Origin of the sequence: Novosphingobium sp. (genome assembly GCF_030696665.1) — a bacterium.
In the GTDB taxonomy this organism is placed as follows: domain Bacteria; phylum Pseudomonadota; class Alphaproteobacteria; order Sphingomonadales; family Sphingomonadaceae; genus Novosphingobium.
Genome location: NZ_JAUYRV010000002.1, coordinates 1 through 56761 on the forward strand (window position 1 = coordinate 1; position 56761 = coordinate 56761).

56 protein-coding genes are annotated in these 56761 nt (G+C 62.0%); 18 read left to right on the forward strand and 38 right to left on the reverse strand.

What is annotated here, in order from left to right; translation table 11 throughout:
- Positions 1 to 117 precede the first annotated feature (117 nt).
- Positions 118 to 612, forward strand: a complete 495-nt coding sequence (locus Q8R81_RS00060; RefSeq protein ID WP_305614943.1) for a tyrosine-protein phosphatase — start codon at positions 118 to 120, stop codon at positions 610 to 612.
- Between the two features lie 26 nt (positions 613 to 638).
- Here Q8R81_RS00060 and Q8R81_RS00065 read toward each other — a convergent pair whose 3' ends face one another.
- From Q8R81_RS00065 to Q8R81_RS00080, 4 genes are all read right to left on the reverse strand, one after another.
- The gene (locus tag Q8R81_RS00065) at positions 639 to 2126 is read right to left on the reverse strand and encodes an aldehyde dehydrogenase family protein (RefSeq protein ID WP_305614945.1); all 1488 of its coding nucleotides are present in this window, start codon (positions 2124 to 2126) and stop codon (positions 639 to 641) included.
- Between the two features lie 8 nt (positions 2127 to 2134).
- A complete protein-coding gene (locus Q8R81_RS00070; protein WP_305614946.1) occupies positions 2135 to 3745 on the reverse strand; it encodes a GMC family oxidoreductase in 1611 nt (536 codons plus the stop codon).
- A 137-nt stretch (positions 3746 to 3882) separates the two neighbouring features.
- Complete coding sequence (locus Q8R81_RS00075) at positions 3883 to 4467, reverse strand: TetR/AcrR family transcriptional regulator (RefSeq protein WP_305614947.1); 585 nt, start codon at positions 4465 to 4467, stop codon at positions 3883 to 3885.
- A 103-nt stretch (positions 4468 to 4570) separates the two neighbouring features.
- Positions 4571 to 5791: a cytochrome P450 gene (locus Q8R81_RS00080; RefSeq protein ID WP_305614949.1), complete on the reverse strand. Its 1221-nt coding sequence runs from the start codon at positions 5789 to 5791 to the stop codon at positions 4571 to 4573.
- A 180-nt stretch (positions 5792 to 5971) separates the two neighbouring features.
- Here Q8R81_RS00080 and Q8R81_RS00085 point away from each other — a divergent pair, with 180 nt between their 5' ends.
- From Q8R81_RS00085 to Q8R81_RS00100, 4 genes are read left to right on the forward strand one after another with little or no spacing between them, the layout of a single operon-like run.
- Positions 5972 to 7663: an FAD-dependent oxidoreductase gene (locus Q8R81_RS00085; protein ID WP_305614951.1), complete on the forward strand. Its 1692-nt coding sequence runs from the start codon at positions 5972 to 5974 to the stop codon at positions 7661 to 7663.
- A gap of 3 nt (positions 7664 to 7666) precedes the next feature.
- Positions 7667 to 8299, forward strand: coding sequence for a glutathione S-transferase family protein (locus tag Q8R81_RS00090; protein ID WP_305614953.1), 633 nt, complete (start codon positions 7667 to 7669; stop codon positions 8297 to 8299).
- On the forward strand, positions 8296 to 9672 hold the full coding sequence (locus Q8R81_RS00095) for a phosphotransferase (RefSeq protein ID WP_305614955.1): 1377 nt from the start codon (positions 8296 to 8298) through the stop codon (positions 9670 to 9672). The genes Q8R81_RS00090 and Q8R81_RS00095 overlap by 4 nt, the downstream gene beginning before the upstream one ends.
- Positions 9673 to 9684: 12 nt before the next feature.
- Positions 9685 to 10311 (forward strand): glutathione S-transferase family protein, encoded by a 627-nt coding sequence (locus tag Q8R81_RS00100; protein ID WP_305614957.1) that lies wholly within the window; start codon positions 9685 to 9687, stop codon positions 10309 to 10311.
- A gap of 18 nt (positions 10312 to 10329) precedes the next feature.
- Here the strand turns inward: Q8R81_RS00100 and Q8R81_RS00105 are convergent, their stop codons facing one another.
- The 19 genes from Q8R81_RS00105 to Q8R81_RS00195 form a co-directional block, all read right to left on the reverse strand.
- Positions 10330 to 11400, reverse strand: coding sequence for a hypothetical protein (locus Q8R81_RS00105; protein WP_305614959.1), 1071 nt, complete (start codon positions 11398 to 11400; stop codon positions 10330 to 10332).
- 137 nt (positions 11401 to 11537) lie between these two features.
- Positions 11538 to 12314 (reverse strand): SDR family NAD(P)-dependent oxidoreductase, encoded by a 777-nt coding sequence (locus Q8R81_RS00110; protein WP_305614961.1) that lies wholly within the window; start codon positions 12312 to 12314, stop codon positions 11538 to 11540.
- Positions 12311 to 13534: a cytochrome P450 gene (locus Q8R81_RS00115; protein WP_305614963.1), complete on the reverse strand. Its 1224-nt coding sequence runs from the start codon at positions 13532 to 13534 to the stop codon at positions 12311 to 12313. Before Q8R81_RS00115 ends, Q8R81_RS00110 begins: the two co-directional genes overlap by 4 nt.
- A 55-nt stretch (positions 13535 to 13589) precedes the next feature.
- Positions 13590 to 14960 (reverse strand): phosphotransferase, encoded by a 1371-nt coding sequence (locus tag Q8R81_RS00120; RefSeq protein WP_305614964.1) that lies wholly within the window; start codon positions 14958 to 14960, stop codon positions 13590 to 13592.
- Complete coding sequence (locus tag Q8R81_RS00125; RefSeq protein ID WP_305614966.1) at positions 14960 to 15355, reverse strand: nuclear transport factor 2 family protein; 396 nt, start codon at positions 15353 to 15355, stop codon at positions 14960 to 14962. The genes Q8R81_RS00120 and Q8R81_RS00125 overlap by 1 nt, the downstream gene beginning before the upstream one ends.
- 2 nt (positions 15356 to 15357) lie before the next feature.
- Positions 15358 to 16392, reverse strand: a complete 1035-nt coding sequence (locus tag Q8R81_RS00130; RefSeq protein ID WP_305614967.1) for an LLM class flavin-dependent oxidoreductase — start codon at positions 16390 to 16392, stop codon at positions 15358 to 15360.
- Positions 16393 to 16407: 15 nt separating this feature from the next.
- Positions 16408 to 17505 carry a phosphotransferase family protein gene (locus Q8R81_RS00135; protein WP_305614969.1) on the reverse strand — a complete coding sequence of 366 codons (1098 nt, stop codon included), beginning with the start codon at positions 17503 to 17505 and terminating at the stop codon, positions 16408 to 16410.
- On the reverse strand, positions 17502 to 18305 hold the full coding sequence (locus tag Q8R81_RS00140; protein ID WP_305614971.1) for an SDR family NAD(P)-dependent oxidoreductase: 804 nt from the start codon (positions 18303 to 18305) through the stop codon (positions 17502 to 17504). The genes Q8R81_RS00135 and Q8R81_RS00140 overlap by 4 nt, the downstream gene beginning before the upstream one ends.
- 72 nt (positions 18306 to 18377) lie before the next feature.
- The gene (locus Q8R81_RS00145; RefSeq protein WP_305614973.1) at positions 18378 to 19298 is read right to left on the reverse strand and encodes a TIGR03619 family F420-dependent LLM class oxidoreductase; all 921 of its coding nucleotides are present in this window, start codon (positions 19296 to 19298) and stop codon (positions 18378 to 18380) included.
- An 81-nt stretch (positions 19299 to 19379) separates the two neighbouring features.
- Entirely contained in the window at positions 19380 to 19949 is a 570-nt protein-coding gene (gene cofC, locus Q8R81_RS00150) for a 2-phospho-L-lactate guanylyltransferase (RefSeq protein ID WP_305614975.1), read from the reverse strand.
- The gene (gene cofD, locus Q8R81_RS00155; RefSeq protein ID WP_305614977.1) at positions 19946 to 20869 is read right to left on the reverse strand and encodes a 2-phospho-L-lactate transferase; all 924 of its coding nucleotides are present in this window, start codon (positions 20867 to 20869) and stop codon (positions 19946 to 19948) included. The genes cofC and cofD overlap by 4 nt, the downstream gene beginning before the upstream one ends.
- Entirely contained in the window at positions 20866 to 21609 is a 744-nt protein-coding gene (gene cofE, locus Q8R81_RS00160; protein ID WP_305614979.1) for a coenzyme F420-0:L-glutamate ligase, read from the reverse strand. The genes cofD and cofE overlap by 4 nt, the downstream gene beginning before the upstream one ends.
- Before the next feature lie 35 nt (positions 21610 to 21644).
- Positions 21645 to 22301: an NADPH-dependent F420 reductase gene (npdG, locus tag Q8R81_RS00165; protein ID WP_305614981.1), complete on the reverse strand. Its 657-nt coding sequence runs from the start codon at positions 22299 to 22301 to the stop codon at positions 21645 to 21647.
- On the reverse strand, positions 22298 to 23128 hold the full coding sequence (locus Q8R81_RS00170) for an SDR family NAD(P)-dependent oxidoreductase (protein WP_305614983.1): 831 nt from the start codon (positions 23126 to 23128) through the stop codon (positions 22298 to 22300). The genes npdG and Q8R81_RS00170 overlap by 4 nt, the downstream gene beginning before the upstream one ends.
- A gap of 4 nt (positions 23129 to 23132) precedes the next feature.
- Positions 23133 to 25451 (reverse strand): 5-amino-6-(D-ribitylamino)uracil--L-tyrosine 4-hydroxyphenyl transferase CofH, encoded by a 2319-nt coding sequence (gene cofH, locus Q8R81_RS00175; protein WP_305615077.1) that lies wholly within the window; start codon positions 25449 to 25451, stop codon positions 23133 to 23135.
- Positions 25452 to 25758: 307 nt separating this feature from the next.
- Entirely contained in the window at positions 25759 to 28203 is a 2445-nt protein-coding gene (locus Q8R81_RS00180; RefSeq protein WP_305614985.1) for a TonB-dependent receptor, read from the reverse strand.
- A gap of 298 nt (positions 28204 to 28501) precedes the next feature.
- Positions 28502 to 29260 (reverse strand): SDR family NAD(P)-dependent oxidoreductase, encoded by a 759-nt coding sequence (locus tag Q8R81_RS00185; RefSeq protein WP_305614987.1) that lies wholly within the window; start codon positions 29258 to 29260, stop codon positions 28502 to 28504.
- A gap of 1 nt (position 29261) precedes the next feature.
- On the reverse strand, positions 29262 to 29612 hold the full coding sequence (locus Q8R81_RS00190) for a DUF4286 family protein (RefSeq protein ID WP_305614989.1): 351 nt from the start codon (positions 29610 to 29612) through the stop codon (positions 29262 to 29264).
- Positions 29613 to 29616: 4 nt separating this feature from the next.
- A complete protein-coding gene (locus tag Q8R81_RS00195; RefSeq protein ID WP_305614991.1) occupies positions 29617 to 30834 on the reverse strand; it encodes a cytochrome P450 in 1218 nt (405 codons plus the stop codon).
- Positions 30835 to 30989: 155 nt separating this feature from the next.
- Here Q8R81_RS00195 and Q8R81_RS00200 point away from each other — a divergent pair, with 155 nt between their 5' ends.
- Positions 30990 to 31376, forward strand: a complete 387-nt coding sequence (locus Q8R81_RS00200; protein ID WP_305614993.1) for a helix-turn-helix domain-containing protein — start codon at positions 30990 to 30992, stop codon at positions 31374 to 31376.
- 71 nt (positions 31377 to 31447) lie between these two features.
- Here the strand turns inward: Q8R81_RS00200 and Q8R81_RS00205 are convergent, their stop codons facing one another.
- The 6 genes from Q8R81_RS00205 to Q8R81_RS00230 form a co-directional block, all read right to left on the reverse strand.
- Positions 31448 to 32179, reverse strand: coding sequence for an alpha/beta fold hydrolase (locus Q8R81_RS00205; protein ID WP_305614996.1), 732 nt, complete (start codon positions 32177 to 32179; stop codon positions 31448 to 31450).
- Between the two features lie 39 nt (positions 32180 to 32218).
- Entirely contained in the window at positions 32219 to 33163 is a 945-nt protein-coding gene (locus Q8R81_RS00210) for a VOC family protein (protein ID WP_305614998.1), read from the reverse strand.
- Between the two features lie 19 nt (positions 33164 to 33182).
- Positions 33183 to 34364, reverse strand: coding sequence for an epoxide hydrolase family protein (locus tag Q8R81_RS00215; protein WP_305615000.1), 1182 nt, complete (start codon positions 34362 to 34364; stop codon positions 33183 to 33185).
- Positions 34365 to 34380: 16 nt separating this feature from the next.
- Positions 34381 to 35145 (reverse strand): SDR family oxidoreductase, encoded by a 765-nt coding sequence (locus Q8R81_RS00220; protein ID WP_305615002.1) that lies wholly within the window; start codon positions 35143 to 35145, stop codon positions 34381 to 34383.
- Between the two features lie 112 nt (positions 35146 to 35257).
- Positions 35258 to 36514 (reverse strand): sulfotransferase, encoded by a 1257-nt coding sequence (locus tag Q8R81_RS00225; protein WP_305615004.1) that lies wholly within the window; start codon positions 36512 to 36514, stop codon positions 35258 to 35260.
- A 15-nt stretch (positions 36515 to 36529) separates the two neighbouring features.
- The gene (locus tag Q8R81_RS00230; protein ID WP_305615006.1) at positions 36530 to 37798 is read right to left on the reverse strand and encodes an alkyl sulfatase dimerization domain-containing protein; all 1269 of its coding nucleotides are present in this window, start codon (positions 37796 to 37798) and stop codon (positions 36530 to 36532) included.
- A gap of 240 nt (positions 37799 to 38038) precedes the next feature.
- Here Q8R81_RS00230 and Q8R81_RS00235 point away from each other — a divergent pair, with 240 nt between their 5' ends.
- The 6 genes from Q8R81_RS00235 (at position 38039) to Q8R81_RS00260 (ending at position 44437) form a co-directional block, all read left to right on the forward strand.
- Positions 38039 to 38737 (forward strand): GntR family transcriptional regulator, encoded by a 699-nt coding sequence (locus Q8R81_RS00235; RefSeq protein ID WP_305615008.1) that lies wholly within the window; start codon positions 38039 to 38041, stop codon positions 38735 to 38737.
- A gap of 3 nt (positions 38738 to 38740) precedes the next feature.
- The gene (locus Q8R81_RS00240) at positions 38741 to 39904 is read left to right on the forward strand and encodes an acyl-CoA dehydrogenase family protein (RefSeq protein ID WP_305615010.1); all 1164 of its coding nucleotides are present in this window, start codon (positions 38741 to 38743) and stop codon (positions 39902 to 39904) included.
- Positions 39905 to 40030: 126 nt separating this feature from the next.
- Positions 40031 to 41041, forward strand: coding sequence for a zinc-binding dehydrogenase (locus Q8R81_RS00245; protein WP_305615012.1), 1011 nt, complete (start codon positions 40031 to 40033; stop codon positions 41039 to 41041).
- The gene (locus Q8R81_RS00250) at positions 41041 to 41820 is read left to right on the forward strand and encodes an SDR family oxidoreductase (RefSeq protein ID WP_305615014.1); all 780 of its coding nucleotides are present in this window, start codon (positions 41041 to 41043) and stop codon (positions 41818 to 41820) included. Before Q8R81_RS00245 ends, Q8R81_RS00250 begins: the two co-directional genes overlap by 1 nt.
- 113 nt (positions 41821 to 41933) lie before the next feature.
- Positions 41934 to 43649 carry a class I adenylate-forming enzyme family protein gene (locus Q8R81_RS00255; RefSeq protein ID WP_305615016.1) on the forward strand — a complete coding sequence of 572 codons (1716 nt, stop codon included), beginning with the start codon at positions 41934 to 41936 and terminating at the stop codon, positions 43647 to 43649.
- An 11-nt stretch (positions 43650 to 43660) separates the two neighbouring features.
- The gene (locus Q8R81_RS00260; RefSeq protein WP_305615018.1) at positions 43661 to 44437 is read left to right on the forward strand and encodes an SDR family NAD(P)-dependent oxidoreductase; all 777 of its coding nucleotides are present in this window, start codon (positions 43661 to 43663) and stop codon (positions 44435 to 44437) included.
- 174 nt (positions 44438 to 44611) lie between these two features.
- Here Q8R81_RS00260 and Q8R81_RS00265 read toward each other — a convergent pair whose 3' ends face one another.
- Together Q8R81_RS00265 and Q8R81_RS00270 are read right to left on the reverse strand one after the other, a co-directional pair.
- The gene (locus Q8R81_RS00265) at positions 44612 to 45472 is read right to left on the reverse strand and encodes a fumarylacetoacetate hydrolase family protein (protein ID WP_305615020.1); all 861 of its coding nucleotides are present in this window, start codon (positions 45470 to 45472) and stop codon (positions 44612 to 44614) included.
- 115 nt (positions 45473 to 45587) lie between these two features.
- Positions 45588 to 46181, reverse strand: a complete 594-nt coding sequence (locus tag Q8R81_RS00270; RefSeq protein WP_305615021.1) for a malonic semialdehyde reductase — start codon at positions 46179 to 46181, stop codon at positions 45588 to 45590.
- 182 nt (positions 46182 to 46363) lie between these two features.
- On the opposite strand from Q8R81_RS00270, the gene Q8R81_RS00275 reads away from it, so the two are divergent.
- From Q8R81_RS00275 to Q8R81_RS00290, 4 genes are all read left to right on the forward strand, one after another.
- Complete coding sequence (locus tag Q8R81_RS00275) at positions 46364 to 47047, forward strand: EthD domain-containing protein (protein ID WP_305615023.1); 684 nt, start codon at positions 46364 to 46366, stop codon at positions 47045 to 47047.
- Positions 47048 to 47051: 4 nt separating this feature from the next.
- Positions 47052 to 47693, forward strand: a complete 642-nt coding sequence (locus Q8R81_RS00280; protein ID WP_305615024.1) for a TetR/AcrR family transcriptional regulator — start codon at positions 47052 to 47054, stop codon at positions 47691 to 47693.
- 134 nt (positions 47694 to 47827) lie between these two features.
- Positions 47828 to 48145, forward strand: a complete 318-nt coding sequence (locus Q8R81_RS00285) for a 2Fe-2S iron-sulfur cluster-binding protein (RefSeq protein WP_305615025.1) — start codon at positions 47828 to 47830, stop codon at positions 48143 to 48145.
- A gap of 163 nt (positions 48146 to 48308) precedes the next feature.
- Entirely contained in the window at positions 48309 to 49520 is a 1212-nt protein-coding gene (locus tag Q8R81_RS00290) for an aromatic ring-hydroxylating dioxygenase subunit alpha (RefSeq protein WP_305615026.1), read from the forward strand.
- A 1-nt stretch (position 49521) separates the two neighbouring features.
- Here Q8R81_RS00290 and Q8R81_RS00295 read toward each other — a convergent pair whose 3' ends face one another.
- Positions 49522 to 49908: a VOC family protein gene (locus Q8R81_RS00295; protein WP_305615079.1), complete on the reverse strand. Its 387-nt coding sequence runs from the start codon at positions 49906 to 49908 to the stop codon at positions 49522 to 49524.
- The gene (locus tag Q8R81_RS00300; RefSeq protein ID WP_305615028.1) at positions 49905 to 50414 is read right to left on the reverse strand and encodes a hypothetical protein; all 510 of its coding nucleotides are present in this window, start codon (positions 50412 to 50414) and stop codon (positions 49905 to 49907) included. Before Q8R81_RS00300 ends, Q8R81_RS00295 begins: the two co-directional genes overlap by 4 nt.
- Between Q8R81_RS00300 and Q8R81_RS00305 the strand changes: the two genes are divergently transcribed.
- Positions 50407 to 50724 (forward strand): hypothetical protein, encoded by a 318-nt coding sequence (locus tag Q8R81_RS00305; protein WP_305615030.1) that lies wholly within the window; start codon positions 50407 to 50409, stop codon positions 50722 to 50724. The genes Q8R81_RS00300 and Q8R81_RS00305 overlap by 8 nt on opposite strands.
- 47 nt (positions 50725 to 50771) lie before the next feature.
- The gene (locus Q8R81_RS00310; protein ID WP_305615032.1) at positions 50772 to 51065 is read left to right on the forward strand and encodes a hypothetical protein; all 294 of its coding nucleotides are present in this window, start codon (positions 50772 to 50774) and stop codon (positions 51063 to 51065) included.
- 110 nt (positions 51066 to 51175) lie between these two features.
- Here Q8R81_RS00310 and Q8R81_RS00315 read toward each other — a convergent pair whose 3' ends face one another.
- From Q8R81_RS00315 to Q8R81_RS00335, 5 genes are all read right to left on the reverse strand, one after another.
- The gene (locus tag Q8R81_RS00315) at positions 51176 to 52348 is read right to left on the reverse strand and encodes a flavin-dependent monooxygenase (RefSeq protein WP_305615034.1); all 1173 of its coding nucleotides are present in this window, start codon (positions 52346 to 52348) and stop codon (positions 51176 to 51178) included.
- An 89-nt stretch (positions 52349 to 52437) separates the two neighbouring features.
- A complete protein-coding gene (locus tag Q8R81_RS00320) occupies positions 52438 to 53784 on the reverse strand; it encodes an MFS transporter (RefSeq protein WP_305615036.1) in 1347 nt (448 codons plus the stop codon).
- Positions 53781 to 54227: a MaoC/PaaZ C-terminal domain-containing protein gene (locus Q8R81_RS00325; RefSeq protein WP_305615038.1), complete on the reverse strand. Its 447-nt coding sequence runs from the start codon at positions 54225 to 54227 to the stop codon at positions 53781 to 53783. The genes Q8R81_RS00320 and Q8R81_RS00325 overlap by 4 nt, the downstream gene beginning before the upstream one ends.
- Before the next feature lie 18 nt (positions 54228 to 54245).
- Complete coding sequence (locus Q8R81_RS00330) at positions 54246 to 55085, reverse strand: NAD(P)-dependent oxidoreductase (RefSeq protein WP_305615040.1); 840 nt, start codon at positions 55083 to 55085, stop codon at positions 54246 to 54248.
- 105 nt (positions 55086 to 55190) lie between these two features.
- Entirely contained in the window at positions 55191 to 56534 is a 1344-nt protein-coding gene (locus Q8R81_RS00335) for an MFS transporter (RefSeq protein WP_305615043.1), read from the reverse strand.
- Between the last annotated feature and the right edge of the window lie 227 nt (positions 56535 to 56761).

Genomic DNA, 56761 nt, shown 5'->3' on the forward strand with positions numbered 1-56761 from the left:
CTCGACGCGAACGACCCGATGGCCACCTACGACTTCACTTGGATATGGCGCGAACTTGGCATCGAGAACCTGCGCAAATAGTTCGCTACCCCTGACGTCGATGCCTACCGTGAATCCGTGTCCCTACAATGCACAGAGGCCGAACTGCGTGCGTGGCTGATCAAGTTTTATCCCGACATGCAGGACTGGCTCGCGCGTCCGTTGCGCAGCATTCTGGACGCGCTGCTCGGTGACCAGACGCCGCTCGTTTTCCATTGCGCAGCAGGCAAGGACCGCACCGGCTTTTGCGCCGCGATCATTCTTGGCCTTGCGGGCGTGGACGAAGCCACGATCCTTGCCGACTTTGCGCTTACCGACAAGGCGGTCGATCTTTACGCCTTCACGCGCACGCACCGCGCCGCCCGCATGGGGCTGACCGATGGTGAACATCCGTTCGAAAAGATGGCCCCCGATGTGCGCGAGGCGCTGATGCGTGCCGATCCCGCCTATCTCAAGGCCGCACTGGATAGTGTGGCCGAGCGACATGGTTCGATTGCCGGTTACGCACGGACAGCGCTGGGCCTCGATGATGCCCAGATCGCCGCCATTCGCGAGCGCCTGGTGGAAGCGTAAGCTTGGCCAGCCAGACCCCAACCGATTCAGCGCCCGACCGGGTACGTAATCGTTTTTTCCTGCTGGAATTCGCGCAGCCAATCCGGCCCGTATTCGCGCCCTATGCCTGAGCGCTTGTAGCCGCCGAACGGGGCGTAGGCCATTTTGCCGATGCCGCCGTTGATCGCCACGTTGCCGGTGCGCAATTGCAACGACATTTCATAAGCCTTGGCCGCATCGGCGGTCATGATTGCGCCGTTCAGGCCATAGCGTGATTCATTGGCGATCTTCACGGCCTCGTCATCGGTATCATAACCGATCACACAGCCGACCGGCCCGAACACTTCTTCCTGCGCCAGCGTGGACATGTTGTCGACATTGTCGAACAGCGTGATGTCCACGAAAAAGCCCTTGGAAAGCCCCGCCGGACGGGTGCCGCCCGCCACCAGTGTCGAGCCTTCATCGCGGCCCGACTGGATCAACTTTTCAACCTTGGCGCGCTGGGATTCGCGGATCAATGGTCCCATCAGCACTGTGGGGTCGGACGGATCGCCCACCTTCCAGTGTGCAGCAACCGCCTTGGCCGTGGCGACAAAGCGCGCGCGGACGGAATTGTGGACGAGGAAACGCGTGGTGATCGCACAGCCCTGCCCCGCGTTCACCGAAAGCACCATGATTGCCATCGTGGCAGCGGCCTCGACATCGGCGTCTTCACGCACGATCATCGCCGACTTGCCGCCAAGTTCAAGATGGACGCGCTTCAGCGTGGGCGCGGCCTGCCCCATGATCGCGGCGCCAACGGCCTCCGAGCCGGTAAACGTCACCATGTCTACGCGGGGGTCGGTGGTCAGCTTCGTGCCGACGTCAGGCCCGCCGGTAATCACGTTCAGCACGCCGCGCGGCAGGCCGATTTCGTCCGCGATCTGGCCCAGCATCAGCGCAGAATAGGGCGTGAAGGGTGATGGCTTGAGGATCAGGCTGTTGCCTGCCAGCAGCGCAGGTGTGACTTTGGCAAGGTTCAGTAGGAACGGGAAGTTGTAGCCGGTAATGCCGCTGACCACGCCCACAGGTTCGCGCACCACAGTGCCGCCGCCCAGAATGCGCGGGCCGGTGGGATTGATCATGTTGGCATTGGACGCCACCGGGATCTGGCGCGGCTCTTCCCGCAGCGAATAATCGATCGCCGATTGCAAATGCTCCAGCGGCGCATCGACCTGCACATTGCTGGTAACGGCTTGCGCGCAGCCCACTTCCTTGATGATCAGTTCCACCAATTGCCCGCGCTTGGCGTAGAGGGCATCGTGGAACTTCTGCATCATCGCGGTACGCTCGCTCTGCGCCATGCGCGGCCACGGCCCGTTCTCGAAGGCGTCGTAGGACGAGGCAATCGCTGCTTCCGCCGCAGCCGCATCGCCCACTGGCGCTTCGCCGATCACGTCTTCGGTGGCGGGGTTCAGCACAGCTTCGGTGCCAGCACCGGCGTGCCATTCGCCGTCGATGTACAGGCGGTCAATATCGGTAAAGGGAATGGTCATGGGGTGCCTCACTGGGTCTGGAGGATGATTTCAGCCGCGCGCAGACCCACGGCCATCGCGGGAGCATTGGTGTTGCCCGAAACAAGCGTCGGGAAGATCGAGGTGTCGCAAACGCGCAGGCCGGTTACGCCGCGCACGCGCAATTGCGGATCGCATACGGACTGTTCGTCCGCACCCATCCGGCAGGTGCCCGCGATGTGGAACGCCGTGCCGCCAAGCGCGACTGCGTTCTGCAGGATGTCATCGTCGGTCTTGACCATGTCGCCGGGGAACTGCTCCTCGACGATCCACGGCTTTAGCGCGGGCTGCTGACCCAGCGCACGCAGCCAGTTGAACAGCGAAACGGCGGTTATCCGGTCGATTTCGGCCGAAAAGTGATTGGCGTCGATGAAGGGTTTTGCATCGGGATCGGCCGACTGGATGCGCACTTCGCCCTGGCTTTCAGGTCGGGTGAAATAGCCCAGAATCGTCAACCCGTGATGCTTGTCTGGCACCACACCTTTATCGGTCTGGTTCAGCGAATAGAGGCTGACGCCGATCTGCGCGTCGGCGTGCTCCAGATCGGGCCGTGTCTTCACGAAACCGCCAACCTCGTGCGCGCCATGCGTCAGTGCACCCTTGGCGAACAGGCCATATTGCAGCACCGATTTGAGCAGCCCCAGCCCCTGATAGTTCAGGTTCATGCTGTCGCCCTTCACGCGGTACACCGTCTGGACATAGCGGTGTTCGCGCAAGTTGCGGCCCACATCGGGAGAATCGACGATCATCGGCACTCCGGCTGCGCGCAGCACCGCTTCAGGGCCGATGCCGGACAGTTGAAGCAATTTGGGCGAATGTACCGCGCCCGCCGATAGGATCACCTCGCGTGCGGCCACGAAGCGCGTGCCGCGCTTGTCGCGCAGCGTCACCCCGGTCACGCGCAGGTTTTCGATCTCGACCTTGAGAACGTCGGTTTCGACCAGCACGTCCAGATTGGGCCGCTCGCGCGCTTCCTTCAGGAAGCCCTTGGCCGAACTGACGCGCTTGCCCTTGTCGATGTTGCGCGTCTGGTAGCCCAGCCCACCTTCGCGCACGACATCGACATCGTTGACATCGGCCACCCGGTCCACGCCCATCTCCTGCGCGGCGGTCAGCACCGCTTCGCACAACCCATTGCGGCTGGGATGGACGCTGACGTGGATCGGCCCACCGACCCCGCGCCATTCCGCCTCGCCCAATTCGTGGTCTTCCAGTTCGACAAAGCAGCGCCCGATCTCGTTCCAGCCCCAGCCGGTGCAACCTGCTTGTTCCCAACCATCGTAATCCATCGGCGCGCCGCGGATATAGACCATGCCGTTGACCGCGCTCGACCCGCCGACTGCGCGACCTTTGAGCCACATTTCGGAGGGTTTGTTGCCGCCGGGCGATACGTCATACGACCAGACGTGCGGATTGCGCGGATCGAGCAGCTTGCCGATGCCGCGCGGCATGGCGATCAGCGGGCTGGTATCGTCGGGCCCGCTTTCCACAAGCAGCACCCGCGTTGCAGGATCGGCGGACAGCCGGTTGGCCAGCACACAGCCCGACGAGCCTGCGCCAACGATAATGTAATCATAGGAGTCCGCTGCTGCGTTCGTCATCTGGAACCATCCTCTTGCGGCGCAGCAATTGGCTGCGCCTGCACGCGACCGTCCTCACCGGGACGATTCGCCTCAACCGTAAAGAACCATTGGCAAGCTATAAGTGGAACTGCAAGTCCCATTTATAGCGTTCAGGCTCAATCGGTTTGTGGGATCGGTTCGTTACGCTCACCCATCGCAAGGCAGGGACCGCCGATGCCGTGCAGGATCAGGGCAAAGCCCCGCTCGAACACCGCGTCGCTGGTCTCGAAATCGCTGCCTTGCGCGCTGCCGATCATGTTGCAGGCGATCAGGATGTCCTCGGGCATCACATCGGCGTGCAGCAATCCGGCGGCTTTCGCGCGGGCAATCGGATCGGTGAACAGTTCGGCCGTTTCGCGCGACGCCTGAAGCATCATCGCCTTTCCTGCCGGGCTGGCCAGCAGGGCATCGTCCATCGCGCGGTAGATGAAAGTCAGCTTGGCAACCGTGCGCATCAGCCCGAACAGTGCATCGGGTCGGTCTCCCAACCGCGCGCGCTCCTCGGCGATCGCTTGCTGTTCAACAGCCTGTACCGCACGGATCAGATCGAGCCGATCTGCAAAGTTGCGGAACAGTGTGCTGCGGCCAACCTCGGCCTTTATGGCAATATCCTCAAGCGACACATCGGCCGCACCTGCACGAAAGCAATCGCGAGCCACGGCAATCAAACGGTCCCGATTGCGTGCGGCGTCCTTACGCATTGCGCCTCTTACCCCGTTCCACCGTCCGACTGGCCAATCGTGCCGTATCGGGCTGCCGGGAAAATGGCAATCGGGGGCGCATGGACAGCGCCCCCTTCCAACATCAGCCCCACTGAAGCTCCAGTTCGGGCACATGCATGATGTTGCCCACAAAGTACTGAACCTTGAACCCGTCCTTGATACGCCATTCGGGCAAGGCGGTCAGAAATTCCTCAAGCGCGATCTGCAGTTCCATGCGTGCCAGATGCATGCCCAGGCACTTGTGGATGCCGCCGCCAAGCGAGATATGTGGGGCTTTGCGATCAAACCGCACCAGTTCCGGCTGTTCGTAGTACGTCGGATCATAACCGGTCACCGGCGTTGCCACCGAGATATATTCGCCCGGCATGATCTTCTGGCCACGGATTTCGATTTCCTTGGCCGCGATGCGGAATGCCGTAACCGGCGCATAGGCGCGCAGGAATTCTTCGACTGCCGTCACGATCAGGCCCGGCTTTTCGCGCAGTTCGCGCTGCCGTTCGGGGTATCGGCCGAGGAAGCAGAAGATGTTGCCCAGCAGCGAAGTCACTGTGTCCAGCCCGCCGATATAGAGGTTGAAGCAGTGGCCGAACACCTCGGTGACGTTCCACTTGCGTCCATCGACCTCGTTGTCGAAGATCTGGCTGATGTAGTCATCGCCGGGGTTCTTCTGGCGCTCCTCGATCACCCCCATCAGATAGGCCTTCACCTTTCTGACGGCGTCGCCGCGCACCTGCCAGTCGTTGGTGTGGAGCATGTCCTTTTCCCATTCGAGGAATTCGGCCATTCGGTCCTGCGGCAGATCGAGCAGATCGAGCACAATGTTGATCGGGTACTTTTCGGAAAACTCGTCAACAAAATCGCAGTGCCCACGGTCCTTGAACTGGTTGATAAGCACGCGCGCACGCTCGCGCACCTGATCGCGCAGGGCAGCCATTTTCTGTGGTGCAAACTTGGGGTTGAGGGCGGCGCGATAGGCGGTGTGGATCGGCGGATCAGCCTCGGTCGGGATGACAAGCCAGTCTTCGCCGATGTTCTGCGCCCACTTGCCCATGCCGTTCTTGGTGAAATTGTCCGGGTCGCGCAGCATCGTCATCGTGTCTTCATAACTGGTCAGCAGCCAGCCGGGCTGATCGCCGGGGAAGATGTTGGTGACATAAGAGATCGGCGGCAGCGTAGCCTGCAGCTGCGGTATCAACGTCTCCTGCGGACATTCGTCTACACGCTTGCGTGCATACAGGGGCAGGGTCACGACCAGTTCCGCAGGAACATGGGCGGGCCGCGTTGCGGCGGGGGCAGTAGCCACGGCAGGTCTCCTCAATTTGGCTGCCGATTCTTAAAACCGGCTGGTCGGACACATAACAGCGCGCACGAATGAAATAGCGCCAGCGCAAACTCTGTCGCCAGCCAGCCAATCTCTAACCAGCATCACGATCACCCAGACCTAGACAAGGATAGGTTTGCAGATCGTGCCGCGCGCGCACCAATGCTCCCTGATACCGGGAGAACAGCTGTGCCGTGGGATGAGGTTTTCGATGTCGTGTGCGTGGGTTCCGGTTTGGGCGGAATGTCAGCTGCACTGACGGCGGCGCAACGGGGCGCAAGCGCGCTGGTGGCAGAGAAATTCCACCTGCTTGGCGGCGTGTCTGCGCTGTCGTCCGGGCAACTGTGGCTGGGACCAAACCACCTGCAGGAACCAGACGGGATGGACGACACCGACGCCGCCGCCGATGCCTACCTCATGCACCTGTCGCAAGGCTACGCCACGCCCGACCGGCGCAAGGTATTCATCGAGCGCGGGCGCGAGGCGTTGCAGTTCATGACCGACACCATCGGCATCGAAATGACTGTGGTGAAAGGCCTGCCGGACTATTACTACCCATCGGTCACCGGATCGAAGGCCCAGGGCCGCTATGTCGAAGTGCTGCCGTTCAAGGCCGAGCGGCTGGGCGATCTGGCCGACACCGTGCTGACGTCGCCCTATGGCGATGGCTACAGCTACACCACGTCCAACGAATGGATTGCCATGCAGGACGGCGGCGAGCACGTCGGTGCCTGCCTTGAACGCCATGTCGCTGCGGGCGAACGCTGTGCGGGCGCTGGCCTTGCGGCAGCGCAAGTGCTGGCCGCCCACGAGCTGGGCGTCGATATGCGGACTTCCACCGAAGTGATCGAGCTTGTCGTCGAGGACGGGGAAGTCACCGGCGTTGTCCTGCGCGATCAACACGGCACAAAGCGCGTCCGTGCCCGCCTTGGCGTCGTGCTGGCCACTGGCGGCTATGACTGGAAGCCCGCGTTCGTAAGCGCGTTTGATGCGCTACCGCAGGCAGGCAGCATGGCCCCGCCGACAGTCACAGGCGATCACATCGTCATGGCGGCAAAGGCCGGTGCCATCGCCATCCCGGCCCGCGCGCCTGCGCAAAGCCCCATCTTCATAGGCTACAAAGTGCCCGCCGAGACCATCTACGGCCAACCCTCGTACCGCATGTGGTTGCCAGGCGCGCCGCACAGCATCGCCGTCAACCGTTACGGACGCCGGTTTGCAAACGATGCGTTCTATCCCGATGTTGCCACCAAGGTCGGGCGGTTCGACGGGCAGGAGCAAGGCCAGCCGAACTGGCCCGCGTGGATCGTGTTCGATCAGAACATGCTTGATAAATACGGCCTCATGCCAAGCTGGCCCGGCCAGCCGCTGTCCGAAGGCATGGCCACAAGCGCAGATACACTGGGCGAACTTGCGAACCGTATCGGCATGAACGCGATGGGCCTTGAAAACACCGTCAAGCGCTTCAACGGGTTCTGCGTCACCGGCATGGATGAGGACTTCTCGCGCGGCAGCGTGCCGTGGGGCCGGATCATGACCGGCGATCCGCGTATGCTCAATCCCAACCTTGGGCCTATCGAAAAAGGCCCGTTCTATGCGGTGAAGCTGGAGCGCGTGACAATGGGCGTGCCCACCGCCGGTTTGCCGATCGACACCGACGGCCGCGTGCTGAATGCCAGCGATGTGCCCATCCCCGGCCTCTACGCTGCAGGCAATTCGGCCGCATGGCTCGACATCGGCGGCGGTTACAACAGCGGCATCGCGAACACGCGGGGGCTGCTCTACGGCTACCTTTCAGCCCTGCACATGACCGGACAGCATGCCACACCCCAACCCACGCTCGCGGAGGCCTGAGCCATGACCATCACGATCTATCAGCTTGAACGCTCCCGCTCGGAACGTGCGGTTTGGCTCATGGAAGAACTTGGTGCGCCTTACGATATCGAGTTTTTCAAGCGTTTGCAGACGTGGCAGGCAGAACCGGCGTTCAAGGCGCTGCATCCGCTGGGTTCTTCACCCATTCTCGGGATCGACGGCGAAAAGATTGCCGAAAGCGGCGCCGTGATCGAATACCTTGCCACCACGCAAGGCGGCGGCGCGCTTGCGCTGGGGCCGGATTCTCCTGACTATGCCCAATACCTCTACTGGTTCCACTTTGCCGAATCGACCCTGATGCCCGCACTGGTGGGCGAGATCATGGCGCAATTCGGCGGAATCGAGGCAGACCATCCGTTCCGCGTCAATGCCCGCGCCCGCATCGCGCAATTGATGGCGTTCACCGATGCGCGGCTTGCCAAAGTGCCGTTCGTGGCAGGCGAACAGTTTACCGCCGCCGACGTGATGATGACGTTCCCCTTCACGATGACGCGCCAGTTCGTGCCGGTTGATGTGGAAGGCCATTCGCATATCGCCGCCTATGTCGAACGTATGGAAGCGCGCCCCGGCTATCAGCGCTGCCGAGCGATCGTGGACCGTGAGGATGCAGCATGACGGCCGAGGAAGCTGCCGCAACGCAGGACGAAGCAAAAGTCCGCGCGTGGTTGGCCAAGAACATCGGTGGGACGATCACCGCGTTCGAACGCCTGCCGCGCTGGCGGCCATCGTGGCAAGTGACGGTTGAACGCGGAGCAGAAGTGCTGGAACTGCACGTGCGCGGGGATCGCGCCAGCGGCCTTGGCATTTGTCCGCTGCGCCGTGAGTACGACGTACTGGCGCTGTTCGAACAAAACGGCATTCCGGTGCCCCATATCTACGGCTGGTGCAGCGATCCCGAAGCCATCGTGATGGCGCACATGGCTGACACGCCGTTTCTGGGCGACATTGATGGCAACCCGGCGGTGCAGCGCATGGTTGAGGATTATGCGGGCTATCTTGCCAACGTGCACGCGCTTGATATTGAGCCGTTTTTGGCAGCCGGTTTAACTGCTGCGGAAACGCCCGAGGCGGTGGCGCTCGATTATTTGCGCTTGGCCGAAAGCCATTATGAAGCAGAGGACCAGCCCGACGCACTGCTGCGGTTCGTCACCGGCTGGCTGCACCGCCACTTGCCGCTGCACCGCAACAGCAACGCGGTGCTGATCGGCGATGCCCCGCAGTTCTTCCATAATGGAGAGCGCGTCACCGCATTCTACGATCTGGAACTGGCCAAGCTGGGCGACCCGATTGCCGATCTCGCATCCATCCGGGTGCGCGATATCAACGAGCCGATCAGCGATGTGGCCGCCATGTTCGCTCGCTATGTCAAAGACAGCGGCAACGAAATCGACTGGCCGGTCCTGACCTATTACACCGTGCTGCTGTTCATCGCGGTGCCGATGATGACCAAGGCGACCTTCCGCAAGGTCAGCCCTCACCCCGCCTATGTCGAATACTTGTCATGGGGCATGGGCACCAGCCGCGCCGCGCTTGAAGCCATTGCCGAGGGTGAAGGCTACGCGCTCGATCCGGCGGAACCAGTGCGAAGCATTGTCCCGCGCGATGCCAATGCGTGGCGCGATCTGGCCGTGCAGTGCGGAACGCTGCCCACCGAAGGCTTCTTCCGCCAGCACCCCGCGCAATCCCTGGCGTTTTACTTGCAGCGCATTGCCGAAAGCGGCGACGCCATTGCGCAAGCAGAACTGGACGATGCCCGCGACATTCTCGGGATTGCCGAAGCTGACGCGGCTACGCTGGAAGCGCAGCTTGATGCTTTTGTTGAACTGGCCAGCCCAGACCATGACCACGCGCTGGTGCGCTATTTCCACCGTCGCCAGATGCGCCGGTTGCAATTGCTGCGCGATTACCCCGGTCCCATCGTTACGCGCGGCCTTTCGCCACTGGATCATGTGTTTCCCAATGCCTACCCGCGCCGCGTCGCCGGATAAGGATGCCTTCCGATGCTGAAGCTTCATCACCTCAACCACAGCCGCTCGTTCCGTGTGTTCTGGCTGCTCGAAGAACTTGGCCTTCCGTTCGAGGTGGTCCACCACGAACGCCATCCCGAAACCCGGATGGGTCCGCCCGCGCTGAAAGCGGCGCATCCCATCGGAAAGGCCCCGGCGCTCGAAACCGAACACGGCACCATCGTGGAATCCGGCGCGATCATCGATTTCATTCTGCGCCGCCACGGCAATGGCGCGCTGGCTCCGGCCAACGACAGCCCGGACCTGCTGCGCTACCTTGAGTGGATGAACATTGCGGTGTCCATCGGCACCACCCCGATCATGCTCAAGGTCTATGGTTTGGCGGCAGGGCTTGCGGGCACTGAATTCGATCAGCGCGCCGACGCCGAATTTACCGGCGTGCTGGGCTACATTGAACAATCACTTGAAGGGCATGATTATCTGGTGGGCGATGCCTTCAGCGCTGCCGATATCCAGGTCAGCTTCATTGCCGAACTGGCGCGCGCGTTGATCGGCATTACGGCATATCCCAATATGGCAGCTTGGCTTGCGCGGCTCCACGCCCGCCCTGCGTTCCGCGCTGCTATCGAAAACGGCGGCGAGTATGCCTATGCATCATGATCGAAACCGCGTCTCGGTTCAGGCCGCTGGCGCAGCCTGATGAAACGCGTCGGTGCCCGCCAGAGGTGGCGCATCGGTCAGCAGCATGATGCCAGGCTTTGCCTGCACCACATAGGGAACGGCGTGGATCGCATGCATCGCGGTCGCCATGCAGGCATCGTCGGTTGGCATCACGCTGTCCGATCCGATGTCAATTCGCGCATTGATCGTCGGCTCGCCTTCCAGATCGATCAGCCAGCCGTGCCCCTGCGGCCATTCGGGGGCAAGGTCTTCGGCCATGCGGGTAAAGTGCTGCAATACGATGCGCTCGCGCCCGCCCGAAATCACCCGCACGCCAAAGTTCATCGCACCAACTGTCCCTGCCCGGATCGTGCCTGCGGCAACGTGCAGGTCGCGCGGGGTGATCGCCACATTGCGGAAATTCTCGATCCGGTCGATCGGCAGGCCCAGCACATCGGCCACCAGCATGCCCGAATGACGCCACGTTTCGCCCACCAGTTCGACATTGGCAAAGGCCGGTGTAGGATCATCTGGCGCATAGCCGAAGCCCATCAGGTCGAACATCTGGTAGGTGCTGGGATACTTGTCGTACATCAGCGTTTCGGACGCCACCATCCGGTCCACCCGGCGTGACAACCGCGCCAGATAAAGCGGCACGGATTCCGCCAGAAACCCCGGCATGATGCCCAGCCCGTGAAAGGTGGAGCCGCCCTTGGCGCAGGCGGCGCCTAGCTGTGCTTCCACTTCAGCTCCCAGCGATTTGGGATAGATGAAGTTGGCCGCCGTGGTCACCACGTTCTTGCCCGATTCCAGCAGCGCACAAATGTCGGCGATGCTACCCGGCACGTCGTTTTCAGCGCCTGCCAGAAACAGCACACAATCGGCCTCAAGCGCCAGGATCGCTTCACGGTCATTGGTCAGCGCCACGCCGAGCGGATCAATGCCCGCCACGTTGCCGATGTCCTGCCCTGCCTTGTCAGGACTATAGGTAAATCCGCCGACGATCAGGAAGTCCGGACGCTCTGCGGTGGCGCGAATGACCATCTTGCCGGTGTGCCCTGTCGCCCAGTGAATGATCCGCAAACGCATGGCCTTGTCTCCCACGTTGATTTTTATCCACACGCTGCAGGCCCACCCCCAGCCCCTCCCGCTTGCGGGAGGGGAGCGAGACTTAGTGAGCCAAAGGCGAACTTAGTCGCAGCGGGGTGGGCATGGTGGCGCTGCGATTACTGCGCGGTCCAGCCGCCATCGACCGGCAGGACATGGCCCGTCACCATCGCCGCCTGATCGCTGCACAGCCACGCAATCGCATCGGCCTGTTCCGACGTGGCAATCACTCGCCGGATCGGCTGGTTGGGCAGCAGGTGGTCGATCACCATTTGCCCCATCTCTGGCCCCGCCTTGTTATAGGCCTCGGTCGGAGTCACGCCCGGAGCGATGCAGTTCACCCGCACGCCCCTGTCGGCATAGGACACGGCGGCAAACTTGGTCAGACGCACCACGCCTGCCTTGGATGCAGCGTAAGCAGCCCCGGCAGCGCCAACATACAGCAATCCCGCCAGCGACGTGACGTTGCAGATCGCGCCACCGCCGTGTTCGATCATGTACGCAATCTCGTGCTTCATCGAAAGGAACACGCTGCGCAGGCTCACCGCTTGCGTGTGCTCCCACGATTCAAGGCTCTGTTCGTGAAAGTCCGCCCCAGATGCATCGCGGTGCGCGTCGCCGACGATGTTCGCGGCGATGTTTAGCCCGCCAAACGTCGCCACGGTGCCACGCACCAGCGCCACGACGTCGTCTTCTTTGGTAGCGTCGGCGCGCAGGAACCGCACGTCGTGCCCCTCGGCGCGCAGCCGTTCAGTGGTCGCCTCGCCCGTTTCTGCGTTGATGTCCGACAGCATCACCCGCGCGCCGCGCCGGGCAAAACCTTCTGCCGTCGCCATGCCGATGCCGGCGCCCGCTGCCGTGACGAGGGCGACCTTGCCGCTGTAGATCCCGCTCATCCCCACACCACATGCAAAGCGCGCGGGCCGCGCAACTGTGCGCCGACGATGACCGGCGGCGGCTGTTCGGGATCGAGCCGCAGGTTCGGCAGATCGAGCAATGCGTTGAGCATCGCCTCCATCTCGGTCTTGGCCACGGGCATCCCCAGGCACATGTGGACGCCCGCGCCAAAGCCGACATTGATCTTCTGCGGCCGGTCGATGTCGAATTCGTCCGGGTTATCGAACACCATCTCGTCGCGATTCGCCGATCCCGTACACAGCGAAAGCGCCGCTCCTGCAGGCACCTTCACGCCGTGGAACTCAACGTCCACCGCAGCCTGCCGGGCGAGGAACTGCGACGCGGTTTCCCAGCGCATCCCCTCGTTCACCGCCTTGGCCACCAGTGAGCGATCCTCACGGATGCGCGCCAGCAACGCCGGACGTTCCAGCAGGGCAACCAGCATGCTGCCGAAAGACCGCGTCGTGGTTTCGGCGGCGGCGGGCAGCATCTGGCGGATCAACTCGGTGATGTGTGCATCGTCCAACTTTTCGCCGTCCGCTTCGGCGCGCAGCAGATAGCCGATCAGGTCTTCGCCCACCGATCCTTCGGCTCGGCGCTGGCGCACCACCTCCAGCGTATCGTCATAAAGTTCCCGCGCGGCGGCAAAAGCAGCGGCCATGCTGGCCTTGGCCTTTTCCGGATCGCGCTGCGGCCCCACCAGAATGCGCATTCCCCGCGCGGCAAATTCCTGCGTCTTCGCCTCGTCCTTGGGGAACCCGATGATTTCGTAGATGAGCCGCACCGGCAGCGGCAGCAAAAGGTCTTCCATCAGCTCCGCTTTGCCGCGCGGTTCCAGCTTGGCCACCGCATCGGCCACGACGGGCGTCAGCAACGTCTTCCACCCGGCAATCGCCTTGGGCGAAAACGCCGGTGCCAGCAGCTTGCGCGCAACTTTGTGCGTCGCATCGTCCATACCCGTCAGCAGGAACCCGCCAAGGAATTGTCCCAGCCCCTCCTGCAACAGCGTGCTGGTGAACGTCTTGGGATCGCGCAAGACCTGCAGCACATCGTCATAGCGGAACAGCGTGAAGACCTGCCGCCCAAGATTGGAATAGTCCGCCTGCGAGGGCACGTTCCACTTGGCCAGAATATCGCCGACCATGATCGGCTCATTCTTGCGGGCCTCGCGATAGACAGCGTGCGGGTCTTGGGTATCGGTCCCGTAAACGCTGCTCACGGCGGCGAAATCGCGGGAAATTTCGCTTGTCGCAGATGGCTTGCCGGTCATCGCGTCACACCCCTTGCGGCAGGCGCACGTGCAGCGCGGCCTCACCAATCGACGTCGGGCCAAACACCTGCAACCGCCGCCCTTCGATTGCCCCCAGCAGGGTCAGCAAAGCAGCGTCCTGATCCGGTCCAGCCGCCAGCACGAAGGCTTCCAACGCCGCCTCAGCATCGGGCCAGCGCGCAAAGTCCTGCCCCAGGAATGAGCTTACCTCGGCGATGTTCTGCGCCACCATCGCCGCGCCATAGGCATCCGCGCGGCCGACCCATTCGATCAGTTCCGCCGCCTGCCCCTTCTGCCCTTCGGCCACCGCATCCTTGGGCGCTAAGCCCGAAAGCGTGTCGGTGAGCTTGCGGATCAGTGTGGCGTTGTCGCCGGTCCGCTCAACCAGTGGCGGCAGTTCGGGCAGGGCAACGCCGGTCAGCTTTGAAAGCGCCAGCAGGATCGACCGGCGCAGCGCCAGATCGAATTGGAGATAGACCGAATGCGGATCGGCCGGGCGCGGATCAGCGACCGTGCCGGTAAACTGCATCGTGCCCAGCAGCGAGAACTGCAGCACATGGAACAACACCGCATCATGATCTACCGGCTCGCCGCTGGCCTCGGCGTAATAGCCATAAAGCTCGGCCAGCGGCGCGCCCATCGGCTCGATCGTGTTGCGCATGCCCATTGTCGCAAGATCGACCATCGGATCGCCGATCATGCTGAATTCAAAGTCGTACAGTTGCGTCATGCGCTGGTCGTGGACAAGGAACTGCCCGGAATCGAACTGGATGAACGCGGCGCGGGTGCGGTGCTTGGGCACATTGCGGCGGATCCACTGGATCACGAATTCCAGCAGTGGTTCGGGCCGCTTCTTGGTGCGCAGATACTGCGGCATGTAGGTATTGAGGCCGACCAGCGCGACCTCTTCGGCGCCCTGTGGCACGTGCATGTCAGCCACGTCGGCAAACGCGCTCACCGGCAGTGCGTGCATCGCTGCCACCGCCGTCATGTATTCGCGCCCTACCATGCTCTGTTCTTCAGGCGCCAGGCCCGAAAGATCGCGCGTGCCCTTGATCGATTCCATCACGATGCATGGCGGCTCGGCCAGATAGCCATAGACTTCCGGCACCGGAATGCCTTGGGCATGCAACACGCGGATAATGTCCGCCTCGCGCTTCAGGTCGGGGAAGATCGCCACGTCGCCGGTGCGGTCACCGCGCAAGTGCAGCTCAACCAGCTTGCCGCCCACCTCGACATCGGCAAACCACGCCGGACGCCAGCGCACTTGCTGCTCCATCCGCACGATTGTGCCGCCCATCGTCGCTTCAACAAAATCACGGATGCGCTGGACGGCGGCATCGTCGTATTCAGGAACGCCGGTTGCTTCAGTCATTACGCCGCCCCGCCTTCAACAGGCGCGAACGCAGCAGCAGCCGCGCGCGTATCCATATATTCCTTGCCCGAAACGATCAGCCCATCACGCACGATCAGGACGTTATGATATTCGTTGCGGTAGACGGTGTTGGGGAAGGTCATTTCCCCGCGCACTTCCACCGCCACCCGGTCACCCTCGGCGGTGATGCCGATGATGTCGGCCACGCGCCTGTTCGCGGTCAGCAGCCCGTCACGCACGCTGTCAATGAAGGCCTGGCGCGACATGTCGCCAAAACCCAAAATCCACCATGTGCAATCGGGATGCTGCAGCGCCTCGATCGTGGCAATATCGCCATCGACCACTGCCTGCATATAGCGGCGCGCTACGTTCTTGTTCGCTTCGACGTCAGTCATCGTCAGACCTTTCCATTGCCATAGAACAGGTCGGCGATGCCGGCCGTGTAATAGGCGATCTTGTCGGGTTCCAGCCCGTAATGCGGAATAACCGGGGTGCAGGCGTCGGCGTGTTCCACCCGTTCGTGGAAGCGGCGCAGCACTTCGTCCTTGGGGCCGACCAGCGCGATGCTTTCGACCATCTCATCGGTGCAGGCGGCAACCATTCCGGCAAGATCGCCAGCGGCAAAGCAGGCCTGCAAGGCGCGCGCCGGATCGCCCATACCGATGCCATCGAAATAGCGCAGATACTGCGGCGATTGGCTGTAGAACGCGATATTGGCACGCGCATCGTTTATCGCCTCGCGCTTATCCGGGTTTACCGCCACAAACATTTGCAGGTTGACCGTAATGGCGCTGCGTTGCCGCCCCGCCTTGTCCAGTCCACGCTTCAACGCGGGCGTTGCCACATCGCGAATCCACTGTGCATTCCACAACGGATGGCCCAGCAGGCCGTCGGTGATTTCGCCTGCCATTTCGCAGGCATTTTGAAACACGGCGGGCAGGAAGATCGGAATTTCAGTGCGCACGGGGGCTGAAAGCGTGCGGAAATGCGTCAGGTCGAGCTTGTGATATTCGCCCTCCAGCACGCCGAGTTCGCCGGTGTGCCCCTTGGCAACGATGGCGCGGATCAGGCCGATCACTTCGCGCATATGTGCCAGCGGTTTGCCATAGGTCGATCCGAATGCACCCTCGGTCAGGCTCTGCGCGCTGGAGCCAAGCCCCAAAATCGCGCGCCCCCCGCTGATCGTGTCCAGATCCATGATGTTGCACGCCGTCTCCAGCGGGCTGCGCACGAAGGCCAGCGCGATGCCGGTCCCGAGCTTCAGCTTCTCGCTGACCGCAGCCGCGGCAGAAAGCGGCAGGAACGGCGCGCCGAATGTCTGCGACGACCAGATGCCTTCAAGCCCGGCGGATTCATACCGCTCCACTGCCGCCACCAGCTGCTTGGCGGGCAGGGGTGGCAGTTGCGCCCAGATGTGTTCGCTTGCGGTCATGCCCCGGCCTCGTTCCTAAACGTCATAAAGTTCGTCGATTTTCAGATCCTTGGCGGCAACGCAAAACCGTTCGAGCGACGGCAGTGTGGCTTCCTTGGGATTGATGTTGGACTGCCATGACACCAGCCCCCACACGATCCAGCGGCGATACTCAGTCCACGCGGTGTCGAAATCGATGGCGATGCCGTGCTGCGCCAGCACTGCCAGATAATGCTTCAGCAAATCGCGCTCACCTGCGCGCCGGTCGGCAATCGTAATCGATCCCGCCGCAAAATAGCTGTAATCGCGCCACGGATGGCCCTTGCGTACGATCTGCCAATCGAGGAACAGCCGCCCGCCATCGCCCAAGCCGTAGCTGTTGCCCAAATGCGCATCGCCGTGGACGAGGCATAGCGGCGCGGTATCGGCCAAGTCGTGTGCGCACAGTTGTAGCCAAGCCTCTCGCAGCTTTTGCGGATTTTCGGCATACCAAGCGGGGAAGATGGCCACCCGTTCGGGCAGGCGGTTCACCTTGTCGTAGTGGTCGGCCATCATCGCCCAATAATCGTCGCCTGCATGATCGGGGGCCATCGCGCGCTGCAACCAGCCTGCCGCATCCAGCCGGGGATCGCCCCATGTGCTGGCATGAAGCGTGGCCAGCGCCGCCACTCCGCGCATCGCCTGATCAATCGTGATCGGTTCGGCCGACGTGCCGAACTTGCCGTCCCAGCCCTCCATGTCCTCCAGCACCAGCAAGCCCTGCTTGCCGTCTGCATCGTCATCCCAGTCGGCATAAAAACAGTGCGGCGCTGGCAATTGCAGGCCTTCGCACAAGTCCTTATAGAACCGCGCCTCGTTGACATTGGCCTCGCCGCTTAGCGGGCTGCCAGACCAGTTGGACTTGAGGCACAGCCGCCCCGGCAGCACCGCCGGATCAGGTCCGGTCACCGCCACGCGCACTTTGGTGGTGTGGCCCTGAATGATCTCGACCACTTCCATCGCGGTAATCGCGATTCCCGGATAGCGATGGCGCAATACACCCTGCAGCCAGGCAGCATCCACCGCCGCAAGGTCTGTCGGCAGCCGCTGCTCCCGCGCGGGATAGCCGCGCGCTGTGGCCAAGCCCGCGCTCACCCCTGGTGTCCGGCGGCGTAATCCATCATATCCATCACATGGGCATGGTGCGCCGACATTCCGCCATCGATCACGATGACCTGCCCGTTGATATAGCGTGATTCAGCCGACCCGAGGAACGCCACCAGCGCGGCAATGTCAGCCGGCTCGCCCAGTTCACCCATCGGCATGTGCCGTGCGATGATGTCAAATTCCTTGCCCGCCACCTTGCGCGAATGGGGCGTGACAATCGGGCCGGGCGCAATTGCATTACAGCGGATTTTCTGCCCACCGTGCTGCGTTGCCATATAGCGCGTCATCGAAATGACCGCAGCCTTGGACGTGCCATAGGCAATCCGCGCGGAATCGCCCAGCATCCCCGAACCCGAAGCAAGGTTCACGATCGCCCCGCCGCCTGCCGCCGCGATGTGCGGGATCGCGTGACGGCAGCAATAGAGATACCCCGTTGCGTTGACGTGCAGCGTGCGCTCCCACACATCGTTGGGGATGGTCACGGCGTTGGTATCGCCCATCATCGTGGCCATATCGGTCAGCGCGGCATTGTTGACCAGCACATCAAGCCGCCCGAACGCGGCAATCGTGCCGTCGATCGCAGTCTTGACCGCGTTTTCGTCGCCGATATCCAGCGCAAAACCAGCCGCCCTGTCACCATAGGCAGAGGCCACGTCCTTGGCCGCATCGCCAAAGATGTCGGTCACGGCAACGCGCGCGCCTTCGTCGATCAGGCGCTCGACCACGGCCTTGCCGATGCCGCCTGCGCCGCCGGTCACGAAGGCGACCTTTCCGTCAAACCTGTTCATGCGTGGTGATCCTCTTCCATGACGGACGCCCGGCGATTTTCTCCACCGTGGCCGTCCAGATTGTTGTGAAAATCAGACCTTGGGCATGATCTCTTCGGCCACCCAGCGCAGCCGTTCGATATATTCCGACTTGTCGGTGATACCCGGCGGCAACGGCACGATGGTTTCGGTAATGCCGAGGTCTTTGAGCCAGCCAATCTGGTCGATGATCTTCTGCGGATCGCGCGTTCCCGGCGCGCGCGGATCATCCATCACTTCGTGATGCGCACCCACGTTCAGCATTTCGAGCGCAAAGAACACCTCGATGGGGCGACCATCGTATTCAGGCTGCGACTTGATCAGGTCGATGCAGGCAGGAAAGGTTTCGGGCGGCGTGCGGAACGGCGACCACCCATCGCCGAACTTGGCCACGCGCTTCAGCACCGGTTCGGCATCGCCACCCAGCCAGATCGGAATGCGCGGCTGCTGGATCGGCTTGGGTTCGAAGCCTGCGTTCTTGAAATTGACGAACTCACCTTCGAACGTGGGACTATCGGACGTCCATAGCTCGATGATCGCGGCCAGATATTCGTCCGCCATGCGCCCGCGCTTGTGGAAATCCACGCCAAGCATGTCGAATTCGTCCTTGAGCCAGCCCACCCCGAACAGCGCTTCGGCCCGCCCCCCGGTCAACCAGTCGAGTGTTGACCAAGCCTTGGCCTGCACAATCGGGCTTTGCAGTGGCAGGATCGAAACCGAAGACGACAGCCGCAGGTTCTTGGTGCGCCCGCCAAGATAGCCCAGCGCCACGACCACGTGGAAATAGTGATAGCCCGAAAGGTCATAATGCTCGGGCGGGATCACGAAGTGTTCGCCCAGCATGCACTTGTTGAAGCCCAGCGCATCGCCTTCGGCAATCAGGTCGCCCACGTCGGCCCCCGAAAGCGCAAATTCCCACGGCTGCACCATCGCCTTGACGTGCATGGAATTGGGAACGCCCATGTTGAGCTTCATCGTCTGTCCTCCGCCGGCTCGCGTTGCCCCTGATCGGAGCCTTGCTGTTTGCGAAAAGGATCATGCGCAGAGGCCCCGCGCTCACCACCTTCCGAAAGGAAGGGCACCTCGCGCGGCGGCAATATCGTCCGCCGTATCAATATCGATGGCCAACCCTTCGCGCCGCACCACGGTGGCATCTGGCAGACGGTGCAGATGCAGCGCCAGACTGTCCGGCCCGAACGCGAAGCCGACGCACGCCGCCGCCCGCATGGCCAGCGCATTGGTGCCTGTGCCATGCCGGTCAGTCGCAATCGCTGCGCCTGCAACTTGCGCCGCCGCGATCAGCGCAGTCACATCGTCGGCACCAAGCAGCGGAAGGTCGGCGTGGACAATCAACACCGGCGCGCCCGCCAGCACAGCGCAGACACGGTCCAGTTCGGCGTTCAGGCCCTCACCGTGGTCCGGCTCCCATACGGTGCCCGGAATGTCGCCCGGTGCAGGTGATAGCACGCGGATCGCGCCGATGGCCGGAACGCCCGCCAGCGTGGCGATCACATGATCCGCCATGCCTTCAGCCAGCGCCGCTTTTTCCGCACTGCCCAAGGCTCCCACCAGACGGGTCTTGCGCTCCGCTGCAGCCTTCAGCGGGACGATGGCGGTCCAGATCACCGGCCTGCAATGCTGGCGGCAAGGTCAAGCGCCACTTGTGCCACCCGCGCCTTGTCATCATCGTCGCACATCAGCGTGTCAGTCCGCGCAATGGTGATGCCAAGCGGCGCATCGTCGCCCTGATCGATCACCAGCCCGTTTATGAAATCGCCATAATGCGCGGCGATGGACGCATTGGCGAGGCGGATGCCCAGTTCATCCATCAGCTTGGCGGTCGGCCCCTTCACCGCTTTGCCCCCGATGATCGGCGATACCGCCACGACTGGCGCTTTGGTGATCGCCAAAGCACTACGAATGCCGGGAACTGCCAGCAGCGGATCGATGCTCAGGAACGGGTTGGACGGCGCCACCAACACTGCATCGGCCCCAGCGATGGCTTCCAATATACCCGGAGCAGGCCGCGCAGCCTCTGCCCCATCGAACCGGATCCGGCTCACGCGCGGAACACAGCGCCGCGCCACGAAATAGTGCTGGAAATCCAACAAGCCCTCGTCCGTCTCAAGCTGCGTTGCCACACGCGTATTCGCCATCGGCAGGATCGTAGCGGCGATGCCAAAACGGACCGCCAGATCGGCCGTAATCGCGTCCAACTGCTCCCCTGCCGCAAGCCGCGCGGTGCGCAACACATGCAGAGCCACGTCGCGGTCACCCAGCTGGAACCAGTCCGGTCCGCCAAGATCGCGCAACGTATCCAGGAAGCTCCAGCTTTCATCCTCGCGGCCCCAGCCCTGTTCGCGGTTGGCCTTGCCCGAGAGCGTATAAAGCAGTGTGTCGATATCGGGCGACACGTGCAGGCCCAGATGACGGAAATCGTCGCCGGTGTTGACGATGGCGGTCACGTTGGCTGCGGGCAAAATGCGCAGCAGCCCCAGCACCACCTTGGCCCCACCCACGCCGCCGGTCAGTACTGTCACTTTCACTGGAACAGATCCTCGGCCAGAGGTCGCGTCAGATCAGACGCAGGGCGCGCCGCACCTGCCACGGTATAGCCACGCACGATCACGGCGGGAATCCCCTCGCCACCCTCACCCATCACCAGCGCTGCCGCGCTTGCCAACAGGTCGGCCACGGCGATCTGCGTCACCTCCAGCCTGCGCCCATCGCGGTCAAGCAGGCCGCGCCGGTCATCGATGGCGGGAAGCCCTGCCGCACCGATGCCGACGGCCACCACGCCCATGCGCCAGGGCCTGCCAAAGCTGTCGGAAATCACCACCGGGCATCCCAGCGCAGCCGAAATCCGCGCTGCCGATGCATCGGGATCGACAGGCAGCAACAGCGCGCGCTCGTCATTCCCCGCACCGATGTTTGATCGATCAATGCCCGCATTGGCCATCACCAGCCCCAGCTTGTGCCGCGTAATCAGCACGTTGGGCACCGCGCGCACCACATCGGTCGATTCTTGCAGGACCAGTTCAACCAGACGCGCATCCTTGCGCGTCACGTCGGCCAGTTTCAGCGCATCGGCCCCCGGCACCACATCTGCCAGAGCAACCGACCGCCCCTCGGCCTTGGACACGATCTTCTGCGTCACGATCAGAACATCGCGCAGGCCAAGCTGCGTGCCCGCGCTTTCCACCGCCCGGCTCAGCGTGGCGATCAGGTCTTCACCCGGACTCACCTCGCCTATGGCGGATAGCGGAATGATCTCGATTGCAGACACTTCGCACGCGTTCCTTAAGAGTCGGATTCCTCCACTCAATCAGCAGGAGGGATCAGTTCTCCTGTGATGCGAATGCCTGCGCCGTCAACCTTGTAGGTCTTGTTCATGAAAATCAGGATCGAGGTCATCGCCTCGGCTGCGGCGGAATTGCACAGTGCCCCTGCATGCAATCCGCGCAGGCCCATCGCATCTGCCAGCGCGACCACTTCGGCGCGTGCGGCCTTGTCATCGCCAAACACCAGCACGTCGCAGCCCACATCGATGTCCTGCGCCAGCTTGTGCGCGGCCACATTGTGAAAGCCCGAAACCATCGTCACGCCTTCGCCCAGCAGGCCCTGTGCGCGGACCGCTGCTGATCCTTCGGCTGGCAATTGCACGCGCATCACCTTGGGCGGCACCAGCGGCACTGTGGTATCGACCACGATCTTGCCCGCCACATGCGGTTTGATGTCGGCCAGCGTTGCTTCCTGTGCCGAAAACGGCACGGTCACGATGATCAGATCGGCCTGCGCCGCCGCATCGGCATTGGCCATGCCGACAAGGCCGTGGCCCAGTTCAGCTGCCTTTTCCTGCGCCGCTTCAGCCTTGCGCGATCCGATCAGGACCGTCCGGCCCGCGCGCGCCAGACGCCAGGCAATCGCCGCGCCCAGATTGCCGGTGCCGCCGATAATGCCAATGACCTGCCCGCTCATGCCGCACCTGCCGCAGCGTGCGCCATGAAGCGCTGCATATCGGCATAGACGCCCGAGTGCGCGGTAAACCCGCCATCGGCCACAATCGAAGCCCCGGTGATATACCGCGACTGGTCAGACGCGAGGAACGCCGCCACTTCTGCAATGTCATCGGGCGAGCCGAGGAACGGCACAAGGTTGTGCTCCTTCATCAGCGCCTGCGCCTCGGGCGGCAGGTTCTCGTCGAGCGCCTCGGTCATCACCAGCCCCACCACGATCACGTTGGCGCGGATATTCTGCTTGCCATATTGCGTGGCGACATAGCGCGAGAGGCCGAGCAGCCCGGCCTTGGTCGTGCCATAGGCCGGATAATCAAGATCGCCTGCCAGCCCTTTGCCGGATCCGGTAAAGATGATCGAGCCTGCGCCTTGCTTGATCATGTGCGGGATCGCGTGCTTGGCCGCCAGCATCGATCCGGTCAGGTTGGTGGCGAATGCCTTGTTCCAGAATTCCACGGTCATATCGGTGATCGCGGCATCTTCAAACATCGCGCCCGTCTGCGCCGCATTGCTGTGCAGAATGTCCAGCTTGCCGAAGGTTTCGACCGTGCGCGCGATGCCCGCTGCAATCGATGCTTCGTCGGTAACGTCCATGCCGATGGCGAGGCCTTGGCTGCCCAGCGCCTCGATTTCGGCGACAACGCCTGCCAGCTTCGATTCAGTGCGCCCGGTGATCGCCACCTTGGCGCCCCGCGCGGCAAACATCTTGGCCGTAGCCCGACCGATGCCGCTGCCGCCGCCCGTGATAATCGCAACCTTGCCCTCAAGCGGACGGCTCAGATCAACCATTGTATTACTCCGTCATCGCCGGATGATTGTCCGGCACCAATTCATAAAGTGTCGTGCGCTGGCGCGCCGGGCGTCCGGCACTGCGCGCCAGTGCGATCATTTCGGCAGGTCCGAATTCCTGCCCGTTGACCCCGCCTGCCGCACGCGTGATCGATTCGTCCATCAGCGTGCCGCCAAGGTCGTTTGCGCCTGCCGCCAACACGGCCGCCGCCGCTTCCGGTCCCAGCTTTACCCACGATACCTGAATGTTGGTCAGCACCGGATGAAGCACGATCCGCGCAATGGCGTGCATCAGCACAGCCTCGCGATAGCTCGGACCGGACCGGGCCAGCCCCTTGCGCCAGATCGGCGCTTCCATATGGACGAACGGCAGCGGCACGAATTCGGTGAACCCGCCGGTTTCCTCCTGCAAGCTGCGCACTTGTGCCAGATGGCGCGCCCAGTGGCGATATTGCTCGACATGGCCGAACATGATCGTCGCCGTGGTGCGCAGTCCCACGCTGTGCGCCGCGCGCATCACTTCAAGCCATTCGTGTGCGGTAACCTTGTCCGGGCACAGGATGTCGCGCACTTCGGGATCAAGGATTTCCGCCGCCGTGCCCGGCAGTGTTGCAAGCCCTGCGCGCTTCAACCGCGTCAGGAAATCTTCCAGCGAAAGCCCCAGCGTCCGTGCGCCGTGCATCACTTCCAGCGGCGAAAACGCGTGGACATGAATGCCGGGCGCAGCCGCTTTCACAGCCGCCACGATATCAAGGTAGGTGTTGCCATCGTAATCAGGATGGATGCCGCCCTGCAGACAAACCTCGGTCGCGCCGCGCTCCACCGCTTCGGCCGCACGGCGTCCTATCTCGGCAAAATCGAGCCGGTAGGCAGGCCCGCGCATCGCCTTGGTGCTGCCTTTGGAAAAGGCGCAGAACCCGCAGCGATAAAGGCAGATGTTGGTATAATTGATGTTGCGGTTGACCGCATATGTCACCGTCTCGCCAACCACTTCTGCGCGCAAGGCATCGGCATGCGCACATACCGCGTCAAAGTCGTCGCCGTCGGCAGTAAACAGCTTGGTTATCGCTGCCTCATCCAGCCGCTCGCCGTCGCTCGCCCGCTCAAGAATGCGCGCAATTGCCGCCGTGGCGGGTGCAGGGGCCAGTTCCGGCACGGCATCGCCGTGGCCGACTGCCCAGTCGCTGTCCTTGGGCAGGCCGCGCCCGTCCACTGCACGCAGCACAGCAGGCGCAATGCGCGGATCGCACCACCGCGTCGCTTGCTGGGCATGGCGCGGGCCGATCGCCAGTCGCTGGCGTAAAGCGCGCCCGGCATCGGCAGTGGCATCGGCCAGCACTTCCAGATGCGGCCACGGCGCTTCGGGGTTGACGTGATCGGGCGTCAGTGGAGACACCCCGCCCCAGTCGTTCACCCCGGCGCGGATCAGATCGCCCAATGCCGACCGGTCATGCAGGTTGGGCGGTGCCTGAATGGTCATTTCCGCACCCAGGATCAACCGCGCCGCCGCAATCGTCCAGACATGGTCTTCCAGCGTCGGCTCTGCGCGGTCGGCCATCTTGGTGCCGGGCTTGGCACGGAAGTTCTGGATGATCACTTCCTGGATGTGGCCATGCTTGTCGTTCAGATCGCGGATCGCCAGCAGCGCCTCGATCCGCTCCAGCCGCGTCTCGCCAATACCGATCAGCAGCCCGGTGGTGAACGGAACCCCGGCCTCGCCCGCCGCCGCAATCGAGGCCAGCCTGCGCGCAGGCTCCTTGTCCGGCGAACCGAAATGCGCCTCACCCTTCGTGCACAGCCGGTCGGATGCCGATTCCAGCATTATCCCCATTGATGCCGAATGCGGGCGCAAGGCCGCATAATCGGCAGCGTCCATCAGTCCGGGATTGAGGTGGGGCAGCAGGCCGGTTTCATCGAACACCAGCGCCGCCACTTCGGCAAGGTAGGACAGCGTCGTCTCATGCCCCAGTGCAGCCAGCGCCTCGCGCGCGGCGGGATAGCGCGTCTCGGGACGGTCCCCCAGCGTGAACAGCGCCTCGCGGCAGCCCAGCGCCGCGCCAGCGCGCGCAATCGCAAGCACTTCATCCCGGCTGAGGTAGGCCGCGCCAGCTTTCGCGGGCGTTTGCGCAAACGTGCAATAATGGCAAACATCGCGGCACAATTTGGTCAGCGGAATGAAGACCTTGCGTGAATAAGTCACGATCGCGCCATGACCCTCAAGCGTCAGCGCCTGCGCCGCGCTGGTCAAGGCGACCAGCGGCGCCGCCTCAAACGCGGCCAGCAATTGCCCTGCTTTGGCGCTTCGATCTTGCCAAATGCCCATCACCGGCCCTCGCGCAGGCAGGGCAGTGGCCGAATTGGCGAACTGCACCAAAGGCTCCACATCCCAAGCACCATGCATTCCGCTCCCGATCCTTTGGCGATTCACGCTACGCAACGTCCGCCTGTGCTCCGGTTTGCAGGAGTGCTCTCGGCTGCAGACCCGCCAAAAGATAGGGAGTGGGCCATAACCCGAAACGCGCCGCGCTGCTTGTCTCAATTGCCAGTAGCGTCAGACCGGTCAACAGCGCCAACGGAATTCCAGCCCTGTGAATCGCCGATCCGGAGATACACAGGGCTGGGATGACCAATCAGAACGAGAACCGGGCAACCACGCCATAAGTGCGCGGATCGCCAACCGCGACGGAGTTGACCGGGAAGCTCTTCAGCAGGACGTCGGGTGCCGCAAAGTAGCGCGCCTTGGTCAGGTTGCGGGCAAAGAACCCGAGATCGAACCCGGTTGATCCGATGTTCTTCCAGTCCAGCCGCATGTTGACCAGATGATAGCCCGGCAACTTCTCGCCATACTGGCCGCCAAAGTCTGCTGTCATGAACAGATCGCCGTTCAGGATCACATCGCCATCTGCCGGATGGAAAGGCAGCGTCCAGCTGGCGCTGGCAGTCCCTGAAAAGGTTGGCGAATACCTGTTCACGTCGTTTGCGGTAAACGAGATGCCGGTCACGGTAGGCAGCGTCAGTTTGTCCACCGTCATGTGCGTGAATGCGCCGTTCAACGAGATCGTCAAGTTGCGGTCGGGGCTGACTGCTGCATCAATTTCCACACCATAGATCGACAGATCAGCCGCATTGACCCCGAACGATCCGTTGGTGGGATTGTCCGGCGCATTCGACGGCACCAGCGCCTGCGCGTTGAGGAACTGGAGGGCGTTCTTGTACTTGCTGTAGAACACGGCAGTGTTGATGTGGCCACGCGCGCCCGAGATGTCGAAGCTCCACTTCTCGCCGATTTCCACGTCGGTCAGCGTTTCCTTGCCGGTCTTCTGGAAGGGCCGCAGATCAACGCACTGGCCGCTGCCGAAGCCGCAGGCAGCGTCGGTCCCGCCGGTGGTGAAGCGCGTTTCGAACAGTGGCGTGTTGATATTGACTCCGCGATAGCCGCGACGAGTGACAGCGTAGAGCAGCAGGTTCTGCGTGGCCTTCCAGTCGATCCCGAACGTCCAGCTTGGTGCCGATCCACGGTTGGAAACAACGCCCACGCCATCAGCCAGCCCCCGCGCTGCAATTTCGCGGCATGCGGCGTCAGACGCATAGGTCGTGCCGATGGCACCGCCACACGCCGACACGCGATCCCAGCTGTAGCGCGCGCCTGCGTTGACCGTAACGCTGTCGGTCAGCTTGTAGGTCACCTGGCCAAATGCAGCGTAGTTGGTGTTGGTGACGTTTGCAGTGACGACCGAGGCCGGTGCGCCGGGGGTCACGAACGCCTCGAAGGTCGAGCCTGATGGACCGTCGGGCGTATCGTGGCTGTAGAACCCGCCGACGATGAAGTTGAACTTGTCGAAGTTGCCAAGAAACTGCACCTCGTCCGTCAGATACTTGCGCTGGATCAGCGCGGCGGCGTGGAACACCGTGAACGGTACATCCACCGGGCTGCCGAACAGCGCGCCCGGAAGCGACGTCGGCCCCAAGGCAGCGGTGTTGATCAACTGGTCGCTGCGGTTCTTGCGGAAGCCGAAGATATTGCGCAGCGTGAAGTCGCCAAACGACGCCGATGTGTCGTTCGAAATGCCAAAATTGCGGCGGTTGGAACGGCCTGAACCCGAACTGTCGGTGAACGCGCCGTAGAAGTTGTCCTGCTGCTGGGCGAGGTAACCGGCGGTCTGCGCATCCAGTGCGCCACCAACAATGCCGCCTGCCACCGGGCCAAGCGATGGCGCGAACAGGTTGGTAAAGCTGAAGTTCTGGCGCAGCAGATAGTAGCCCGAGCCATATTCGCGGGCCTTGAAATAATCGACCACGGTCGTGTTCGTCAGCCAGTCGTTTGGCGTAAACAGCACCGATGCGCGCGCGCTGTCCTGATGGATGTTGTTGAACCCGTCACCACCGTTGATCGAATAGGTCAGCGGATCGGCACGACGGATCTGCCCCGCAACGCGCACGGCCAGCACGTCTGTGATCAGTGGTACGTTGAGCGCGCCCTGCACTTCGCGGTAATCGAAATTGCCATACGTGCCTTGCACATAGCCGCCAAAGTCTGCCTTTGGCGCCTGCGGAGCAATCAGCACGGCACCGCCAAGGGTGTTGCGGCCAAACAGTGTGCCTTGCGGGCCTTTGAGCACCTGAATGTTGCCGATGTCATATGTCGGCACGTTCGAACCCAGCGAGGCCATCGGCACGTTGGCGAAATAGGTGACCACACCCGGCGTCACTTCACCTGTCGGGATCTGGCCGATACCGCGCAGGGTAACGGCGGTGTTGTCCTTGCCACCTTCAGACGAGAACGTCAGGCCCGGTGCGATCGTGCGGATATCGGCAATCGTCTGAATGCTGCTGCGTTCCAGCGCTGCGCTTGAAAACGCCACGACCGAGACCGGCACGTCCTGCAGGCGTTCATCGCGGCGGCGCGCGGTGACGACAATATCGGCGTCAGCAAGCGCGTTGTCGGCCTGCGCGCTGATCGAATCGTCAGTCGTCTGCTCGGCAACGGCCACATCGGTGGCGCGCGCGGTTCCAGCAGCCATTAGCAGGGCGGAAATCGCCGAACCGCAAAGAAGCTGCGTAAATTTGGCACTCATCAAGAATTCTCCCAAAAGCCGCTGCCTGTCCGGCGCGGCACCTTGAACGTCAACGCGATCCACGATCGCTGCTGGCCTGACGCCCGCTACAAAACTGCTGCACCCGCCGCTCCCTACCGAACGACAGGGTTTGAGCGCATTGCTGTGCAGCGCCAATGATTTTCAAAAAAGCGTTGTAAATGTGCAACTTGCAGGTTCACGCGGAATTTCGGCGCACGTCTGCAGTGGGCACAGCCAGCTGTTCTCCGGATGGAGATTGTGAAAAGCGTATTGAGCGTCGGCTTCCGCCGGGCAGGGATCAGCCTGCAGTTATGCCGCTGTCAGCGGTGTAGCACGCACCGTGGACCGAGCGCGCGCGGTCAGAAGCAAGGAACATCAGCGGCTCCACAATGTCCTCCGGCTGCGCAGGCGGGCGCAACCCGATATAGCGCGCGATCAGGCTTTGATCGGCGTCTTGCGGAAATTCCAGCGTGGTGACCATTTCCGTCAGCATCCCGCCGGGCGCAAGCGCGTTGATCCGCACCGGCGAATGCATCATTTCCATCGCCAAAGACTTGGTGAGGCTCAGCAGCGCCGCCTTGGTCGCGCCATAGGGGGCGGTGTAGGCCTGGCCAAGGAAGGCCGCGGTGGACACCACGTTGACGATGTTGCCCTTGGTTTCCACCAGATGCGGCATCGCGGCCTGCATCAGGAAAAACGGCGCGGTAACATTGGCGGCAAACAGCTTGGCCCAGTCTTCGGTGGTGACATTGGCCAATGCGTGAAAGCGCAGGATGCCCGCGATGTTGCACAGCACATCCAGTTTGCCGAATGTCTCAACGGCAATTTCAACGGCGCGCGCGCAATTGGCAGGATCGCCAAGATCGGCGGCAAACACCGCGCTTTGTCCGCCCGTGTCGGCAATCCGCTGCGCTGTTTCGGCCAGCCCCTGCGCGTTGACGTCGGCCAGACAAACCTTTGCACCTTCTGCCGCAAAGCGCAGGCTGGCAGCGCGGCCAAGTCCGGATGCAGCGCCCGTCACCAGCACCACTTTGCCTTCGAATTCATGTCCAGTCATATCAGTTGCCCTTTGCCGGAGCGCCGACCACAGGCGTGATCGCTTCATAAAGGTGCGTCGCCATGCCTTCCATCGAGAAGGCCTCGCTCATGTGCATGGTGCCGGTTTCGACCAGCGACGTGAGGTGGGCCAGTGTCTCGTCCGGCGTGTCGGTCTGCATCGTATAGATCGCCATGTACTTCTGCTGTGGCGCGCCTTCGGCCTCGCTGTCGGTCAAGCGAAATCGCTGGGCGGATATAAAGCCAGGCACGGCGACAACGTCTGCCAGATGGCGATTGCTGTACCAGTCGTTGTATTCGTCCTCGCGCCCCGCAACCGGATTGCTGTGCACGACATAGGCAAATTGCGGCATGTGATTATCCCCAGACAAGCGGCAGTTTGACCGGTTGGATCATGCCGAGATGATATTCGACTGTGTGCCCCGCCTCGATGCGGAACGACGGAATCCGCTTTACGAATTCCTCGATCGCGATGCGCATTTCACGGCGCGCCAGATGCATGCCAACGCACATATGCGGACCGAACCCGAACGATACGTGGCGCGGGTTGCGGTCGAAGCGGACCACATCAGGTTCGGGAAACTCTTCGGGATCGCGGCCCGCCAGCGTGGTCGACATGGCAATCTTGTCGCCCGGCATCATCGTCACGCCGCCGATTTCGGTTTCCTTCGTACACGTGCGGAAAGTGGTGACGGCGGCATAAGCGCGCATCATTTCGTCAATGGCGTGCTGAATGCGCTGCGGATTATCCTTCAGGAACTGCTGATCGGCGGGATTGCGCGCCAGGTGGAGGAACTGCAGACCCATGTTGGTCGACACGGTATCCAGCCCGCCGATAAACAGGTTGAAGGCAAAGCCGACCAGTTCATCATCGTTCAGCTTCTGGCCTGCAACCTCGACGCCCAGCGCATAGCTGATGATGTCGGTGCCGGGATTCCTGCGCCGCTCTCCAATCTGGTCGCGCAGAAATGCCACAACGTTGCGCGTGGCGTCGGCCATCTTGGCCATGTCCATTTCGTGCAGCAACCCGGTTTCCCATTCAAGGAATTGCGCGGTATTGCTCAGCGGGAAGTCCATCAGTTCAAGGAACACCTTGATCGGGAACTCGAACGCGAAATCGGCCATGAATTCGCACGATCCGCCCTCCCGGAAGGATTCGATGTAATCCACCGCATAGCTGCGGATGCGGCCCTCCAGCTTGGCCATCGCAGACGGCGTGAACAGCGGGTTGATGAAGGCGCGGTACTTGCCATGCTGCGGCGGATCGAACTCCACCGGAAGGTTGGTCCAGGTATCACCGACCATCTTGGAATAGGGCGAGAAGTCCTTGCTCGAGAACGTCTCGGTATCCATGTAGATCTTGCGCAGATCCGCCATGCGGCGGACGATCCATGCCGGGGTAAAACCGGGATAGGCATGCGGGGCATAGAAGATCGCCGGACCTTCATGGACGGCAGGTGCCCAATCGCCGAACGGATCGGCCTGCGTGCTCGTGCCGAACATATAGGGAAACGGGCGAACAAGGTCTGCCGGAACGTGGGCCGGAATCACCGGGTCGGGTAGCTGGAAATTCATGGCATTGCTCTCCGCGTGCAGGGCCGGGAGTGCTGCCTGCACAAGCCGAGCATCGCGCTCCGCTTTAAACGGCATGAACTTCCGGCTTCCATTAGTTTGAAATATCGGACAGCATGAAACACAACAAGTAGGATCAATTTTCGTAGGTTAGTATTATGAATGTGCCTATTGAGCAAAACCGGCCAATTCTGAAGAATCAGGAAGTAAAGCCCGAGGACTACGCCGAACTGCGGCGGGCGCTCACGCTCATATCCGGCAAGTGGAAGCTTGAGATCCTGTGGCTGCTCTATCACCGCGCCCACCGCTTTGGAGAACTGCTGCGGACGATTGGCGGGGTCACCCAGCACATGCTGACCCGGCAGTTGCGCGAACTCGAAGCCGATGGGTTGGTGACGCGCACCGTGTTTGCCGAAGTGCCGCCGCGTGTGGAATATGCGATGACCGACGCCACGATCGCGCTTGAACCCGCCATCTGGGCGCTGATGAACTGGTCGCGCGAATTCGGCAGGCCCGCTCGCGCCAGTATGGCAGCCGATAGCTAGACCGCGTGTTCTGCCCAGCCATGTTGGAATGTTTCCCCCGGGAAACATTCCAACATGGGCGGGCGAAGGCATTAAAGGCGCGGGCGCAGGAACGCCAGCGCACGGTCCGGTGCGCCAACGATGAAGGCGTGGTCGATGTCTGGCCCTGCCGTCTCGACATTCCAGCCCAGCGCGCGTGCGCGATCATGCTGCACAGGGTCCATCACATCGCCCAGGATCGCAAGATAATCGACAGGCTTGTCGATGGCTTCTGCACCGTGCGTGACCGGACTGACCATCCCGCGCAGGGGCATGTCGCTAAGATGGGCCAACAGCCATTCCTGCCGTTCGGCAGACATCTTCATCGGCTTTTCCTTGGCACCATTGCGCTGCATTTCATCAACGCCGGTGCCGATCGGGCCTTCGCCCGAGGCGAGCAGAGCATCAAGGCCTGCAGCGTCTTCGGTCTTCATGTAGCCCACCGCTTCGCCGACGCTTTTGCCGGTCAGGGGCACGATGCCGTCGAAATAGATAACCCGGGCGATACGGTCGCCCGCACGCGCCACAACGCCGGGCGCAACTGTCCCGGCATAGCTGAACGCCACCAGCACCACGTCGTGCAGATCTTCAAATGTCAGCACATTGACGATGTCGGTGACGTGGACGTCATGCGTCACATCGCGCCCGATCAGGTGCGAGCGTTCGCCAAAACCGGTGAAGGTGGGTGTGAACACGGTGTGCCCTTCGGCGCGCAATGTCTTGGCCAGTTCGGCCCAGACCCAGCCGCCCATGCCGCCGCCGTGGAGGAAAACTACGTTTGCCATCGTCGGATTATCCTTGAATCTTCATGTTCCGGGGCTGCCTCAGGCGTCCTGAAGCTCGAAATTGGTGATGAAGTTGTCCGGCAGTGCCGGACCCCACAGGAACATCGAATCCTCGGGTGGGTGGTTACCTGCAGGCCAATCGTGCCCGGCAGGGATGAAGTCGATGTCGCAGCTGTATTCGGCATAGCTGCCCCACGGATCGGGCACATAGTGGAAGTAGTTTGCACCCAGGACGTGCTGTCCAACGCCCCAGCCCTTGTCGAACCCGAGGCTTGCCATATGCGATCCGCCCACGCCGACTTCCTGAATCGTGCCAACGTCCCAACTGCAATGGTGCATCCCGGGGCCGGCCGATCCGGCCAGTGCCAGCAGGTGGTGGTCACTGCCGTGGACGCCGTGCATGAATGCCACTGCATCGGCAGAACGGTCTGACAGTTTCAGGCCTAGCGTGCTTTCATAGAAGTCGATGTCGCGCATCACGTCGCTGGTGAAAATCAGAAAGTGCGACAGGCGGCGCGGGTGGACGCGGGGGGCCTTGCTGCGCGGGACCGCAGCGCATTCGCCGGGACCGACCGACTGGGTCAGGAACTGCGCCTTGGTATCGGGCGAACACTTCTCCGCCTCGATCACCTGCATTGCCATGCCATCAAGGTTGCGGAACCAGATGCCGCCATCTTCGCCCATCGCAGGGGTGCCGGTGATTTCGACACCAAGGGCTTCGAACTTCCGCCGGAATGCCTCAAGTTCGCCCTTGAACACGCCGAACGAGACATACTCTAGCTTCTTGCGCGCGCCGCCTTGGCGGATCACCCCCCAGCGGTGCGGATTGCCGAACGTGTAAAGTTCAAGAGTGCCGCCAGCATCGCGCACATCAAGGCCAAACTCGGTGTAGAACGACCGGGCCACTTCCAGATCGGGCACGCTCAGGCAGAAGTGATCCAGCGAGTGAATGGCGGGGCCGCCGGCTGGCTCTGTATTGGCCATTGTCATTGTCCTCTCATCGTCAGATTGCGGTATGTTCAGGGGCAGCGATGTGCTGACGGGCAAAGAAGCTGCGCACCACGCGCAGGAAATCGTCCGGGCGCTGAAACGCGGCGAAGTGGCCGCCCTGCGGAAGTTCCTGCCAGTCCACGACATTGCGGTACGTGGCCTCGACCAGCGAACGCGGCCAGCGAAACGGCTCGCCCGCAAACCGCGCGATGCCGGTCGGCACATCGACCACCGCATGGGCATAGGCGCTGCGGAAGTTGCTTTCGTGGTAGAGTCGGAAGCTGGACGCGGCGGTGCCGGTGAACCAGTAGATCGACAGGTTATCGAGCAGGTGATCAAGGCCGAACACGGATTCGAGATCGCCGCCGTGATCGGTCCAGGCATAGAATTTGTCGATGATCCACGCGGCAAGGCCTGCGGGGGAATCGTTCATGGCCACTGCCAGCGTCTGCGGGCGGGTGGACTGGACGAAAGCATAGGCCGAATCCATCGCCATGTGCTGGCCGAGCCGCGCGTATTCGGCAGCTTCATCTGCGTCCAGCCCGTCCACCGGGATCGCCGGGTTGGTCGGCCCGCCGGGCGCCATGTTGACATGCAGAGCAGCAACCCGGTCCGGGTAGTTCTGCGCCATCGCACTGGTAACGATCGAACCCCAATCGCCACCTTGCAGGAAATAGCGCGGATAACCGAGCGCTTCCATAACGGCGGCGATCATCGTGCCTGCCTTGTGCGTATTGACGCCGGGATTGCGGGTCGGCCTGGAAAAGCCATATCCGGGTAGCGAGGGAACGATCACGTGGAACGCGTCGGCAGCGCTGCCGCCATGTGCCTCAGGGTCGGTAAGCGGGCCGATCAGGTCAAGGAATTCAACCACGGACCCCGGCCAGCCATGCACCAGCACCAGCGGGCGCGCTGTCGGCACCGGCGAGCGCACGTGGTAGAAGTGCATCTGTTCGCCGCCCACGTCTGCCAGATACTGCGGCCAGGCGTTGAGCCGCGCGGTGAACGCGGCGAAATCAAACCCGTCCTGCCAATAGGCGCACAGCCGCTTGGTGAAGGCTTCGTCGGTGCCGTAACTCCAACCCGTATCCGGCAGCCAGTCAGTCCAGCGGGTGCGCGCCAGACGGCTGCGCAAGTCCGCGATGTCGGCTGTGCCGAATGCGACCTCGAAGGGCGTGATGACGGTTGCGCTCACGTCTGGTCCTTGCCGGTCAGAGCGCCATGCCGCCTTCGAGCGGGATGACCGCACCGGTGATGAAGCTGGCCGCGCGACTGGCGAGGAATGCCACGGTGCCGCCAATATCCTCGGGCGTACCGATACGCTTGCGCGGCACCATGTTGGACATCATCTCGACAATCTCGGGCTTGTCCACCGGGGTCAGCGCCGACGGGAAGAACCCGGGTGCGATGGCGTTGACGGTGATGTTTTCTGCCGCAAGACGCTTGGCAAGGCCGCCCGACATATGGTGCAGCGCGGCCTTGGCGGCCTGATACGAATAGTTTTCCTTCGGCCCGATGCGCAGGCCGCCGATCGATCCGATGTTGACCACAGCGGCGTGGGATTCGGCCGAAGCTGCTGCGCGCAGTTGCGGCAGCAGGGCCTGCGTCAGGAAGAACACCGACTTCAGATTGAGGTCGACGACCTGATCCCAGCCCTCTTCGGTAAAGCTGTCGAGCGGGGCATCGTACATCGTGCCGGCATTGTTCACGAGCAGGTCGAGCCGGGGTTCCAGCTTGGCAAAGGCAGCGGCGACCGCGCGACCGCCTTCGACATTCGAAAGATCACCCGGCAGCGCAATGCAGGTGCCGCTGGCAGACAGTTCGGCGGCGGTCGCTTCAAGCGTGGCGGCGGTGCGGCCGACGATGTAGGTGCGCACACCTTGCGCCACCAGCACTTGCGCGATCATCCGGCCAATGCCGCTGCCGCCGCCCGTCACCAGCGCTGTCTTGCCTTCAACCGACAGTATTCCGTTCATTTCCGCTCCGCGTTTCTGCTGCTCCCGGCTCTGTCGCGGGGGCGTTTGGAAAGGTCATGCCCGGCACGGCATGGCTGGCAACCTTTCTTATGGCAGGTTGGGCGCGGTCGCGTCACTTCACCTCGATACGTACCTCGGGGAAGCGTTCGTGATAGAACCGGAAGCGTTCGCGGATGGCGGCAGGATCGATCCCGAAATCCTCGCGCAAGTTGTAGGCCAGCTGCCCATGCTTGCCGCGCTTGTTGGCATCGATTGCTTGCTGGAAGGCATCGCGCGTCTGCTGATCGAACGGCACCCCGGCGCCAGCATAGACGCGTTCAAGCTGGCCGAACGGATCGGCCATCAGTTCGTGGAAGTACAGATCGCACGATTGTGCCGGATCAAGCTGGTCACGATCGCGCACGCAGGCGCGCAGCAGCTTTTCGTAGCGGTCGATCCAGTACTCGGCGATGGCCTGCATATCCACGCGGGTGCGGGTCAGCCGCGCGCCATAGGCAATGCCGGTGATCGCCGACTGGATCGAGGCGACCGGATCGCGGTGATTAATGACGATATAGGCATCGGGGAACGCGCCGCGCACCGCCAGCAGTTGTTCCATGTGCTGCGGACATTTGGTGACCCAGCGGTTGGGGCCTTTCTGCCAGCTGAGCACCTGCATCGCCTTGCGCACATAGCGCATGACCGAGGTGGCATCATGCGCGAACTGGTAATCGCGCCATTCGGGCACATGCGCGATCCATTCGAAATAGTACCCTCCGAAATCGAGGCCTTGCAGTTCAATATCTTCGGATATGTGATCGGGCGAAAATTCGTGGATCATCTTGATATAGGGCATGACGGCATCGGTCTGTGCCCACTCGGCGGCGCACAGATCATAGCGTGTGTCCTTCCCGTCTTTGATCCACGGGGCCGCGATGGGGCGCACCGCTTCCCAATGCGGCAAAGAGCGCAGGCGCGGGTCGGCGGACATCAACTGGAGCGTATAGGTCGTGCCGGAACGCGGCAGGCCCGCGATGATCAGAGGGCGCTCGATCGGAATGTCGAGGATTTCGGGGTGGCGGCGCACCGTATTTTCAAGCTGGAGACGGTTGGAGGCGAGCCGCACCGCTTCATTGAACAGCGTGTTGCGCCCGGCGGCGCTCAATTCAGTATCGTTATCGCCCGCCCGCATCCACACGGCAAGGCGTTCGCGGAAGTCGGGCGCGCCGAAATCGGAAAGGCCGGTGCCCGCCTGCGCAGCGGCAAGCACCACTTCGGGATCAAGCGTGACGGGATTGGCCTGACAGAAGGCAAGCGCGCCTGCCTGAATGTCGGTCAACACAGGGTGGGCAAGATCGGTTATGCGGATCTTTTCGGCAACGTCGGACATGGCAGCGATCCTCCCTTAAGCAACCGGACCGGCGTCAAGCGCGCGGCGGGTTTCGATGATGGCGCTTTCAAGCCAGCCGAGTTCGTCGAAAACCCGGCCCTGCGTGCGGTCAGCCAGCGCTTCGTAAACGGCGAGTTCGGTTTCGCGCACGCCGCGGTCATCCGGCGCGGCAACGGCAGCCATCTCGATCAGATGGAGCGCCTTTTCCACATCGCCTGCGGCCAGATGCGCGCGCGATTTTTCGGCGAGAACCCCCGCACCACCCGCCAGCGCGACCACTTCTGGCCAGATGGCGCTTGGCGGCGTGGCATAAAGTTCGCTGGTACGTTCCTGCCGGAACCAGCCTGCATATTCTTCCCAGATCGCGCGAACATACCAGTTCACCGGTCCGCGCCCATCGCGCAAAACCAGATGCGGCGGCAGGGCGATTTCGGCCATGAGTTCGGGCAGGGTCTTGCCCTCGTTCATGCCCGCGACGGTTTCGTCATGGAGATACTGCACCGCATCGCGCAATTTCGTCAGATGCGCGCGCACGGCCTCTGCGCCGATGATCGGATCATCATGCCCAGTCACCAGCATTTCAGGGCTCAGGTCAATCATCATCTGGCATTCTTCCAGCCAGAACACGATGGAGCGGTCACGATCGCCACGCGCAGTGTAGAAATTGGGTGATGCGCCCATGATCGCGCCCGCCCAGTTGCCAAAGAACAGCGTCTTTTCCTGCGGCATCCACACAGCGAGCGCATCAAGCGTTTCGCCCGAGGGGATCGACAGCAGGCGATAATCGCGGCCCGAGACGGTCATATCGTGCGCGTCGGCAAATACGGTGAGGGGTTGCGGATCGCGCGCTTCGAACCAGAACGCGCCGCTATCGCCCGGCGGAATCAGCGCGGCAAGAACCTTGGCGTTGCGCCGGGTGAAGAAGCGCCCCATCAACTTGCGTTCCGCGCAGATCCGTTCGAACTTGCGCTGGACAATGGTTCCCACACCGTCATCGGCGAAGAACTGCCAGCCACCGGTATGATCGGGGTGGCTTTGGGTAAACACGATCTGCGTCACCTTCAGCGGCCGCCCGATCAGTGCTTCGAAGTTCTTGCGGATCTGTTCGCCCTGCACCGCCGTGCCGGTATTGATCACCACATCGCCGTCATCACCGGGGATCAGATAGGCGTTGGATGTGGCGCGGTTCATCGCGATGTGATCGCTGATCCATTCTGCCGGACGATCAGGGTTCCACGCGATGGCGGCGATCATCGGATGGTCGAGCGTGCGAAAGCGGGTCATGCGCCTCTCCTGGCTGCGTGCATTGGTTCAGGTGGTATCAGTCCCACCCTTTCTCCCACCTATCGTCGGGACAGGTGCCGCGCAGCGCAAGCGCGGTCAGTAGTTGCAGTGCGCCCAGACTATCGCGTGCAAGCCACGGCCTGATTGCAATATCTATATTCTATAGAATGTATGGCGACGGCGCAGGTTTCAGGTTAAAGCGACGCTGTCACACCCCGTCCGCAGGAGTCGCCCTCACCCATGTCGCTCTCGCTTGTCCGCTCTCAACCCCCCGTCACCCGGCGCGATGCCGTGGTCGATGCATTGCGTGACGCCATCGTAACGGGCGCGTTGGAACCCGGCACGTTCCTGCGTGAAACCGCGTTGGCCGCGCAGCTTGGGCTGAGCGCAACCCCCGTGCGTGAAGCGATGAGCGTGCTGCAGGCCGAAGGATTGGTCGAGATCGAAGCGCACCGTCACAAGCGGGTAACGCCCATCGACCTTGCCGCAACGCACGATCTGCTGGATGTGCAGGCGCATTTGTGGCGGCTCGGCTATGTGCGCGGGATGCCGCAGGTAAAGCCTGCGCAACTGCGTGAATTGCGCGTGCAGGTCGAACGCTACGCACTCGTCATCGGTCAGGGACAGGAAAGCCTGCCCGTCGGCAGGCTCGAAGCTATCCGCGCCAGCCATGCCTTTCACACGACGGTGATTGCGGCAGCCGCAAACAGAGAATTGCTGCGCGTGACGCTGGACCGGCTGGCGCTGGTGGCGCGCTTCATTCTGCTGCGCGGAGATGCCACGATCAGCCACGCAGGCCTGCGTCTTCATCAGGCCATTTTGGCCGCAATCACGATTGGCGATCACGCACAGGCGCTCGCCCATTTCGATACCCTTGCCGCCCGCATGATCGCGCTTGCCGACCCTGCCATCGCGGCGGCTCAACCTTCAGGAGACTGACGCATGGATTTCGAACTTCCCGAAGAATACCGCTCGTTCCGCGATATGGTGCACCGTTGGGTTGATGCCGAAGTGCCAAAGGAATGGGCGCGCAAGCTTGAAGCCGATGAACACGCCTATCCTTTCGCGCTATGGGACAAGTTTACCGAGGCAGGCTTCCACGGGGTTGGCATTTCCGAAGAATTCGGGGGTCAGGGCGGCGATGTGCTGATGCAGATGCTGCTGGCGCGCGAACTGGCGCGGTCGCTGGGCGGCCTTGCATGGATATGGGGCATAACGTCATTCGCCGGATCGAAGTCCATCGGGCTTTATGGGAGCGAGGAGCAGAAGAAGAAGTTTCTGCCGCTGATCGCCACGGGCCAGCTAAAGGCCGCGATTGCCTTTACCGAGCCTGCAGGTGGAACCGACCTGCTGGGTGCGATGACCACCACGGCAGAGCGTGTCGACGGCGGCTGGAAGATCAACGGCGAAAAGATCTGGAGTTCGTCAGCGCATGTGGCGGATTACCTGCTCGTCATCGCGCGCAGCGACAAGGCTGCGGAGAAAAAGCACCAAGGCCTGACGCTGTTCTGGGTGCCGACCAAGACGGCGGGCGTGAAGATCACCCCGCTGGCCAAGCTGGGCATGCGATCAATGGGATCGTGTTCGATCCATTTCGAAGATGCCTTCGTGCCTGATGAACTGGTGCTGGGTGAGCCGGACAAGGCCTGGTACATGCTGCTGCCCACGCTCAACAATGAACGCATCATGGTTGGTGCGTTCTGCCTTGGCGTGATCGACGGCGTGCTGGAAGACGCGGTCGATTACATGAAGCAGCGCAAGGCGTTTGGCGGTATCATCGGCCGGTTTCAGAGCCTTCAGCATTACGTGGCCGACATTGCCACAATGCAGAAAACCACCGAACTGATGCTGATGTATTGCGCCGACAAGCAAAGCCGGGGGGAACCCGTCGGCGTCGAAGCGAACATGCTGAAACTGATGGCTTCGGAAAACGCCAATCAGGCAGCGGACCTCGGCATCCAGATTCTTGGCGGCATGGGCTATTCGGCGGAAACCGACATGCAGCGATATTGGCGCGATTCGCGGCTGTGGCGGATCGGGCCGATCACCAACGAAATGGTGCGCAACGGCATTGCCGAGAGCCTTGGCCTGCCGCGCTCATACTAACCTCACATCCCCTCAGGCTTCGCGAAACCTGCCAGCCTATCGGTTGACAGGTTTCGCAACGCAGACGGTCGCGCACCGCAGCACAAAGGCCGCGCCGTCGGCCGGATGCAACCGGGGTACGATACGATGACGAAGATGAAGGCGCTGCTGCTCGAAACCACCGATGGACCTGAAGCCGTTGCGGTAAGAGAAGTGGATGTGCCCACCCCCGGTCCGGGCGAAGTCCGCGTTGCGATCAAGGCAGCGTCTGTCAACCACCGCGAACTGTTTATCGCGCACGGGCAGTATCCCGGCATGACCCTGCCTTCGGTGATGGGCTGCGATGGCGCGGGCGTGGTCGACATGCTGGGCGAAGGCGTGAGCGACGCCAGTGTGGGCGACGAAGTGGTGATCTACCCTGCGCGCCAGTGGGGTCCGCGCCGCGATACGCCTGCAGCCGATTTCGGCCTGCTGGGCATGCCCTTCCCCGGCACGATTGCCGAATACATCTGCGTTCCGGCAGAAAACCTTGCGCCCAAGCCCGCGTTCATGACGTGGGAAGAAGCGGGCGCAATGCCGCTGACCGCGCTGACATCGTGGCGTGCGCTGATGTTCAAGGGCCAGCTCAAAGCGGGCGAGAAGGTGCTGATTTCGGGCATCGGCGGCGGCGTCGCCACGTTTGGCCTAGCCTTCGCCGTGGCGCTGGGCTGCGATGTGTGGTGCACCGGCGAAAGCGAAGAAGTGCTTGAAAGCGCACGCAAGATGGGCGCGAAGGATGGATTGCTGTTTACCGATCCCGAATGGCGCAAGAAGGTTGGCAAGATGACCGGCGGCGTCGATGTCGTGCTTGATGGTGCGCCCAGCCCCAGCTTGCCCAACTATATCCGCGCGATCAATCCGGGCGGGCGCATCGTGATCTACGGTTCGACCGCAGGCAACGAGATCAAGTTCAACGCCACCGACCTGTTCCTGAAAAGCGCCACTCTGCTGGGCAGCCAAGTGGGCGATCCCACCGATTTCCGCGAAATGCTGGCCTTTGCCGATACGCACAAGATCAAGCCGGTGATCGAGCGGACCTTCCCGCTGGCCGAAGCACGCGAAGCACTGCTGCATCTGCGTGATGCGCATTCGTTCGGCAAGATTTCGGTGGTGATGTGATGTCCGCCGGTCTGTTTGACCTGACGGGCAAGACCGCGCTCGTCACCGGCGGTGCGCAGGGCCTTGGCCGGATGATCGCCGAAGGGCTGCTGTCTGCTGGCGCGACCGTGGCGATCACATCGCGCAAGGCCGATGTTTGCGAAGCGGCGGCGGCCGAAATGGCAGGGCTGGGCCGTTGCATCGCGCTGCCCGCCGATCTTTCCACACCCGAAGCGGCGGTGGAACTGGTCGAGCGGTATCGCGTGGCGGTTGGCCCGTGCCACATCCTGATCAACAATGCGGGAAAGACGTGGGGCGGCGAAATCGATACCTTCCCCGACAAGGCCTGGCCCGGCGTGATGGCGGTGAACGTGCAGACGCCGTTCACGATGGTTCGCGAACTCCTGCCCGAACTGACCGCCGCAGGGACGCCCGACGATCCGGCGCGCGTCATCAACATCGGTTCGGTCGCAGGGATGAAGGCCGAGCGGCTCAAAGCCTACAGCTATGCCGCATCAAAAGCCGCCGTCCACATGATGACGCGCGATCTGGCCGGTGATCTGGCGGAGCGCAACATCACCGTCAACGCGGTCATCCCCGGGTTCTTCCCGACGAAGATGACCGCGCACATGCGCACCGACGACGCCGTCGACCCCACGCTGCTGGCGCACATTCCGCTGCGCCGTCTGGGCAAGCCGGGCGACATCGCAGCGGTGATCCTGTTCCTGTGCGGCAAGGGCGGTGGCTACGTTACCGGCGCACAGATTCCGGTCGACGGCGGCGTGGTCGGCTGCGGCTGAACGCGCGCCTCCCCCTATCGGCGGGGAGGCACGGAAGCGTGAGGTGCGCCGTAATCCATCAGTGTGACGGATTTGAGGGCGTGGCGTGCAGATGAAAATTGGGGTTGGGGATGATGGATAGGGATTCAGCGCAAGGTCTGTCGGAAGACCTGTCACGCGTGCGCATCGCGGCGACTACGCTGGGTGACTTGTTGCTGAGCGCTTGCGACCGCGCGCCGGACAAGGAAATGCTGGTCTTCCCCGAAGGCCGCAAAACCTATGCCGCCTTGGTCGATGCGGTGCTGCACAAGGCGCGCGCGCTGCTGGCGCTTGGCATCGGGCCGGGCGATCATGTGGGCGTGCTGTTGCCATCAGGCATCGCCTTTGTCGAAACGCTGTTTGCCAATGCGATGATCGGCGCGGTTTCGGTGCTGATGAACGCGCGCTACAAGGCGCCTGAAATGGCCTACGTGGCCGACAACGCCGATCTTGTCGCCATCGTAACCGACGATACGCAGACCCAGCATGTCGACTTTACGGGCCGCCTGGCCGAGGCTTTTGCCGATCTGGCGCAGCAGGGCGACCCTGCCGCACTGGCACTGGCCAGCGCGCCTGCATTGCGCCGCATCGTGGTTCTGCGCGCCAGCGATGGCGCGGGTTCCGGCGCACTTGCCCCGGGCTTCCTTGGTCAGGACGCGTTCAATGCCGCCGCTGCGGGGGTGCCGATTGCCAATGTCCACCGCCGCCGCCTGTGTGTGCGCCTGCGCGATACCGCGATGATCCTCTACACCTCGGGAACTTCGGCCAACCCCAAGGGCTGCCTGCTCAGCCACGAAGCCATCGTGCGCGAGACGATCAACCTGACCGCCAACCGCTGGGCATTCACACCCGACGAACGCGCGTGGTCGCCGATGCCGCTGTTCCACATCGCCGCGATGCTGGCGATGCTTGGCGCGGTCAATGTCAGCGGCACATTCATCGGCCAACCCCACTTCGATCCGGGCGAAAGTCTGCGCCAGATCGAGGCGGAGAAGGTGACGATGATGTTCCTGCCGTTCGTCACTTTCCATCAGGCGATGATCGCGCATCCCGATTGGGCCAAGGCCGATATGTCGTCGGTGCGCCTGCAAAATTCCTGCTTTGCGTTCATGCCCGCCAGTGTGGGTCAGGCGTATCGCGACAAGGCACCGAACATGCGCCAGGTCGGCACTTTCGGGATGACCGAGGCGAGCGGGATCGTGACCACTGGCGGATATGACATGGACCCCGAAATGGGCTTCACCCGGCTCGGCACGCCGCTTCTGGGTGTTGAGGTGCGCATTGTCGATGCGCAGGGGCATGATCTGCCCACCGGTACGCGCGGCGAAGTGCTGATCCGTGGCTACAACCTGTTTGATGGGTACTACAAGGATCCGGAAAAGACCGCAGAGGCGCTCGACGCAGGTGGCTGGTATCATTCGGGTGACATCGGATCTCTGGATGAGGCCGGGCACCTGATGTTTCATGGCCGCTTCAAGGACATGCTCAAGGTCGGTGGTGAAAACGTGGCGGCAGCTGAAGTCGAGGCAGTGCTCGCCTCGCACCCGCTGGTACGGCTGGCGCAAGTGGTCGGCCTGCCCGACGCGCGCCTTGCGGAAATTCCGGCGGCGTTTGTTGAAACCGACGGGCCGATCACATCATCGGCCGAGGAATTTGCTGCTGAACTGATCGCCTTTGTCGGCACGCGCATCGCTTCGTTCAAGGTGCCGCGCCACATCCGCCTGATTGACGAATGGCCAATGTCGGCCTCAAAGATCCAGAAGTTCAAGCTGCGGCAGCAATTGATCGCCGAACTCGGTATCGAGGAATAAGGAACAGGCCCATGCGCTTCATCATCACCGGGGCAGCCAGCGGCATTGGCCGGGCCTGTGCCGAACTGCTGGCAGATGGCACTGCCATCCCCGGCGATCACCAGATGCTGCTGGCTGATCGTGACGCGGCGAATCTGGCCGTGGTGGCCGATGCCATCGGCGCGTCGGCGGCCACGGTCGTCGTCGATCTGTCCGAACTCGATTGCGGCACGCGCATCGTCGATGCGGCGATCGCGCATATGGGCGGAATCGATGCAGTGATTTCGAACGCCGGGATCATCATGGGCGGCGCGCTGGTCGATCTGGCGCCCGAGCAGTTCGACCTGATCTATGGTATCAACACCCGCGCAACGTGGCTGATCGGCAAAGCGGCGCACCCACATTTGCGCGAAGCCCAAGGCGCGTTCATTGCGACCGCGTCGATGTCTGCCACGCAACCAACGCCAGCGCTGGGCTTCTATTCATCAAGCAAGGCCGCATTGCTTATGCTGATGCGACAGCTTTCGATAGAATGGGGGCCGGACCGCATCCGCTGCAATACCGTCTCGCCGGGGCCGACCTATACCCCGATGACCAAGGCGGGATATGATGACGAGACGCGCCGCAAGCAACGTGAAGCCTCAATTCCGCTGGGCAAGCTTGGCACCGCCGAAGACGTCGCCCGCGCGATCCTGTTCCTGTGCTCCCCACAAGCCGGGCACATCAACGGTATCGATGTGCTGGTCGATGGCGGCATGTCGAACATGCTGATGCCCGCCACCGGAAGCGGGACGGGGCAGTCCAAGTAAACTTTTTGCAGACGTGAAAAAGGCCCCGCGCGATAACCGCGCGGGGCCTTTTTTGTGCGCAAACCGTGCGTTGCCATGCCCACCCCGCTGCGACTGATGTCACCTGCGAAACCGCAAGTCCCACTCCCCTCCCCCAAGCGGCGGGGAGTGGGGGTGGGCATTCGCAATGCCAGATCAGGCGGGTTCGACTACCTTGTTTTCGATTGCGCCGACGCCATCGACTTCGCAGCGGATCACGTCGCCAACCTTCAGGAATACCGGCGGCTCCATCCCTGCAGCAACGCCTTCAGGCGTACCGGTTGCGATCAGATCACCCGGCAGCAGCGTGAACGCAGTGGTCAAGTGGGAAATCTGCGACCACACGTTCGTGATCATGTTGCCAGTGTTGTTCGACTGACGCAGTTCGCCATTCACATAGCAGCGCAGATCCAGTGCGTGCGGATCGGGCACTTCATCCGCCGTGATGATCCACGGACCCATCGGACCGTGCGTATCGAACGACTTGCCCATTGTCATCGTGGGCGACTGAAATTGCCAATCGCGCGCGGACACATCGTTCACCACGAAATAGCCGAACACGTAGTCCTTGGCGTTTTCCACGCTGACCTTCTTGGCCGACTTGCCGATCACGACGCCGAGTTCGACTTCATAATCGAGCTTTTCCGTTACACCCGGATCGATCGCATCATAAGGCCCGGAAATGCAGGTCGTCTGCTTGTTGAACCAGATCTGGTTGGCAACGCGGGCGATGCCCAGACGGTCTGCTTCTTCAAGGTGCTTGGCGTAGTTCATGCCAATGGCCATGAATTTGCTCGGTCGTTCAATCGGGGCGAGCAGTTTGGCATCTTTCAGCGCCAGCGCATCGGAACCGGTCTCAAGCTGTTCACGCGCCGCAGCCAAAGCAGCGTCGCCGCCTTCGATGATCGCATGCATGGTAGGATAACGGTCTGCGATCGGTGCAAGCGACACGATCGCTTCCCCACGGACCAGGCCAAGGCGGGGGGTGCCGCCATCATCGTATCGAACGAACCGCATCAAAGACTCCTCATCCATAAAGGTGTTGCCAACCCTAGATGCGGACCGCGGCCCTCCGCCACCTTTCTTTGGATGGGTGAACGCAAGAGAGCCGGCGTAATCGCCGCGTTTGCTCCTATAAGTCGAGACACGCCTGTTCGAAAGCAAGGCGGGGGTTGCGGGGGAACAACTGGTCATCGGTGCCATACCCGATGTTGCACAGAAAATTTGCCTTCCAGCGCCCATCCGGAAAGAACTCGGCCTCAAGCGTGTCCTTGTCGAAACCGGACATCGGCCCTGCATCAAGCCCCAATGCCCGCGCCGCAAGGATAAGATAGGCTCCAGCAAGCGTTGAACTGCGCATGGCGGTATCGGCAATTACCGCGTCCTTGCCTGCAAATGTCGCCGAAAAATCGCGGGACGGGAACAGCTGCGGCATGAATTCATGGAACCGAGTGTCATAGGCGACGATCACGCAGCACGGTGCAGCCATCGTCTTTTCAACGTTTCCAGCGCTCAGGTGTGGGCGCAACCGTGCCCGCGCAGCGGCGCTGCGGATGAAGACGAAGCGGCCGGGATGGGAATTGGCGGTCGTCGGCCCGGCCGATACCAGCGCGTAAAGCTGCCGCACGGTCGCATCGTCCACCGGGCGATCCGACCAACTGTTATACGTGCGCGCCTGCGTGAACAACTGGGCAAGCGCAGGGTCTGTAAGCGGTGTCTTGTCCATCATATCCCCATGATCAATCAGGCGGCACTCCAATGGCGGCGGCGCGCACGTGGCGTGACCTGCCGCACGACGGGTCAGGATAAATGCCAAGGCCCCGTCCGTCGGAAGGTTACCAGCGCGGCTTGGTGCATATGCGTGAAGCGAACGACAGGCGCGTGAGCTGCCTGCACCTGAGGAGCGCCATGAACGGACCTGTGAAACTTATTTCACTGCTGCGGCCGGATCGCCCGGTTAAAGCGTGGAAGACCTTTGTCACCATGCAGGCTAAGCGGCATCTCCCCGGCCTCAAGCGGCTTGTCTTCAACGAAGTGCTGCCGATGAATGTGCGCACCGGCACGCAGGACACGCCAACCTTCGTCGCCGTGGTGGAGGCGTGGTTTGCCGATGAGACCGGCGCAAATGCCCTAGCCGCCAGTATCCACGCGCATGGCGATGCCGTGCAGCTGTTCGTTGAAGCGCTGCTGATCCACGACAGAGGCAGCCGCCCCCTGCCCAACAAGATCATGGTAACGCTGAAGGGGCTTTCTCATCTGACGCGTGAGGAAGTGCAGGCGCACTGGCGTGGCCGCCATGTCGAAGTTGGCATGGTTGAGCACAACGGCGGTGATTTTCTGCAACTCTACTATCAGAACCATGTGATCGCCACCGATCAGCCGCCCGGTTCGCCCAGCGATTATGACGGGATGCCGGAATTCTGGGTCGACCCTGCCGATCTTGCGTTGATCGGACAGGACGCGCCGGTGATGCGCGCCATTGCCCAGGATGAGGCGCTTTTTGCCGACAAGGCGGCCATCGTCACGATGATGGTGGACGAACAGGAGTTGTTCACCGCACCCGGAACGCCTCGCGGCTGGCCAGTTGTCTGACGCGATGAGCCACGATCAACCCGAACCCCGTCCCCGCAGCCCGCGTGATCCACAGGCCACCATTCGCAAGATCCTTGAAGCGGCGCGCGAGGAGTTTGGCGCCAACGGCTTTGACGGCACGAAGGTGGAGCACATCGCCCGCCGAGCCAAAGTGAGCAAGCAGATCGTCTACTTCTATTTCAAGGGCAAGGACGAGCTGTACTGGGAACTGCTGAAGGACATATCGATCAAGACCAACGAGCGGTTGCTGAAAATCCCGCTGGACAATCTGGCACCCGACGACGCCATCCGCACCTATGTGGAAGAAGTGTACGACATCTACGCCGAAGACCCCGTGCTGGGCATGGTGTCGCTTGACCAAAGCATGCACGGCGGCGCGCAGTTGCGATCCATCCATGAAATCCGGCAGCTGCAGAAGACATTGGCAGATCGCCTGGCAGAAGTGGTGCGACGCGGCCAGGCCGACGGTGTGTTTCACGCAGACATCGACAGCAACCGGATTGAATTCATGACCGTGATCATCACCGTTGGCTGCCTGTCATCCACGCAGATGCTCGAACGCTATTCAGGGCGGAAATGGCAGCGCAATGCCGATGAGACCCGCACTTTCGCGCTCGATTTCATCATGCGCGCACTGCGCAAGTAGGGTGCCGCCCCAGCCTTGGCCAACCACCCCATCAGCGCCTATCCACAGACAGGGGACAGCGTGTTTCGGAATAGCGCAGGTGCGGCACGGTTGGTGATAAAGCCATCACCATCACTTTCGGAGTAGTTTCAGCAATGCCCACGCTTATCGTCACCACGCGCGATGGTTCTGAACAGAGCATCGATGCCGCCACCAATGTTTCGGTCATGGAAATCATCCGTGATGCAGGTGCCGATGAACTGTTGGCGCTGTGCGGCGGGTGCTGTTCGTGTGCAACGTGTCATGTCTATGTTGATGGGCCTTTGGCCAACCAGCTTCCCGCTGTCACCGCCGATGAAAACGACCTGCTTGACAGTTCAGACCACCGCCAGGCCAATTCGCGGCTGTCATGTCAGATCAACTTCACCGCCGAACTTGACGGCCTGCGCGTGACCATCGCTCCGGAAGACTGAAGCGCCAGATGCGGTGGTAGGCGGTGTGCTATTGGTTGCGCCGCCTTAGCCGTCTCGGCCTGATGCTTCCAGACTGACCGTCAAGCAAGGGTAACTGCACAACCATTCCGATGATGTTACCCCATGACCACTGCGCCGCAGGACAGGATGGGGAAAACGCCGGATGGATCAGGACACTCTTGGAGCGATGTATACCGAGGTCGAAAGCGAATTTCGCCGCTCGGCCTACCCTGAACATTTCCCGGCGCTGCCAGATCTTCCGGCGGCGCGTTATTTCGATCCCGAATTCTACCGGCTGGAAATGGCGCACGTCTTTCGCAAAAGCTGGCTGTGCGTTGGCCATGCCAGCCAGCTGCCCGCGCCGGGATCATACCGCCTGTTCGAACAATTCGATCAGTCGATCATCCTGAGCCGTGGCAGCGACGACCGCATCAGGGCGTTCAAGAACACCTGCCGCCATCGCGGAGCGGCGCTGGTTACACAGGCCGAAGGCGTGGCAAAGCGGTTCATCTGCCCCTACCACGCGTGGGGCTATTCATCCGACGGCGAACTGAAATCGGTGCCCGAAGCGCACAACTTTGCCTGCCTGAACAAGGCAGACAAGGCGCTGCACCAAGTGCGGTGCGATACGTGGCGCGGATTCATTTTCATCAACTTCGATAAAGACGCGGCATCCCTCGCCGATTTTCTTGCGCCACTAAATGCCGAAATTGATGACTTTCCCATCGACGATATGGTGGTGAAAGCGGTTCTTGACGTTGAGATAGACTGCAACTGGAAGACAGCTTTCGACAACTTCCTTGAAATCTACCACGTGAACACCGTGCACGCCAAAACGCTGTCACCCTACCTTGAAAGCAAAAGCTTCACCGTCTCGCTGTTCGACGGTGGCCATGCGCGCTTCGTCACCCGCAAGCGCGGTGGCCAGTCATTCTTTTCAGCAGGGCATGACAGCGCCGCGCCCGATGATTTCACCACCCGTTTCAAGGATCACGTCTTTGCCCTGCCCTGCTTCCCCAACAGCTTTACCGCGCTCGATCCAGTAGGCTTCAACTGGCAGACGTTCTGGCCAAAAGGCCCTGACAAGATGGTCATGTCGAACATGTTCATCGGGTGGAAGCGCGATGACGAAGAGGACGCCCGGTTCTGGGAGGGCATGTTGCAAAACCAGCAGACCGTGCTGGCCGAAGACATCGGCCTGTTTCCGACGATCCAGCGCTCCTACGAGCAAGGCGATATTGCCCAGGTCGTGCTGAGTTTTCAGGAGCAGTTTATCCAGTGGTATAACGAGGAAATAGACCGGAAGATCGGGCCTGAAACCATCTCCCCGGCCTTGCGCGTAACGCCGGTGCTGGCCCCGCATGTGAAGCGTTAGCTCAATCGGGCGCGCTGAAGCAGTATGCGCAGATCTTGTTGCCATCGGGATCGAACAGGTATGCGCCAAAGGCATGTTCGACCGCACCACGCGGGCCGGGCGCTCCCGCATCGGCACCGCCTGCCGCAAGCCCTGCGGCATGAAAGGCGCGCACCGCGTCCCGTATTGGTGCCTTGAAGCTGACCGTGCCACCGTTTGCAGCCCGCGCCTGCGCGCCATCTAGCGGGCGCAAGATCAGGAGTTCAGCCACTTTCCGGCCATAGCCGATCCCCTGATCGAGGAATTGGCCCACGTTCTTGATACCCAACGGTGCCAAGGCCGCGTCGTAGAACGCTTCGGCACGGGCAATATCGTTGCTGCCAAGGCAGACATGCGTGAAGATGCCTATGCCACGCGCTCCTCGTAATCGCGCACGATCCGGTCCAGCGTGGGCCGGTAATCCCCGAGTCCGGGCGGCAGCGAAATGGCATTGCCATCCTGATCCAACCCGGCTTTGGCCAGTATATTGCGCCGGACCAGCATCACCGCAGCGCCGATAACCGCCTGATTGGCCTCGACATAAAGGTCGGCTGCATCATCGTGCGAAAGACCCCGGTTTTCCAGCATCGCCATGATGTTGACGGCGTAGGCCACTTCCCGGTCAGACTTTTCACCGCCAATCAGGTTGCCGATCATCTCGGGCTTGGACTTGAACATTTCGAAGCAGAGCGCGGCATGGCCCCGCAGGACTTCCTGCCAAGTGCCGCCAAACGTATCGGCCAGCGCGCGGGTTGCCATGCGTTCTGCAACCAGTTCCAGCAGATGATCGCGGCCCCGCACATAACCGTAAAGTGTGGCCACGCCGGTGTTCAGGCGTTCTGCCACGGAACACATTTCCAGCTGATCAATGCCCACCGCACAGGCAGCATCGACAATTGCATCAAGCGTCAGTCGCCGTGGCCGGCCAACAGAACGCTTGGCAGCAGACGGCAGTGCACCTCTTGCAGATTTTGCTGAATTGATTCCGGCGTCATCGCTGGTCAACGCTTCTGGTGGCTCCATACCATCTCCGGTGCGGCGACGCACATTGTTCGGCGGCCTTTTTCAAGATTGGACCCTATCAGTCCTGCACGCAAGAGTGCCGTCTGACGTGTTGTTCACGCAGCATCAAGTTATTTCCGAATCAGTATCGACAATTCATTCAACCTTGATTATCTGGCGATGATGGCGGGACACCCCGTTACCTTTTGCATTGAAACATTGGTGACAAACATGAAAATTCATTCCGTGTTCGCGCTGGCTCTTGGCCTTGTTGCACTCCCCGCCGCAGCCCAGACTGCGGCACCCGTTGCAGCCGCTGCGGCAACAACCGCTCCTGAAATCAAGAGTGGCGAAATGGTATGGTCGGCCGAAGGCCGCCGAATCGGCCGTGTTGATCGCGTGCGCGGTGATGCTGTCGTGGTGATCCGCGATATGAAGATGATCTCGATTCCGATTGCTTCGCTCACTGCCAGCGAACGTGGTCTGGTGACCACGCTGACCAACAAGGAAATCAGCCGCCTCTGATTGCTTTCCGCGCTGGCTGGTTCACCAGTCGGCGCGGAGCGATTCTGGCATCAGGCAAAACGCCGCCGGGGTTATCCGGCGGCGTTTTCCTGTCAGACGGTGCGCCGGGTTCAGGCGTTGAGCAATTCGCCGGCGATCTGCGCATGGATTGCGGTCGGGTCGTTGCCGGCATGAGCGCGCGCCGCAGACAGGTCCAGCCACACTTGCGTCAACGGCCCACCGCGCTGGATGCCGCGCGCACCAAGCAAAAGCATCATTTCATCCACCAGCACCACCAGCTTGCGCAGGTTGCTGGTCAACTGGCCGCGATAGAGCAGCGCTTCATCCTGAGGCAGCGCCAGATCGCGGGCCACATGGTCGGCCAGCCTTGCATAATTGTCGGCCAACTGGCGCTCGACCGTATCGATTTCAACGCGGGTCCGCCCAATCGCGGAAAGGAAGCGGGCGTTCTCACGCGAAGGCCCCGAACCCATCGGTCCCTGACGATCACGTGTCACCGCAGTAAACGTGGCCAGCGCGCCGCGCGTTGCACCGACCGCAAGGTTGGAAATCGACGAGCCGAACACATAGAGCCACGGCAGGCGATACAGCGGTGGCAGGCCGGACGAAAGCGGCAGCGGCATGATCCCGGCATCCGGAACATACGTGCGGTAAGCCGGCACGAACGCATTGTTGATGACCAGATCGTTGCTGCCGGTGGCGCGCAGCCCGAACGTATCCCACACCCGGTCGATCTCAAGGTCGCTCATCGGCACAAGGAACAGCCGCATTTGCGGCGCCGGGCGGGCATCATCTGGCGGCACCATTCCGCCCACGATTGCCCATTGCGCATGGCTGCTGCCGCTGGAAAAGCCATAACGCCCGCTGATGCGGTAGCCGCCTTCGACCGGAGTTACCCGCCCCGTCGGCATGAATGAGGAACAGACCAGTGCGTCGGGATCATTGGCCCACACGTCTGACTGCGCCAGCGTGTCCATGCGCCCAAGCATGAACGACTGGACGCAAAGCACGCCATAGACCCAGGCCGTGGAAGCGCAGCCTTGCGCAAATACGTTCTGGATGGCGTATGCTTCACGCGGATCAAGCTCCAGCCCGCCCCACCGCTTGGGCTGGAAGGCGCGCAACAGCTTCGCCTTCTTCATGGCCGCTATCGTCTCGGGCAGAACGTCGCCCTTGGCATTGGCCTCAGCGCAAGACGCAACGATCAGCGGCAACAATCCGTGCGCGGCATCGATCAGGGATTGCGGATCGATTTTTTCGCTCGTTACATTGACACTTGCCACAGGCAACTCCTTTTCCACTTGGAGCAAAGCCTAGGGACTGCAGAAAATACCGTGCCTTTCGTGCGATAGGAAGTGCCCTGCCCTTTGGTTCAGGCCAGATCAGCGGCGTTCGGAATTTCCCGCCGCAACGCATGGGCTGCGCGCAAATAGCAGAAGATCGCGCCCAGCAGAACCAGCCCTGCGGCCATCATGGCATGTTGCAGTCCTTGCGCGGACGCTTCTCCACAAGCCGCCCCGGCTGGACCGTGAAGGCAATCCGCACGATAGTTTCCGGCATAGGCCTGCGCGGCCAACCGGTCGCTAAGCCATCCAAGCGCTACCGACCCGATGCCAAGGCCTGCGACCGTTTGCCCAAAAGCATGCAGCGCTGCGGCCGAAGCACGCATGCGCGGCTCCACCAATCTTTGTGTCACGGTCATAATCGCAGGCAGGAAGGCGTTGAGCGAGGCCGCCGCGAAGAACATCAGAACCATGAACCAGCGCCAGTCCGATTGCAGGATGGCCAACAGGTAAAGCGGCAGCGAGACAACCAGCAGCATGGCAGGCGCACGCCCGAACCACCCAATATCACGCCGCCCAAGCCAATCGGCTGCCCGGCCACCGCTATAGTTGCCAATCGCCATCGCAAGACTGAGCGAACCTGCAAAGATCATCCCGGCCTGCGCGATATCAAGACCATAGCGGCGGACAAGCAGAGGGATCATGAACAGATTGAGACCGAAACTGACCATGCCGACAAGGCCGCTTGCCGCAGTCAGATAGAGAAATGCCGGCGACTTTCCGACCTTGTTCAAAACGGCCCCAAAGGATGGCGTCTCGCCCGCATCACCAGCATTCTGGCGCACAGGCTCGGGAATGGTCAACTTGAGAACAACGGCAAGCACCAGACCCGGCACGCCCATCGCGACGAAGGCTGCTCTCCAGCCATAGTTCTGCACCACCCACCCGCCGATGGTGGCCGATACCGCCGCCCCGACCGAAACCCAGATGGCGATGGTGGAAAACGCACTTGCACGGCGTTCTGCGGGGAACCTGTCTGACAGCATCGAAATAAGCGCCGGGGTAAAGCCCGCCTCGCCCACGCCCACGCCCATCCGGCATAGCAACAATTGCGCAAAGCTGCCCGCTGCGCCTGAAAGTGCGGTCATTACCGACCAGATCGCGGTGACGGTGGCAATTATGCCGACCCGGCTGCGCCGCTCTGCCAGACGGGCCAGCGGGATGCCCAGCGCAGCGTAGAACAGCGAAAATGCAAGGCCGCCCAGCAGGCCTAATTGCAGATCGGACAAGTTGAGGTCACGCCGGATCGCCTCGCCCGCAATCGAGATGATCGTGCGATCCACGAAATTCATCATGTAGATCAGCCCGAGCAGGACGATAAAATATCGCTCGCTACCAGTCGTGCTGACGTGCCCGTTTGCCGTATCATTGTTCATGCCGCCGCCCCCCGGTAGACCAGATTGATCGCTTCCAGATCGAGCACGACATCGCTCGCCCCGTTGGTCATGCGATAGGCCATCCTGACCAGCCCGCGTCCGGCATCACTAGCCGAAGGACGACATTCGGCAATCTCGGATTCCAGCGTCAACCGGTCGCCGGGGCGGACGGCTTTGCGAAACCGCACATTTTCCATGCCTACCCCGCAATAGTAATCAATATCGCCATTCAGATCGTGGTCCATCCGCCGCCACAGCGCCAGCAGATGCGCGCCACTGGCGATCAATCCGCCAAAAGCCGATCCGCGCGCGGCCAGCGGATCGACGTGAAACCACTGCGGATCAAAGTCTTGCGCAAAGGCGATGATCGCTTGCTCATCAATCACCAGCCCCGCCGATGTGCGTCGTTCGCCCACAACAAGATCATCGAATCTGCGCATCATGCGAATGACAGTCCTGCCTTAACGACGGCAGACATCGAGAATGCCCTGCTTTACGATGGCTCTGATATGCGCGCCAATGGACGAAGGTTTACCCACCGATGCGCCCAGTTCATCGGCAAGCGACAAATCCTTCTCGCCAATCCCGGCCTGCACCGCCATCAGATCGCGCTGGCGCTGTTCGCCCGGATTGTTGCGGAAAGCGATGAAGCCGTTCATCGGCGGCGTCATAACCCCGTTGCGCTGCATCACCGCCATCAGTTTGTCGATGGGCACACCGGCCGCCTCAGCCAGATCCATTGCTTCAAGGCCCAGCATGATCTGGCTCCACGAAACAAGGTTGTTGCAGATTTTCAGGCCCATTGCCGAACCCAGCGGCCCCACCAGCATCGTATTGGTGGAATAGGCATCCAGTACGGCCTGCACGCGGGCCATCGTTGCTTCACTGCCGCCCAGCATGCAGAATACGAAAGGGCCGTCATTGGTCATCTCGGTTCGCGTGACGGCCGCATCCATCAACTCGACATCCACCGCAGCAGCACGCGCTGCCAGCGCCTTGATTGTATCGGGACGCACGGTGCTGTGGACCAGGATCACCGAACCGGGGCGCATGGCCGGGATCAGTTCGTCACAGCATTCAATCACCTGCTTATCGTCCTGGACGCAGATTCCGACGACATCGCAACCGCCAAGTTCGGCAATACTGCCAGCCAGCGTGGCCTTCCCGCGAAACGGCTCCATCGAAGCCGGAAACTTGTCGAACACCGACAGCGGTAAAGCCAGCTTGGCCAATTCGCGAGCCTGCGCGCCGCCCATGCTGCCAAGGCCGATAAATCCGACGGAACCGATTGCCTGCGTCATTCGTGATGATCCTTTTCCAAACGCGCATGCTCTACAGGACAAGCGCCCCTGCCGTCAGCAAGGCAAGCATGCGCCTTCGTGCCAAAACTAGCGCAGATGTGCCGTTTATGGCTGCGCCAGACGCCCAGCCGGTTCAGGCCGAGCATCGTGGCGATCTGCCCCGTTGCGTTTCACACACCGCGCCGCCAGCGCAAACTGCATGGCCGCAAGCGGATGGCACAGCAGCATGATCGAAAGCGCCCAGCCGAGCGAATTGGAGCCGCCGATCATGTCGCTGAGCTGCCCCACCACGAACGGTGCCACGCCAAAGCCCAGCAGGGTTGCGCCCAGCTGGAGCAGCGCGATGGTGAAGCCCCGCACTTGCGAGGGCACCACAATCAACAGCAGTCCGTTGGCCGGGCCGTTGTAGCTGTTGAAGAAAAAGGCATAACACGCGACCAGCACAAGCGCGGGCAACGTGGCCTCGGTTAGCAGAGACCCGATGCCAAGGAACGTTGCCGCCATCGAGGTGGCCGCAGCGATGATGCCTGATCGCCACGGATTGGATCTCGCATCGCGGCGGCTGGCGCGGTCTGCCAGCCATCCGAAAAAGGCCCCACCCAACGCGCCGAGCAACCCGGTGGTCAGGCCCACTGTCAACCCCGCCTCGGACAGCTTGAGCCCGTGTTGACGCACAAGGAACGAGATCGACCAAGTGGAGTACGACGATATTGCCGCAGCCGTCAGCAGCACGCCAAGCAGGATATGCACCGCCGCAGGCCGCGCCGCGATTTCAGCCAGCGACTGCATGAACGAGAGCTTTTCAGGAGGGGCAGTTGCCGGGAGGGCTGCATCAGCCATTGGCGCATCGCTTGCGCCGCGCTTGGGTTCGCGAATCACCAGAAACACGATCACGGCCATGATCATGCCGGGCACGCCGGCCAGGAAAAACGCCATGCGCCAGCCGTATTCAGCGGCAATCATTCCCCCGACAATGAATGTCAGGATCGAACCAATGGCAGACGAAAGATACCACAGACCAACCGCAGTCGACCGCTCCTTCGCCGGGAAATAGTCGGACAGCAGCGAAAGCCCGGCGGGTGATCCGCCGGATTCGGCCAAGCCCACCATGCACCGCGAAGCGAGCAACATGGTCCAACTGGTTGCCAATCCGCAAACGGCGGTCATGGCGCTCCAGACCGCGAGGATCATGGCCAGCACGTTCTTGCGCACCGAACGGTCGATCACCATGCCCATCGGCAGCACCGCCGCGCCATAGCACAAGCCGTAGCCAAGGCTGGAAATCAGCCCCAACTGGGTGTCCGTCAGATCAAATTCGTGGCGCACCGGCTCCATCACGATGCTCACCACCATGCGGTCCATGATGTGGCAGCTGTGTGCCAAGGTGAGGACCAGCAAAACCAGCCATCGATACCCTGAGGCGCGCTCGGCCCCGATCGACCCGGCCATAAATCCCCTTCCTCAAGCGCCCAAGTCAGCCACGCCCAAACCGGTGCGGCAGCTTTGCGCAAATTGCATTGGGGCGGAACGTCGAGCAAAACCTGCCGGAGCGAACATACCTTCCGATAGGAAGCGATGCCGCAATGCGTGGATTAAAGGTGCTTCCAGTTAGACGATTACGCAGCATTGCCAGCCGCAATGGCACCGCTATGCCGCACGATGAAAAAAGCGAAGGC

Excerpts from the sequence above, each read along its gene's own strand:
- Q8R81_RS00310 (WP_305615032.1), top strand. The coding sequence starts at position 50,772 with ATGAAAATTCATTCCGTGTTCGCGCTGGCTCTTGGCCTTGTTGCACTC.
- Q8R81_RS00105 (WP_305614959.1), bottom strand. The coding sequence starts at position 11,400 with ATGCGTTTGCGGATCATTCACTGGGCGACAGGGCACACCGGCAAGATG.
- Q8R81_RS00125 (WP_305614966.1), bottom strand. The coding sequence starts at position 15,355 with ATGACTGACGTCGAAGCGAACAAGAACGTAGCGCGCCGCTATATGCAG.
- Q8R81_RS00170 (WP_305614983.1), bottom strand. The coding sequence starts at position 23,128 with ATGGTTGATCTGAGCCGTCCGCTTGAGGGCAAGGTTGCGATTATCACG.
- Q8R81_RS00190 (WP_305614989.1), bottom strand. The coding sequence starts at position 29,612 with ATGCCGCAATTTGCCTATGTCGTGCACAGCAATCCGGTTGCGGGGCGC.
- Q8R81_RS00085 (WP_305614951.1), top strand. The coding sequence starts at position 5,972 with ATGCTCCCTGATACCGGGAGAACAGCTGTGCCGTGGGATGAGGTTTTC.
- Q8R81_RS00245 (WP_305615012.1), top strand. The coding sequence starts at position 40,031 with ATGACGAAGATGAAGGCGCTGCTGCTCGAAACCACCGATGGACCTGAA.
- Q8R81_RS00285 (WP_305615025.1), top strand. The coding sequence starts at position 47,828 with ATGCCCACGCTTATCGTCACCACGCGCGATGGTTCTGAACAGAGCATC.
- Q8R81_RS00335 (WP_305615043.1), bottom strand. The coding sequence starts at position 56,534 with ATGGCCGGGTCGATCGGGGCCGAGCGCGCCTCAGGGTATCGATGGCTG.
- Q8R81_RS00280 (WP_305615024.1), top strand. The coding sequence starts at position 47,052 with ATGAGCCACGATCAACCCGAACCCCGTCCCCGCAGCCCGCGTGATCCA.
- Q8R81_RS00220 (WP_305615002.1), bottom strand. The coding sequence starts at position 35,145 with ATGAACGGAATACTGTCGGTTGAAGGCAAGACAGCGCTGGTGACGGGC.
- Q8R81_RS00260 (WP_305615018.1), top strand. The coding sequence starts at position 43,661 with ATGCGCTTCATCATCACCGGGGCAGCCAGCGGCATTGGCCGGGCCTGT.
- Q8R81_RS00185 (WP_305614987.1), bottom strand. The coding sequence starts at position 29,260 with ATGACTGGACATGAATTCGAAGGCAAAGTGGTGCTGGTGACGGGCGCT.
- Q8R81_RS00065 (WP_305614945.1), bottom strand. The coding sequence starts at position 2,126 with ATGACCATTCCCTTTACCGATATTGACCGCCTGTACATCGACGGCGAA.
- Q8R81_RS00240 (WP_305615010.1), top strand. The coding sequence starts at position 38,741 with ATGGATTTCGAACTTCCCGAAGAATACCGCTCGTTCCGCGATATGGTG.
- Q8R81_RS00265 (WP_305615020.1), bottom strand. The coding sequence starts at position 45,472 with ATGCGGTTCGTTCGATACGATGATGGCGGCACCCCCCGCCTTGGCCTG.
- Q8R81_RS00305 (WP_305615030.1), top strand. The coding sequence starts at position 50,407 with ATGCCCACCGCACAGGCAGCATCGACAATTGCATCAAGCGTCAGTCGC.
- Q8R81_RS00095 (WP_305614955.1), top strand. The coding sequence starts at position 8,296 with ATGACGGCCGAGGAAGCTGCCGCAACGCAGGACGAAGCAAAAGTCCGC.
- Q8R81_RS00255 (WP_305615016.1), top strand. The coding sequence starts at position 41,934 with ATGGATAGGGATTCAGCGCAAGGTCTGTCGGAAGACCTGTCACGCGTG.
- Q8R81_RS00230 (WP_305615006.1), bottom strand. The coding sequence starts at position 37,798 with ATGACCCGCTTTCGCACGCTCGACCATCCGATGATCGCCGCCATCGCG.
- cofH (WP_305615077.1), bottom strand. The coding sequence starts at position 25,451 with ATGGGCATTTGGCAAGATCGAAGCGCCAAAGCAGGGCAATTGCTGGCC.
- Q8R81_RS00090 (WP_305614953.1), top strand. The coding sequence starts at position 7,667 with ATGACCATCACGATCTATCAGCTTGAACGCTCCCGCTCGGAACGTGCG.
- Q8R81_RS00290 (WP_305615026.1), top strand. The coding sequence starts at position 48,309 with ATGGATCAGGACACTCTTGGAGCGATGTATACCGAGGTCGAAAGCGAA.
- npdG (WP_305614981.1), bottom strand. The coding sequence starts at position 22,301 with ATGAGCGGGCAGGTCATTGGCATTATCGGCGGCACCGGCAATCTGGGC.
- Q8R81_RS00120 (WP_305614964.1), bottom strand. The coding sequence starts at position 14,960 with ATGACTGAAGCAACCGGCGTTCCTGAATACGACGATGCCGCCGTCCAG.
- Q8R81_RS00320 (WP_305615036.1), bottom strand. The coding sequence starts at position 53,784 with ATGAACAATGATACGGCAAACGGGCACGTCAGCACGACTGGTAGCGAG.
- Q8R81_RS00075 (WP_305614947.1), bottom strand. The coding sequence starts at position 4,467 with ATGCGTAAGGACGCCGCACGCAATCGGGACCGTTTGATTGCCGTGGCT.
- Q8R81_RS00140 (WP_305614971.1), bottom strand. The coding sequence starts at position 18,305 with ATGAACAGGTTTGACGGAAAGGTCGCCTTCGTGACCGGCGGCGCAGGC.
- Q8R81_RS00250 (WP_305615014.1), top strand. The coding sequence starts at position 41,041 with ATGTCCGCCGGTCTGTTTGACCTGACGGGCAAGACCGCGCTCGTCACC.
- Q8R81_RS00180 (WP_305614985.1), bottom strand. The coding sequence starts at position 28,203 with ATGAGTGCCAAATTTACGCAGCTTCTTTGCGGTTCGGCGATTTCCGCC.
- Q8R81_RS00100 (WP_305614957.1), top strand. The coding sequence starts at position 9,685 with ATGCTGAAGCTTCATCACCTCAACCACAGCCGCTCGTTCCGTGTGTTC.
- Q8R81_RS00270 (WP_305615021.1), bottom strand. The coding sequence starts at position 46,181 with ATGGACAAGACACCGCTTACAGACCCTGCGCTTGCCCAGTTGTTCACG.
- Q8R81_RS00195 (WP_305614991.1), bottom strand. The coding sequence starts at position 30,834 with ATGAATTTCCAGCTACCCGACCCGGTGATTCCGGCCCACGTTCCGGCA.
- Q8R81_RS00235 (WP_305615008.1), top strand. The coding sequence starts at position 38,039 with ATGTCGCTCTCGCTTGTCCGCTCTCAACCCCCCGTCACCCGGCGCGAT.
- Q8R81_RS00225 (WP_305615004.1), bottom strand. The coding sequence starts at position 36,514 with ATGTCCGACGTTGCCGAAAAGATCCGCATAACCGATCTTGCCCACCCT.
- Q8R81_RS00275 (WP_305615023.1), top strand. The coding sequence starts at position 46,364 with ATGAACGGACCTGTGAAACTTATTTCACTGCTGCGGCCGGATCGCCCG.
- Q8R81_RS00145 (WP_305614973.1), bottom strand. The coding sequence starts at position 19,298 with ATGAAGCTCAACATGGGCGTTCCCAATTCCATGCACGTCAAGGCGATG.
- Q8R81_RS00130 (WP_305614967.1), bottom strand. The coding sequence starts at position 16,392 with ATGACCGCAAGCGAACACATCTGGGCGCAACTGCCACCCCTGCCCGCC.
- Q8R81_RS00330 (WP_305615040.1), bottom strand. The coding sequence starts at position 55,085 with ATGACGCAGGCAATCGGTTCCGTCGGATTTATCGGCCTTGGCAGCATG.
- Q8R81_RS00110 (WP_305614961.1), bottom strand. The coding sequence starts at position 12,314 with ATGAGCGGGATCTACAGCGGCAAGGTCGCCCTCGTCACGGCAGCGGGC.
- Q8R81_RS00205 (WP_305614996.1), bottom strand. The coding sequence starts at position 32,179 with ATGGCAAACGTAGTTTTCCTCCACGGCGGCGGCATGGGCGGCTGGGTC.
- Q8R81_RS00325 (WP_305615038.1), bottom strand. The coding sequence starts at position 54,227 with ATGATGCGCAGATTCGATGATCTTGTTGTGGGCGAACGACGCACATCG.
- Q8R81_RS00210 (WP_305614998.1), bottom strand. The coding sequence starts at position 33,163 with ATGGCCAATACAGAGCCAGCCGGCGGCCCCGCCATTCACTCGCTGGAT.
- Q8R81_RS00070 (WP_305614946.1), bottom strand. The coding sequence starts at position 3,745 with ATGACGAACGCAGCAGCGGACTCCTATGATTACATTATCGTTGGCGCA.
- Q8R81_RS00200 (WP_305614993.1), top strand. The coding sequence starts at position 30,990 with ATGAATGTGCCTATTGAGCAAAACCGGCCAATTCTGAAGAATCAGGAA.